General features: G+C 31.0%; 52 protein-coding genes, 3 pseudogenes and 1 other annotated feature. Of the genes and pseudogenes, 16 read left to right on the top strand and 39 right to left on the bottom strand.

The window, feature by feature from the left end:
* Positions 1 to 234: 234 nt before the first annotated feature.
* The 11 genes from B5E48_RS06270 to B5E48_RS06220 form a co-directional block, all read right to left on the bottom strand.
* Positions 235 to 1,173, bottom strand: a complete 939-nt coding sequence (locus tag B5E48_RS06270) for a G5 domain-containing protein (protein WP_087304470.1) — start codon at positions 1,171 to 1,173, stop codon at positions 235 to 237.
* A 12-nt stretch (positions 1,174 to 1,185) separates the two neighbouring features.
* Positions 1,186 to 1,944: a TatD family hydrolase gene (locus B5E48_RS06265; protein ID WP_087304469.1), complete on the bottom strand. Its 759-nt coding sequence runs from the start codon at positions 1,942 to 1,944 to the stop codon at positions 1,186 to 1,188.
* Positions 1,945 to 2,234: 290 nt separating this feature from the next.
* Positions 2,235 to 3,194 (bottom strand): ribose-phosphate diphosphokinase, encoded by a 960-nt coding sequence (locus B5E48_RS06260; RefSeq protein WP_087304468.1) that lies wholly within the window; start codon positions 3,192 to 3,194, stop codon positions 2,235 to 2,237.
* An 18-nt stretch (positions 3,195 to 3,212) separates the two neighbouring features.
* Positions 3,213 to 4,613 (bottom strand): bifunctional UDP-N-acetylglucosamine diphosphorylase/glucosamine-1-phosphate N-acetyltransferase GlmU, encoded by a 1,401-nt coding sequence (gene glmU / locus B5E48_RS06255; protein ID WP_087304467.1) that lies wholly within the window; start codon positions 4,611 to 4,613, stop codon positions 3,213 to 3,215.
* A 125-nt stretch (positions 4,614 to 4,738) separates the two neighbouring features.
* A complete protein-coding gene (gene ispE, locus B5E48_RS06250; protein ID WP_087304471.1) occupies positions 4,739 to 5,599 on the bottom strand; it encodes a 4-(cytidine 5'-diphospho)-2-C-methyl-D-erythritol kinase in 861 nt (286 codons plus the stop codon).
* 5 nt (positions 5,600 to 5,604) lie between these two features.
* Entirely contained in the window at positions 5,605 to 6,351 is a 747-nt protein-coding gene (locus tag B5E48_RS06245) for a sporulation peptidase YabG (protein ID WP_087244636.1), read from the bottom strand.
* 26 nt (positions 6,352 to 6,377) lie between these two features.
* A complete protein-coding gene (gene rsmA / locus B5E48_RS06240; protein ID WP_087304466.1) occupies positions 6,378 to 7,193 on the bottom strand; it encodes a 16S rRNA (adenine(1518)-N(6)/adenine(1519)-N(6))-dimethyltransferase RsmA in 816 nt (271 codons plus the stop codon).
* Between the two features lie 132 nt (positions 7,194 to 7,325).
* The gene (locus tag B5E48_RS06235) at positions 7,326 to 7,880 is read right to left on the bottom strand and encodes a DUF2812 domain-containing protein (protein WP_087304465.1); all 555 of its coding nucleotides are present in this window, start codon (positions 7,878 to 7,880) and stop codon (positions 7,326 to 7,328) included.
* 22 nt (positions 7,881 to 7,902) lie between these two features.
* A complete protein-coding gene (locus B5E48_RS06230) occupies positions 7,903 to 8,544 on the bottom strand; it encodes a LytR/AlgR family response regulator transcription factor (protein ID WP_087304464.1) in 642 nt (213 codons plus the stop codon).
* Positions 8,541 to 9,128 carry a hypothetical protein gene (locus B5E48_RS06225; protein WP_087304463.1) on the bottom strand — a complete coding sequence of 196 codons (588 nt, stop codon included), beginning with the start codon at positions 9,126 to 9,128 and terminating at the stop codon, positions 8,541 to 8,543. The genes B5E48_RS06230 and B5E48_RS06225 overlap by 4 nt, the downstream gene beginning before the upstream one ends.
* Positions 9,129 to 9,155: 27 nt before the next feature.
* Positions 9,156 to 9,449 (bottom strand): hypothetical protein, encoded by a 294-nt coding sequence (locus B5E48_RS06220; RefSeq protein ID WP_087304462.1) that lies wholly within the window; start codon positions 9,447 to 9,449, stop codon positions 9,156 to 9,158.
* A 140-nt stretch (positions 9,450 to 9,589) separates the two neighbouring features.
* Between B5E48_RS06220 and B5E48_RS06215 the strand changes: the two genes are divergently transcribed.
* Positions 9,590 to 10,099: a transcription repressor NadR gene (locus B5E48_RS06215; protein ID WP_087244642.1), complete on the top strand. Its 510-nt coding sequence runs from the start codon at positions 9,590 to 9,592 to the stop codon at positions 10,097 to 10,099.
* Positions 10,100 to 10,191: 92 nt separating this feature from the next.
* Entirely contained in the window at positions 10,192 to 10,767 is a 576-nt protein-coding gene (locus B5E48_RS06210) for a hypothetical protein (RefSeq protein WP_087304461.1), read from the top strand.
* 14 nt (positions 10,768 to 10,781) lie between these two features.
* Here B5E48_RS06210 and rnmV read toward each other — a convergent pair whose 3' ends face one another.
* Positions 10,782 to 11,318: a ribonuclease M5 gene (rnmV, locus tag B5E48_RS06205; RefSeq protein WP_087244644.1), complete on the bottom strand. Its 537-nt coding sequence runs from the start codon at positions 11,316 to 11,318 to the stop codon at positions 10,782 to 10,784.
* 96 nt (positions 11,319 to 11,414) lie between these two features.
* Here rnmV and B5E48_RS06200 point away from each other — a divergent pair, with 96 nt between their 5' ends.
* Complete coding sequence (locus B5E48_RS06200; protein WP_087304460.1) at positions 11,415 to 12,098, top strand: YjjG family noncanonical pyrimidine nucleotidase; 684 nt, start codon at positions 11,415 to 11,417, stop codon at positions 12,096 to 12,098.
* Positions 12,099 to 12,196: 98 nt separating this feature from the next.
* Here B5E48_RS06200 and B5E48_RS06195 read toward each other — a convergent pair whose 3' ends face one another.
* From B5E48_RS06195 to B5E48_RS06175, 5 genes are all read right to left on the bottom strand, one after another.
* Positions 12,197 to 12,643, bottom strand: coding sequence for a hypothetical protein (locus tag B5E48_RS06195; RefSeq protein WP_087304459.1), 447 nt, complete (start codon positions 12,641 to 12,643; stop codon positions 12,197 to 12,199).
* Positions 12,644 to 12,726: 83 nt separating this feature from the next.
* On the bottom strand, positions 12,727 to 13,275 hold the full coding sequence (locus tag B5E48_RS06190; RefSeq protein WP_087244647.1) for a hypothetical protein: 549 nt from the start codon (positions 13,273 to 13,275) through the stop codon (positions 12,727 to 12,729).
* 11 nt (positions 13,276 to 13,286) lie between these two features.
* A complete protein-coding gene (locus B5E48_RS06185) occupies positions 13,287 to 13,613 on the bottom strand; it encodes a hypothetical protein (RefSeq protein ID WP_087244648.1) in 327 nt (108 codons plus the stop codon).
* A 2-nt stretch (positions 13,614 to 13,615) separates the two neighbouring features.
* Positions 13,616 to 14,029 carry a bilirubin utilization transcriptional regulator BilQ gene (bilQ, locus tag B5E48_RS06180; protein ID WP_087244649.1) on the bottom strand — a complete coding sequence of 138 codons (414 nt, stop codon included), beginning with the start codon at positions 14,027 to 14,029 and terminating at the stop codon, positions 13,616 to 13,618.
* A 115-nt stretch (positions 14,030 to 14,144) separates the two neighbouring features.
* Complete coding sequence (locus tag B5E48_RS06175; protein ID WP_087304458.1) at positions 14,145 to 16,592, bottom strand: YhgE/Pip domain-containing protein; 2,448 nt, start codon at positions 16,590 to 16,592, stop codon at positions 14,145 to 14,147.
* A gap of 150 nt (positions 16,593 to 16,742) precedes the next feature.
* Here B5E48_RS06175 and B5E48_RS06170 point away from each other — a divergent pair, with 150 nt between their 5' ends.
* The 4 genes from B5E48_RS06170 (at position 16,743) to B5E48_RS13580 (ending at position 19,273) form a co-directional block, all read left to right on the top strand.
* The gene (locus B5E48_RS06170) at positions 16,743 to 17,183 is read left to right on the top strand and encodes an RrF2 family transcriptional regulator (protein ID WP_087304457.1); all 441 of its coding nucleotides are present in this window, start codon (positions 16,743 to 16,745) and stop codon (positions 17,181 to 17,183) included.
* Positions 17,180 to 18,199, top strand: a complete 1,020-nt coding sequence (locus B5E48_RS06165; RefSeq protein ID WP_087304456.1) for a M42 family metallopeptidase — start codon at positions 17,180 to 17,182, stop codon at positions 18,197 to 18,199. The genes B5E48_RS06170 and B5E48_RS06165 overlap by 4 nt, the downstream gene beginning before the upstream one ends.
* 10 nt (positions 18,200 to 18,209) lie before the next feature.
* Positions 18,210 to 19,022 (top strand): HAD family hydrolase, encoded by an 813-nt coding sequence (locus B5E48_RS06160; RefSeq protein WP_087304455.1) that lies wholly within the window; start codon positions 18,210 to 18,212, stop codon positions 19,020 to 19,022.
* A 74-nt stretch (positions 19,023 to 19,096) separates the two neighbouring features.
* Positions 19,097 to 19,273 (top strand): hypothetical protein, encoded by a 177-nt coding sequence (locus tag B5E48_RS13580; protein WP_158095459.1) that lies wholly within the window; start codon positions 19,097 to 19,099, stop codon positions 19,271 to 19,273.
* Between the two features lie 62 nt (positions 19,274 to 19,335).
* On the opposite strand, the gene B5E48_RS06155 is transcribed toward B5E48_RS13580, so the two are convergent.
* The 10 genes and pseudogenes from B5E48_RS06155 to B5E48_RS06110 form a co-directional block, all read right to left on the bottom strand.
* Complete coding sequence (locus B5E48_RS06155; RefSeq protein WP_241146936.1) at positions 19,336 to 20,298, bottom strand: alpha/beta hydrolase; 963 nt, start codon at positions 20,296 to 20,298, stop codon at positions 19,336 to 19,338.
* 77 nt (positions 20,299 to 20,375) lie between these two features.
* Entirely contained in the window at positions 20,376 to 21,125 is a 750-nt protein-coding gene (locus B5E48_RS06150) for a cell division protein FtsQ/DivIB (RefSeq protein WP_087304453.1), read from the bottom strand.
* Positions 21,126 to 21,273: 148 nt separating this feature from the next.
* Positions 21,274 to 21,529: pseudogene (locus B5E48_RS06145) on the bottom strand (transposase); the annotation flags it as partial.
* Between the two features lie 351 nt (positions 21,530 to 21,880).
* A complete protein-coding gene (locus B5E48_RS06140; protein WP_087304452.1) occupies positions 21,881 to 22,648 on the bottom strand; it encodes an anti-sigma-I factor RsgI family protein in 768 nt (255 codons plus the stop codon).
* Positions 22,648 to 23,124: an RNA polymerase sigma factor gene (locus tag B5E48_RS06135; RefSeq protein ID WP_087304451.1), complete on the bottom strand. Its 477-nt coding sequence runs from the start codon at positions 23,122 to 23,124 to the stop codon at positions 22,648 to 22,650. The genes B5E48_RS06140 and B5E48_RS06135 overlap by 1 nt, the downstream gene beginning before the upstream one ends.
* The gene (locus B5E48_RS06130) at positions 23,114 to 23,503 is read right to left on the bottom strand and encodes a hypothetical protein (protein ID WP_087304450.1); all 390 of its coding nucleotides are present in this window, start codon (positions 23,501 to 23,503) and stop codon (positions 23,114 to 23,116) included. Before B5E48_RS06130 ends, B5E48_RS06135 begins: the two co-directional genes overlap by 11 nt.
* Positions 23,504 to 23,721: 218 nt before the next feature.
* Positions 23,722 to 25,287 (bottom strand): ABC transporter permease/substrate-binding protein, encoded by a 1,566-nt coding sequence (locus tag B5E48_RS06125; RefSeq protein WP_087304449.1) that lies wholly within the window; start codon positions 25,285 to 25,287, stop codon positions 23,722 to 23,724.
* Positions 25,287 to 26,408 carry a betaine/proline/choline family ABC transporter ATP-binding protein gene (locus tag B5E48_RS06120; protein WP_087304448.1) on the bottom strand — a complete coding sequence of 374 codons (1,122 nt, stop codon included), beginning with the start codon at positions 26,406 to 26,408 and terminating at the stop codon, positions 25,287 to 25,289. Before B5E48_RS06120 ends, B5E48_RS06125 begins: the two co-directional genes overlap by 1 nt.
* Positions 26,409 to 26,573: 165 nt before the next feature.
* Positions 26,574 to 30,794: a 2-hydroxyacyl-CoA dehydratase gene (locus tag B5E48_RS06115; RefSeq protein ID WP_087304447.1), complete on the bottom strand. Its 4,221-nt coding sequence runs from the start codon at positions 30,792 to 30,794 to the stop codon at positions 26,574 to 26,576.
* Between the two features lie 69 nt (positions 30,795 to 30,863).
* Complete coding sequence (locus B5E48_RS06110; RefSeq protein ID WP_087304446.1) at positions 30,864 to 31,301, bottom strand: MarR family winged helix-turn-helix transcriptional regulator; 438 nt, start codon at positions 31,299 to 31,301, stop codon at positions 30,864 to 30,866.
* Between the two features lie 149 nt (positions 31,302 to 31,450).
* On the opposite strand from B5E48_RS06110, the gene B5E48_RS06105 reads away from it, so the two are divergent.
* On the top strand, positions 31,451 to 32,767 hold the full coding sequence (locus B5E48_RS06105; RefSeq protein WP_087304445.1) for an amidohydrolase: 1,317 nt from the start codon (positions 31,451 to 31,453) through the stop codon (positions 32,765 to 32,767).
* A 17-nt stretch (positions 32,768 to 32,784) separates the two neighbouring features.
* On the opposite strand, the gene B5E48_RS06100 is transcribed toward B5E48_RS06105, so the two are convergent.
* Positions 32,785 to 34,278, bottom strand: a complete 1,494-nt coding sequence (locus B5E48_RS06100; protein ID WP_087304444.1) for an ATP-binding protein — start codon at positions 34,276 to 34,278, stop codon at positions 32,785 to 32,787.
* Between the two features lie 352 nt (positions 34,279 to 34,630).
* Between B5E48_RS06100 and B5E48_RS06095 the strand changes: the two genes are divergently transcribed.
* The gene (locus tag B5E48_RS06095) at positions 34,631 to 35,587 is read left to right on the top strand and encodes an epoxyqueuosine reductase (RefSeq protein ID WP_087304443.1); all 957 of its coding nucleotides are present in this window, start codon (positions 34,631 to 34,633) and stop codon (positions 35,585 to 35,587) included.
* 283 nt (positions 35,588 to 35,870) lie between these two features.
* Here the strand turns inward: B5E48_RS06095 and B5E48_RS06090 are convergent, their stop codons facing one another.
* Together B5E48_RS06090 and B5E48_RS06085 are read right to left on the bottom strand one after the other, a co-directional pair.
* Positions 35,871 to 36,848, bottom strand: coding sequence for an HD domain-containing protein (locus B5E48_RS06090; protein WP_087304442.1), 978 nt, complete (start codon positions 36,846 to 36,848; stop codon positions 35,871 to 35,873).
* The gene (locus B5E48_RS06085; protein WP_087304441.1) at positions 36,838 to 37,485 is read right to left on the bottom strand and encodes a YggS family pyridoxal phosphate-dependent enzyme; all 648 of its coding nucleotides are present in this window, start codon (positions 37,483 to 37,485) and stop codon (positions 36,838 to 36,840) included. The genes B5E48_RS06090 and B5E48_RS06085 overlap by 11 nt, the downstream gene beginning before the upstream one ends.
* Before the next feature lie 133 nt (positions 37,486 to 37,618).
* Here B5E48_RS06085 and B5E48_RS06080 point away from each other — a divergent pair, with 133 nt between their 5' ends.
* A complete protein-coding gene (locus B5E48_RS06080; protein WP_087304440.1) occupies positions 37,619 to 38,575 on the top strand; it encodes a hypothetical protein in 957 nt (318 codons plus the stop codon).
* Positions 38,576 to 38,682: 107 nt separating this feature from the next.
* Here B5E48_RS06080 and metG read toward each other — a convergent pair whose 3' ends face one another.
* Complete coding sequence (gene metG / locus B5E48_RS06075) at positions 38,683 to 40,677, bottom strand: methionine--tRNA ligase (protein WP_255376265.1); 1,995 nt, start codon at positions 40,675 to 40,677, stop codon at positions 38,683 to 38,685.
* Positions 40,640 to 40,838 (bottom strand) — a binding site (T-box leader). (Overlaps the previous gene by 38 nt.)
* Positions 40,839 to 41,010: 172 nt before the next feature.
* Between metG and B5E48_RS06070 the strand changes: the two genes are divergently transcribed.
* From B5E48_RS06070 to B5E48_RS06045, 6 genes are all read left to right on the top strand, one after another.
* Positions 41,011 to 41,352 carry a DUF4299 family protein gene (locus B5E48_RS06070; RefSeq protein WP_158097263.1) on the top strand — a complete coding sequence of 114 codons (342 nt, stop codon included), beginning with the start codon at positions 41,011 to 41,013 and terminating at the stop codon, positions 41,350 to 41,352.
* An 88-nt stretch (positions 41,353 to 41,440) separates the two neighbouring features.
* Positions 41,441 to 41,710: a hypothetical protein gene (locus tag B5E48_RS06065; protein WP_087296971.1), complete on the top strand. Its 270-nt coding sequence runs from the start codon at positions 41,441 to 41,443 to the stop codon at positions 41,708 to 41,710.
* Between the two features lie 81 nt (positions 41,711 to 41,791).
* A complete protein-coding gene (locus B5E48_RS06060; RefSeq protein WP_087245141.1) occupies positions 41,792 to 42,250 on the top strand; it encodes a hypothetical protein in 459 nt (152 codons plus the stop codon).
* Positions 42,251 to 42,261: 11 nt separating this feature from the next.
* The gene (locus B5E48_RS06055; protein ID WP_087304437.1) at positions 42,262 to 43,431 is read left to right on the top strand and encodes an iron-containing alcohol dehydrogenase; all 1,170 of its coding nucleotides are present in this window, start codon (positions 42,262 to 42,264) and stop codon (positions 43,429 to 43,431) included.
* Positions 43,421 to 44,791 (top strand): aldehyde dehydrogenase, encoded by a 1,371-nt coding sequence (locus B5E48_RS06050; RefSeq protein WP_087304436.1) that lies wholly within the window; start codon positions 43,421 to 43,423, stop codon positions 44,789 to 44,791. The genes B5E48_RS06055 and B5E48_RS06050 overlap by 11 nt, the downstream gene beginning before the upstream one ends.
* A gap of 75 nt (positions 44,792 to 44,866) precedes the next feature.
* Positions 44,867 to 45,103, top strand: a complete 237-nt coding sequence (locus B5E48_RS06045; RefSeq protein WP_087304435.1) for a TFIIB-type zinc ribbon-containing protein — start codon at positions 44,867 to 44,869, stop codon at positions 45,101 to 45,103.
* Positions 45,104 to 45,146: 43 nt separating this feature from the next.
* Here the strand turns inward: B5E48_RS06045 and mscL are convergent, their stop codons facing one another.
* From mscL to tnpA, 8 genes and pseudogenes are all read right to left on the bottom strand, one after another.
* Positions 45,147 to 45,542, bottom strand: coding sequence for a large conductance mechanosensitive channel protein MscL (gene mscL / locus B5E48_RS06040; RefSeq protein WP_087304434.1), 396 nt, complete (start codon positions 45,540 to 45,542; stop codon positions 45,147 to 45,149).
* Between the two features lie 105 nt (positions 45,543 to 45,647).
* Complete coding sequence (locus B5E48_RS06035) at positions 45,648 to 47,078, bottom strand: polysaccharide deacetylase (RefSeq protein WP_087304433.1); 1,431 nt, start codon at positions 47,076 to 47,078, stop codon at positions 45,648 to 45,650.
* A 61-nt stretch (positions 47,079 to 47,139) separates the two neighbouring features.
* Entirely contained in the window at positions 47,140 to 47,919 is a 780-nt protein-coding gene (locus B5E48_RS06030) for an N-acetylmuramoyl-L-alanine amidase family protein (RefSeq protein ID WP_087304432.1), read from the bottom strand.
* A 98-nt stretch (positions 47,920 to 48,017) separates the two neighbouring features.
* Positions 48,018 to 48,326 carry a PTS sugar transporter subunit IIB gene (locus B5E48_RS06025; protein ID WP_087304431.1) on the bottom strand — a complete coding sequence of 103 codons (309 nt, stop codon included), beginning with the start codon at positions 48,324 to 48,326 and terminating at the stop codon, positions 48,018 to 48,020.
* A gap of 195 nt (positions 48,327 to 48,521) precedes the next feature.
* Positions 48,522 to 49,592: pseudogene (tnpC, locus tag B5E48_RS13845) on the bottom strand (IS66 family transposase).
* A 48-nt stretch (positions 49,593 to 49,640) separates the two neighbouring features.
* Positions 49,641 to 50,045 (bottom strand): annotated as a pseudogene (locus tag B5E48_RS14030) (IS66 family transposase zinc-finger binding domain-containing protein); the annotation flags it as partial.
* Between the two features lie 107 nt (positions 50,046 to 50,152).
* Positions 50,153 to 50,500, bottom strand: a complete 348-nt coding sequence (gene tnpB / locus B5E48_RS06010; RefSeq protein ID WP_087304428.1) for an IS66 family insertion sequence element accessory protein TnpB — start codon at positions 50,498 to 50,500, stop codon at positions 50,153 to 50,155.
* Positions 50,497 to 50,808: IS66 family insertion sequence element accessory protein TnpA (tnpA, locus tag B5E48_RS06005; RefSeq protein WP_206407325.1), on the bottom strand; the 312-nt coding region annotated here is incomplete at its 5' end. The genes tnpA and tnpB, both read right to left, overlap by 4 nt.

Here is a 50,808-nt window from a genome sequence, read left to right as displayed (position 1 = left end):
TTTATACATCTATTATAACATATACTGTCTAATAAAAAAAGAGAAAAACATCGAAATAATCAATATTTTTCCAATTTCTGTATTATAGATGTATAATTCTAGTAGAAGTTAACGATATACTTATAGATTTATTTTTGCAAGCGATTTCATCATTTTTTTCGTTTTATTTTTTATTATCCTTAATATAAGTCCCTTATAAAATTCACAGAGCAAATAAAAAAAGAGATAGTTTTCCTATCTCCAAAAATTTGCATTTCCACTACCAAGAGAAACAACTTCAAATTTAGTATTATGTGAGGTGCCACCACCAAAATATCTTTTCCCAGAACCTTCACTACCATTAAAAATATCTATTTTATTTCCCTTAATAGCACCACCACGATCTACAACAATTCCATAAATAGTCCCTGCTGTATTTAAATTATGATTAGAAATCTTAATCACAGTTCCAAATGGAATAGATCGATCAGCAGCCAAACAATAATATTTCTTTCCTTTATAATATAAGTAAGGTGAGTTGGTATTATTGACTCCACTCGTTGGGGATAATTTCACACCAGATGAAGATGTTCCTCCACATCCTGTACAATCTCCACCATATATTGTCAATCTACCTGTAAAAGTTGTACCTTTTAAAACACCACCATATTGAATAATTTTATCCACTGGCTTTTCAATAATTTCTTCTTTAATCATTTGTTTATTTGTTTCTTTTCCATTGGCATAAGTGAAAAGATAAGTTCTTTTTGCTTTTCCATCTTTTCCTTTTTGAACAACTGTTTTTGTCCAGCTTCCACTACCTTTGGTTTTTGTTGAGTATGGTATTTTCTCTATTTTTTCTACTGTTTTTGTTTCAACTCTTGTGATTTCAATATAATCATCTTGTTGAACAATCTCTTCTTTATCTTTATTTAAAGTATCTTTTGTATCTAACTCAACATTCAATTCATTTAAGACATTTGATACTGTATCCTGCTTGACCAAATAATCTTTTTCTTCCTGCAATCCATCTTTTAATGTAATGTCTACAGTCGGAATAAAATTCGTAATCTGATTGACGGCTCCAGATGATACAGTTGCTAACATAATAACAACGTATACAACCGCCATTGCTAAAATTCCTTTTGTTCGGCTATCAGCCGAGACAATCGCCTCTTTAGCTTTGTTTAACATAAAATATCCTCCTTATTTAATCCCAAACATTTTTTTGGCATTAAATGTTGTGATTCTAGCAACGTCTTCTATCTCCATGTTCTTTAGCTTTGCTATTTCCTGGGCAATATACACAACATTTGCTGGCTCATTCAACTTTCCTCGAAATGGGTGAGGTGTTAAATAAGGGCAGTCCGTTTCAATCATCAAATGATTTATATCAATTGATTTCGCAACTTCCTTAGGGACTTTTGCATTCTTAAATGTCACGGGTCCAGCTAACGATATTTCAAAACCTATATCAACATATCGTTTTGCCATTTCAGCCGATCCACTATAACAATGCATAATGCCATAATGTGCAGTTTGTTTTAAGATATTGTAAGTATCTTCATAGGCATCTCTAGCATGAATCACAATGGGCTTTTGATATTTTTTAGCAATTTCAATTTGCTTTACAAAAATATCTTTTTGCTTTTCATGAGGAACTTCTTCCCAATAATAATCTAAACCTATTTCTCCTAAAGCCACTACACATGGGTCTTGAAGCAATTTTTCAATTTCATTTAAATCTTCATCAGTTGTATCCTTACAATCATTAGGACTTATTCCGACTGCTGCATAGATAAATGAATACTCATGAGCTATCTCAACAGCCTTCTTTGATGACTCTAAATCATATCCTACAACAACCATATTTTCGACTTGATGATTTAAAGCATTTTGAATAAATTGATCTCTATTAGGATACAATTGTTCACTATTTAAATGTGTATGTGTATTGAAATACATCTCCATCACCCTGAGGCATAATAACAAATATTTAAAGCTTTGTCAAATTTCTAAATAAAGCAAATACTATTTATTCTCATTTTATCGACATTTTTCTTATTCACAATTCCATATATTTGTCATTATAACAAACATCATTCTATACTCTTTTGAAATATTCCAATCTATAAATATTTGTCAAAAAACGTTGAAATCACCAACATCATATTTATAGTATGTCTATTTCACAATTATTTAATCAAATTCTCATAACAAAATAAAAAGGAGATTCTTCAATCTCCCATCAATCACTATTCACCCTTAAAATCAAAATGTTGGAATACATCACTGACAGGTAAATCATTTTCAATACTTTCAATTGTATATGCTAATAATTCAGCTACACTGATTTGTACTAATTTATCAAAACGTTTTTCTTCTGGAATAGCAATTGTATCTGTAATAATAACTTCTTTTGCGACACAATCTTTTAATCTATCTACTGCCGGTCCTGATAATACACCATGAGTACAAGCAATATAAACATCTTTAGCACCTTTTTCTTTTAAGACTTGTGCTCCAGCTACAATTGTACCAGCTGTGTCAATCATATCATCAATTAAGACACAGTTTTTACCTGCAACATCCCCAATAATACCCATAACTTCAGCAACGTTTGGTTTAGGGCGTCTTTTGTCAATGATAGCAATTGGACAATCCAATGCTTCTGACATTTTTCTAGCACGCGTTGCTCCTCCATGATCTGGTGATACAACACATAAATCTTCAATATTTTTATTTTTAATATATCTACAAATAAGAGGTAAAGCTTCCATTTCATCAACTGGAATATCAAAGAATCCCTGAATTTGACGTGCATGTAAGTCTACTGTCACAACTCTATCAACCCCAGCTACTGTTAATAAGTCAGCAACTAAACGTGATGTAATTGGTTGTCTTGGTTTTGCCTTACGATCTTGTCTAGCATAACCAAAATATGGTATAACTGCTGTAATTTCTTTTGCTGATGCACGTTTTAAAGCATCAGTTAAAACTAAAATTTCCATTAAGTTTTCAGTCACTGGATTTGATGTTGATTGTACAATAAAGACATCTTTTCCACGTACTGATTCTTCAATTTCAACTAAAATTTCACCATCTGCAAAATGATGAACTTTACTTTTCCCAACTTCTGTCCCTAAAATATCAGCCATTGAATGAGCTAATTCCTGATTAGATGATAAAGCAAATATTGTTATGTTATTTTTCATTTTTACCCCATATTCTCCTTATTTTTTATTTTTATTTCGTCTTTCGTATTCTTTTTCACGTATTTCTTTTAATATCTTACTATAACCTTGTTTATTTTCCTGTCTAGCTCTCGCAATTGCCATCGCATCTTCATCAACTTCTTTAGTAATTGTTGATCCTGCTGCAATATATGCGTTCTTTCTCACTGTGACAGGAGCTACTAAATTGGTATTACATCCAATAAAGACATTATCTTCAATCTTTGTGAGTGATTTATTTTTACCATCATAGTTAGATGTAATTGTTCCACAACCAAAGTTAACATCTTGACCAACCTGAGCATCTCCTACATAAGTTAAATGTGAAGCCTTGCTTCCTGCACCAAAGTCAGCTTTTTTCATTTCTACAAAGTTACCTAAATGTGCATTCTCATGAATATGACAATTTGTTCTCAATCTTGCATATGGTCCAATATCTACACCACTTTCAATAATTGAATCACTTAAAACAGAGAATTTAATTTCAACATTATCTTTAATTTCCATATTTGTAAATTCACAATATGGTCCAATATGACAATGACTTCCAATCACTGTTTTCCCTTTAATAATACATCCTGGTTCAATAATTGTATCGTGTCCAATCACAACATCTCTACCAATATACGTATTAGATGGATCAACAATCGTCACTCCATTTAAAAGATGTTCACGATTAATACGATCTCTTAAAAACTGTGTTGACTGAGCTAATGCTACGCGATCATTAATACCACCAACTTCATCAAAATCATCAATCTTATAAGCATCTACTTTTAAACCTTGATGATTCATGATTCCAATAACATCAGTCAAATAATACTCATTTTGTGCATTATCATTTGTCACTTGACTTAATGCTTCAAATAATGCTTTATTGTCAAAACAATATTCTCCAGTATTCATTTCTGTAATATCTTTTTGACTTTCTAATAAATCTTTAAATTCCACAATTCCTGTGACTTGACCATTTTCTTTAATAATTCTTCCATAATGCGTACTTGGATCACAATCAGCACTCATAATTGTTGCCTGATTATGATGTTCTTGATGATACGCAATAAATTCTTTTAATGTTTCTTTACGAATCAATGGTGCATCACCACATAAAACAAGAGTCATTCCATCTCGATTAGCTAAAATATCTTTAGCCTGCAATACAGCATGACCTGTACCAAGTTGTTCTGTTTGATCAACAAAAGTGACATCATCCACAATTGCTTTCACTTGATCAGCTTCGTGACCAACAATCACAATTGTTTCATCTACACCTAAAGCCTTTAATTCATCTACAACATGATTAATCATTGGCTTATATAATACTTCATGTACTACTTTTGGTTTATCAGACTTCATTCTTGTGCCTTTACCAGCAGCCAATACAATAGCATATACTTTCATTTTTTTCTCTCCTTATCGCCACTATTCTAACAAAAAAATATATAAAAAAAAAGAGGAAACAGGGAAATACTTATGTTCATACCCATATTTTTCCATACTTTTTTACAAAAACAAAAGTTAGTTGTTTATAACTTCAGTGAATCCTTATTTAAAATCTCTGTTTTTCTGACAAAAGCATATCTATTCAAAAAGAACTGATACCCTTTTTCTAACAACTCCTGATCTTGAGTTAAACCAAATACACAAGAACCACTTCCAGACATTAAAGCGCCATCAAACCCTAATTCTTTCATTTCTTCTTTAATTTTTAATATATCAGGGACTATCTTTAAAGATGGTTCTTCTAGAGTGTTTCCTAAACATTTGACAACCCCCTGATAGTCATTATTTTCAATAGCTTCTTTCATATCCATGATTGGAGGATGCTCAGCATTTTTTAAATCTAACATACCAAATGATTTTTTTGTTGATACTCCTTTTTTAGGTTTAACCAACAGTACATAACAATGAAAATCTTTTGAAATAAATTCAAGCTTTTCTCCAATTCCTTTCACTAAAGCTGTTTTTTCATAAATACAAAATGGTATATCTGCTCCTACTTCTTTACCAATATCAGCTAATGTTTCCAATGATAAATTCAATTGAAAGATTTGGTTCATCGCTTTTAAAACAGCTGCACCATCCCCACTTCCTCCAGCGAGTCCTGCTTGTGTAGGAATATGTTTATAAATATGAATCTTGACTCCATAAGGAATTTGATAACGTTCTATGAGTAACTGTGCAACTTTATACATGATATTTCTTTGATCAGTTGGCATACGATTGGTATTTGCAGTAATTTGAATACCATGATCAATCTTTTCAATATAAATTAAATCATGTAATGTAATAGGTGCCATGATCATCTCTAAATCATGATACCCATCTTCTCTTTTTCTGACAACATCTAATGCTAAATTGACCTTTGCATAAGCTCTTATTTTCATTTCTCTCATCCTCTCGTTGGATATATTTTTCTTGCGACACCTCTTGTATCAATACCACCCATACCACTTTGTTTATGCGATGTATGATTGATAATATCTTCAATATCACAATAATTTCTCACACTCTCATTAGCAACCAGACTGGCAATATAAACAGGATCTAAAGCATGAATATTCATACGTTTAGGACTGGAAGCAAAGTTAGCTCCACTCGCCAGTAACATTTCATAATAAGATTGACATGCCCCAGCAATAATAATTAAAGCATCTTTATCACTTTGATATAAACGTGCTTTTTTCACTGCTGCCATATAATCTAAAGAATGTTGATAATTCTGTCCTATACTTTTATCGGCATTCTTTCTTAATGCATCATGTCCAGTAATGACTAAAATCTGAGGCTTGTGTTTCTCTAATAATTCTATCACTCGATCAGGCATCTCACTTTCTTTCATATAATAACAATCAGCCCTAATCTTTAATTCCTCATATTTCTTTTGACACATCTTCAAATATTTTTCATCACCATCAAGATGTAAAACTTTTCCTCTAATCACTGGATGTCTTTCCATCACAAAGCCATCTTCTAGCTGTGGCTGAACTTCACTCAACTCTAAATCATCCAACTCACTATCTGCAATCAATCTCAGTTCCACACCTCTTAAATAATAAATATTATCTTTAATATCAAAAATCTCAAATAATATATCACGATTATATTTTTTCCTGACAACATAATCTCCAATTTTCATAAACCTCACCCATATATCATATGAATTTATAAATAATGTGTGAGTTTTATATAATCTTCAACACTTAATTGTTCTGGTCTTTTTTTCAAATCAATACCACATTCATTTAATATGTTTTCTGTATTTTCTAAAAACAATCCTTTTAAATTATTATAGATTGTTTTTCTTTTTTGTGTAAAAGCCTGTTTTAAAATCTGTGTTAAAAGTGGGTTATATGTCTTTTCCATCATAATAGATAAAATTGCACTATCTACTCTTGGAGCAGGTGAAAATACATTTTTAGAAACTGTCATATCTAAAGAAGCTTGACCTATACTTTCAATCATAAAAGTTAATGGACTATGATAAGATGCATCTGTTAATTTCAGTGCCACTTCTTTTTGAACCATAACATGTATACTATCAACATTAGCCTGAGAAGTGATAATATGTTCTAAAATATCTGATGTAATATAGTATGGTAGATTTGCTACAATACAAATCTTTGAATATTGTTGTCTATAATGATTAACTATTTGTTTTAAATCAACTGTTAAAAAATCTTGAAAAATAATCTCTACATTTAAACATTCATTTAATGATTCTTCTAAAACAGCTTTTAATCTTGTATCAATTTCATAGCTCACAACATGTCCCGCCTGATAAGACAATTGTTCTGTTAAAGCTCCTATTCCTGGACCAATTTCAATAACACAAGTTTGTTGATCAATAGGCGTACAAGCCACAATTTTTTGAATGACATTTAAATCTATTAAGAAATTTTGTCCAAACTTCTTTGTGGCTTTCATATTGTATTTTTCTAATAAATACATTGTATTCGCTTTTTTTGCTATATCTTTCATTCTCTCACCTAAAACTTATTATAATCTAATTTCATCTAAAAGAAAAGCAACCTATTTCAAGCAATCAAAAAAGTATCAATCTTAACCCAAAGTTTTGAATGATACATTTTTAAAACTGACTTCAACTCCACATTATTTGAGAATTGATTTTTTGATTAAAATATATTTAATAGATGCATATAGAATTGTCGCTAATGCTATAATCAAAAAGAAATAATGAGATACAAATCCTAGAAAAGTATTTGTATAATTTGAAAGGGGAAAGATTGAAAAAAAGATAACAAATAAACAAGCTAAAATACAACCATGTTGAAATTGTAATTGTGCATCTCTTATCAAATCTTCTCTTGTGACTTTTATCTGTGATATTAATGAAGCTTGATCTGTATAAAAAATAAATTCACCGCTATTTCTAAAACTGACAGGCACATTTGTAAATAATGTCCATCCCTGATCTTTCATATCTTGAATATATGTCTTTTCTAAAGAATCATCTTCGAATCTTTGATATTCAACAAGATATCCAATCTGTTTTTTATCTGATTTTTTAAAAGTAAACACCAGAAAATGTAATGGTGGAAATAATATAAATGGAACGATTGATTTTAAACAATAGCCTTTTGAAGCTTTTTTATTGATATATCTTTGAATAGCCGTCATGCTCATATCCGTTTTTATACAAAACATATCAATCCCTTGTCTTTATAATTTATAATAATTGAATATGACTTTTATAGGCTCTACCAATTTGTAATGTTTCATCATTCTTTAATAAAACATGATCAGAAAAAATATTTTGAATCCATTGTTTATTGACAATAAATGATTTATGAATTTGGATAAACTGTGATGATTGAATTGTATCTAGAAAAGCTTTTAAGTTTTTTCTTTCTACCATTGTGCCATTAATAGAATGAATAATAATAGAATGTCTTAATGATTCTACATAATAGATATGTGATAAACGAATTTGAGATATAATTCCATTTCTCTGGTATTGATAGTATTGAAATTTATCCTGAATATCATGAAGCATAGTCGCTTCATACTTTTTGAAGTCTTCTGTTAATGACTCTTTTGAAAAATAAAGATTCACTTTTAATCTCATACATTCACTAATCAAATCATAGTCTTTAGGACCAATCACATAGTACAATGCATAATCAAAATGCGGTTGATCTTCAATCAGTTTTAAATCTTCTCTTTGGTGAATTTCAAAAATATAAATATCCTGATGCGTATTTTTTGAATAAGGAACAATTTGATATTCTAACTGTTCTTTTTGAAAGAACTTTTCAAATGATTGTTGAATCACTTGATTATTTTTTGAAGAAATGCTGACTCTAATCATTTTGATTGCTCCTTATCTATTCTTTCTAAGTAATAAGAAAGATGTTCATGAGAATGTAACGCATCCAAGATATGATAACCATCTTTAAAATGAATACCTTGTTCCTTCATAAAATCTACAGCCTGATTAAAATCCTTTCTGCCTGATAATGTTAAAGCTATAAAGCTATATATAGAGCCATCATACATATGCACATGAAACCAGACATCATAACCAATGGCTCCATAAGGTAAACGTGGAACTTTCGCATATGTGATAGCGATATAATCAATCTGACTGAGTTCTATTGTCATTTGATATTCTAAACGATGCGTATGCAAAAGATGTTTAAAGAAAGACGAAATCTTCATCAACATATTATCATGATAAGTATATTGTAGTGTCTTTTGATTAACTTTCCACATCAGTTCACAATAACTGATACCTGGAAAAACAATAAATACACCTATCAAAATAATGATAACTCCCACAATATTCATACCTTGCCAAGCTGTACTCATACATAATGTCAATCCAACAAAACAAATAGCCACTAATACTGTAAAAGCTGTTTTTAACTTAGGTTTACCAACAACATATTTCATAAGTCATCTCTCCTTTTCCATATCAATTTAAAATCTCATTCTAAATAATTCATTATGAGCATTGAAAACTTCAAATTCATCATCTTGACAGTTCAAATGCTCCACAACAAATGCTTTGATTTGTTCTTTAGATAAAGAGGACCAACCTCTCACTGATTTTTGACCATAATGAGTCCATCTTCCCATTTGATTGAATACTTTCAAAGAAATATTATCTGTATTTTTAAAAACAATAAAATAATCAAATTCTGTGTTTTCATCTAAATGCAATTGAAAAGTGCCAAGAAACGGTTTTAATTTGGATAGAAATGTTTTTTTCATATTTCCTCTCTCCTTTCACTTTTCATTTTATGCCTTTTTATACCATTGTAAATAGATATGACACCAACGACATCTTATAGACTTATTCTACTTTATTTTAGAGTTGAAATCATTTATAATTTGTTGTGAGGTAAAACATTATGGATAGAAAAGAGAAAATTATTGAAGAAATCAAAAAAAGCGATAAGCCTATATCAGCATCTACACTGGCCAAAAAACTTGGCGTTTCCAGACAAATCATTGTCGGTGATGTGGCATTAATACGTGCCAGTGGAACCAATATTATTGCGACACCAAGAGGTTATATATTAGATTCTAAACAACAAAATCAAACTTATACCATTGCGGTCAATCACTCTCAAGAACAAATGGCTGATGAATTATATACGATTGTGGATTTAGGTGGATGTGCTATTGATGTTATTGTGGATCATCCTGTCTATGGACAACTCACTGGTAAATTACATTTATCATCTCGTTATGATGTTGATCAATTTATAAAAAAAGTCAATAACAATCAGGCTAAACCTTTAAGTCAATTAACTGATGGTTTGCATTTACACACGATTCAATGTCCAAATGAAGACACATATCAACGTATTGTCAGTGCGTTAGATGAAAAAGGATATTTATTTAAGAAGGAGATTTAATTCTTCTTTTTTTATTGACACATTTTCTTTTTTGAATATAATAGGTCATAACATGTGTCTTGACACATTAATTGACAAGGAGATGTAGAAATATGAAATCACATAAACATATGCAAGTACTCGTTTTAGCTTCATTATTAATTGCTGTAGGAACAGTCATTCCTATGTTAATGCCTAAAATTATTGTTGGACCAATGTCTTTTACCTTAGCTTCACATGTTGCGGTCATGATAGCCATCTTTATTAGTCCAGCAGTAGCCATTGCTGTTGCTTTAGGAACAACACTTGGTTTCTTTATGGCAGGTTTTCCATTTGTTGTTGTCATGAGAGCTCTTACTCATGTCATTTGGGCTTATTTAGGTGCAAAATATGCGCAAAAGAATCCACAAATCTTTGAAAAACCAATCAAAACATTACAGTTTAATATTGTGATTGCATTGATTCATGCCATTGGAGAAATGATTATTGTGATTCCTTTCTATTATGGAAATGGAATGGATATCCAAATGTTCTGTTATATGATTTTTGGTTTAGTAGGCTTAGGAACTATTATTCACAGCTCTATTGATTTTTGTATCACTCTTCCTGTATGGAAGGCTTTAAGTCAAAGCAGAGTTATCACTGGTGTTTCACAAGTGAAAAAAATCAATCTTATTAAAAACGCATAAAAATAAGCATATAATCATTGAAGGTTATATGCTTTTAATTTATTAAGAATATCTTGTTTTGTAATGGATGCCATATTTAATCTTTTGAATAATGTTTTCGCATTTCCATAACCTAGATGAAACAAATCATAAATAGCCAATCTTTTTTGTTTATCACCAATAATATCTAAAGAAATAAATTCTTCCCATGTCAATGATTGACTTTCTTTAGAAAAGCTCACAACATTTTCTAATGCCTGTATAATGGCTTCTTCTCTTGCTTCAGCAATCCCCAATTTCTTTTTTCCAATAGCATCTTTTTTATCTACAAAAGCCTGCTTAACATGAGGAACTCTTTCCATAATCATATTTCGAATACGCATACCAGGATAATCAGGATCAGTCAAAATAATAACTCCTCTTGTTTTTTCTAATTCCTCAATCAAGTCCAATGTTGCTTCATCTAAAGCTAAACCATGTGTTTCTATTGTATCTGCATCAAATAATTTTTGAATCACTGCTGTGTCTGTTTTTCCTTCTACAACAATCACTTCTTTGATTTTTTTCTTCATTCTTCTTCACCATATTCATTATACTATATTTTTATCATTTTTCATTGTCAATAAAGCACTTTTATCAGTATAATATGGTGACAAGGGGTTGATATCATGAAAAAATATAAATATTTGTTATTTGATGTAGATGGAACTTTGTTAGATTTCAACAAAGCAGAAGAACAGGCACTTATCAATACATTTCAAAAATATAATATTGTCCTCACTGAACAGATGAATCAAAGATATGAACAAATCAATAAACAGTTATGGAAAGATTTTGAGAATGGACTCATTGATAAAAAAACAATTGTTTATACACGTTTTGTTCAATTATTTCAAGAATTTGGTATTGATGAAGATGGCATTGTTTTTGAAGATGATTATCAGGATGCTTTAGGTGAAGGATATTTTCTTTTGCCTCATGCTAGAGATATACTTGAAAAGCTTTATCAAAAATATCCATTATACGTTGTAACAAATGGTGTATCTAAAACTCAATATAGTCGTTTAAAAGGAACACATATTGATCAATATTTTCAAGATATTTTTGTATCAGAAGATATTGGTTATCAAAAACCAACTCGAGAATACTTTGATTACTGCTTTAAAAAGATGAAAAACATAGATTTAGATCAAACTTTAATTATTGGCGATTCTCTATCTAGTGATATCCAAGGTGGTATCAATGTAGGTATTGATACTTGCTGGTATAATCCTCATTGCATTGAAGAGCCTCAGGATATGAATATCACCTATATCATTCAGGATTTAAGAGAATTGCTGGACTTATTATAGTTGAAGCTTACAGCGTGATGCTGTAAGTTTTTTTATCATCAAATCATCATATCATAATGCCATATAAAAAGTCCTGTATTTCTACAAGACTCATACATTTATTTTAAATTTCTAAAAACATCTAATACATCTTCTGATAGACCATCTGACACAATAACCATATGATCATTCACTTCTACTTTTTTCTTATCATCACCAATTGTCTTTTCACTCATAATACGATTGAATTCATCACCATCTTCATAACGATACACATCAATGTTTCCATTATCTGTTACATAGCGATATCCTTCTACACCACCAACACTTGTTGCATCTAATACATTCTTAGATGAATAAGTAATATTTCCTTCCTTAAGTCCATTTTCAAATCGCGTATACCAATCATCTGTTTGATTCATTGTCGTATTATTGTTGTTGTTTTCATTTTCTGTGACATTTTCAGTTGAACGATTGTTATTTGCTGTATCGTTTGGTGTATCTGTCTGACTGCTACATCCAGTAAAGAATGACATACATAAAAGCAAAACTAAAATTTTCTTCATATTCTTACCTCCACATACATAGCATGGACAAAGATTCTAAGAATATACAGAATTTATAGAAATAATCATATATATAGAGATATTTATTTTCTCTTGTAAATTATCGGTTCGTCAAATCCAAATACTTTTTTTCCACGAACTTCCATTGATTCATCAACTTCTAAATAATCTTCACAAAATCTTTCAAATAAATGAAATTTTAATACCGGTGAAAACATACTGTCACTTCCACCTTCCCATACTTTCCCAGTGTAATGATAAATCGCTGGTGTAAATTTTTCTGATAAATTTAATCTTTTATAAGATACTTCTTTCATTTGCTGATACGTAAAACTATCTTTATCATATCCATCAGGTAATTCATAAGATGTTAATTGAACATCTTGTCCTTCTTGAGTGAATAAAAACAAATGTGGTGTCGCACGTGTTTGTCCATCCATCGTATAATAACTTTCTTCAACCATAAAAATTCCCTGAAAATCATCTGGAAGATCTGTTATCTTATCATTACAGATCGTATTGACATGACGCGCATATGGATAAGCAATTCCTGCTTTTTCTTTTTGTTCAAATTGTTCCTGATTATCAAAATTTCCTGTTAATACACTCATAAAATGATTTAATTCTTTCATATTGTTTCTCCTTATCTCCTTAATATTTTATCTTTAACTAAAAACATAGCTGTAATACCTGGAATAAAAACACTACCCACAAATGACATCACTATATAAATAATCATTTGTGAACTTCCTATACTACTAATAACACTATATATAAATGAAAATACATAACATATACATGTTAAATAAAATCCACGTTTGTCATTTCTCAACAGTAGCTCAATTAATCCTATAATAGCAACTATTGCTAAAACAACACTTATCCATCTTGCTTCAACAACATTTATACATGTTGTAAGTGCACAGATGGCTATTGCAACAAGCAACCATATCTTTGTCTTCTTTTCCAAATCTATTCTCCTTCTCTTGTGATTTTCTTTAATATGTTGATCATCTGTTGGCGTTCATCATAACTTAATGACTTTAATATTTGTTCATCCCATTCATGAAATAAATCTTGGCTAAAATGAAAAACATTTTCACCTTCCAAAGTCAAACATAATATTTTTGCACGTTTGTCTTTTTCATTTGGTTTTTGTATTAAAAAACCATTATCTACAAGTTTATTGATTGTACGATTCAAATGACCAGCATCTAATTTTAAAGCCTGCGAGATTTCACTAGGCGAACATGACCCTTTTTTACCAATATAAATAATGATATATAATTGACCATAACTTACACCTATTTCATTTAATCGCTCACTACAATATTTTGTAAATTGCTTTCTTAAAAGCGTTATATAAAATGCAAATGAATCAGTCATAAATCCCTCCTGTTTACTTGACTAAGTCAAATATATACCATTTAATTGACTTAGTCAAGTATTTTATAATATAAAAGACTTACATTGTTAGATATTCATGTAAGTCTTTCCTTTCTTATTCATTCACTTTTTCAAAAGCTTCAGGTATAAGATGTTTATCTTCTTTATTTTTAAAACGATAATAAAGATTTGTTAATAATGAACAAATGATAAATATACCTACAAAAACAATCATTTCTGTTGATATGGATGCATTAGCCATACTAATGACTTTTCTAAATCCATTCACACTATAAGTATAAGGTACAAATGGATGAATCACTTGATAAAAGAGACTTGATGTTTCTAATGGATATGTTCCTGCTGATCCACCAAGATTGATAATCATAAAAATGAGTAGTAAGAATTCTCCAATATACCCAGTTGTGAGTGATAACAACATCACAAGTGACATAAATGCTGCAGAAACAATAATTGCGAAAAGATATGTCATCAATAATTGTTGAGGTTCAAAACCACATATCCACCTCAAACTTGTAATTAAAACGATTGCTGCTAATGTAGAAATACTATACATAACAGAGGCTTTTGATAACCAATATTTGACAGGTGATGAAGCTTGGTTTATACCTTCTCTGATTGGATACATCAATGTCAAAGCCAATGCAGCAACATATAATGCTACGCTCATCATATAGGGTGCCATCGCATGCCCATTATTTTCTACAACTGAAATCTCTTGATGTGATGTCTCTACAGGAGCTGACATCATATCTAAAGTCTTATCATCGATATCAAGACTTGCTTTTTTTACACCATCAGCTAAACTTTCATCTAAAGTTTCGAGTCCATTTTGTAATGTCTGTAAACCTGAACCCAATGTTTGAGAGCCATCACTTAACTGTTGTGATCCATCTTTGATTTGGGTAGAACCGTCACTTAACTTAGCAGAGCCGCTTATTAATGTATCATTATTGGATACGATTTTTGAAGTTCCTTCATATAATGCTTTTGCTCCTTGATCTAATTGTTGAATGCCATCGATAAGTGCTGGTGTCTGTTTTTGAAGAGCTAATAGCCCATCATTCATTTGTTGACCCCCATCTAATAACGCTTGACTTTGACTATTCAGTGTTTCTAAGCCACCATAGACTTGTGTTACACCGTTCATATAAGTTTCAAAGCCAGGTTTCAATGTTTCTTCTACTGAATTATTTAAAGATTCTAATCCTGTTTGTACTTTTTGACTTCCTGCTTCTAATTTCTGTGTATTCTCATAAACTTGTGTTAATCCTGAACTTAATTGATGAATTGCTTCTTGATTTCCACTTGTGACAGTTTTTACCAATTCTGTATATGAATAATGCGTTAATAAATATTGAGCAGTTTGATTATCCTTAGCAATAAGATTAGCTTCATCCATGCTCAATGACCTATTCATCCATGTCTGAGCAATGGTTGGATTTGTAGTAAGTATTTGATTTAATAATGTTGTTGCCTGATTCAAAGAATCATTTGCTTGATTTGCTGAAGATATTTTATTCATATTATCAGATGATAAATTATTTTTTAATTGTTGATCCAACTGTGTTAAGCCTTGTAAGACTTGCTTATTTCCATCAACAAGCTGATGAACACCTTGATTGAGGCTATCTATTCCATTATTTAATGCTTCATTGTTTTCAATAAGTTTCTGTGTCCCCTGATAAGTTTGTAAAACACCATTTGTATATTTTTGGAGACCTTCATTCAATGAAGAAGAACCCGTTGCAAGCTGTTGAACACCATCATTTAATGGTTTTGTTGAATCATTGAATGTATCTAAACCTGTTTTTAAGGAATAAACGCCATCATGAACAGTCAATACACTATCTGTATAATCTTTTAACCCCTGGCTAAGTGTTTGAACACCATCATCAAATGTTAATGAACTGCTTGCTAAAACTTGAAGATTATCTGAAATAAGTTGATTTCCATCTGTTAATTGTTGCGAACCATCTACTAATTGACTCGTTCCATCCTGTGCTTCTTTCAATCCATCTGTTAATGTTCCCACTTGTTCAAAGATAGTTTTCGCATATGTTTTCGTTACTGTTTGAGAAACTTCTTCTTTTATTTTTTCAATAGCTGAATCATCCATCTTTGAAGCAATATAATTACTTCCTGGATTTGTTATATATTGAAGTTTCATCTTTTGTGGTTGTTGATCTAAAAGCGTCGTTGCATTTTTTGAAAAATCTTCAGGAATACTTATAATCATATAATATTGACCGTTCTTTAAACCATCCTGTGCTTTTCCTTCATCTACACATTGAAAATTCATACTTTGATTCTCTTGCAGACGATCAACCAATTCTTCTCCAACATTCAAAGTTGAATTCCCATAATCAACCGCTTGATCATGGTTGACTACAGCAACTGGTATTTTATCCGTATTTCCGTAAGGATCCCACATTGACCCTAAAAAGATACACGCATATAAACTTGGAATCAAAATGATTGCAACCAGTACAACTTTTATCCAAGTGTGATGAAAAATATTTTTCCATTCTTGTTTAAGCATAATACTCCTTCTTTCTTGATTAACTTTAGATATTATATATCCATGGATATATAATATCTATGATGTATTATATAAATTTCCATATATTTGTCAACTCTTTTAGATACAAAAAAAGTATTTTCTGCTAAAATAGAGAAGAAGGTGATTAATATGAAGATTAGAAAAAGTTTTGAACAGGCCATTTGTATATTACTTTTAGTTGGTGCAAATGATAAACCAATTAAAAGTCATGAACTGAGTGAAAAATTATTAGTATCAGATTCTTATCTTAAAAAAATCACCAGACAGCTTGTTGTTTCTGGTTTGATTCAATCTATGGCTAATAAACGTGGTGGTTTTGTTTTAACTAAATCACTCGATTGTATATCATTATTAGATATATTTGAGGCTATGGAAGGAAAGGAGCCTTTTGTGAAAACGACACACTTAGTAGATAAAGTTTTTGATTCTCATTTAAAAGTGAAAGAAACTGAGGATTTTATTGTTGATTATTTAAATGCTGCAGAAAATCAATATAAGCAAAAATTAAAAGAAATTACTTTATCTCAAATTATAGATGCAGCACATCAAGAAGAAGGAGAAAATTTATGAACGAATACATACTTTCTATTTTAAAAGATATTATGGCTATTGATAGTCCTTCTGGATATACAAAAGAAGTGATTCAATACTGTCAAAAAGAAGCTCAAAATTTAGGATTTGAAACAAAACTGACAAATAAAGGGAATTTACAGATTTTTGTAAATGGTCAAGATGACTATACTGTTGGTTTTTGTGCACATGTTGATACTTTAGGATTAATGGTAAGAAGTATCAAAGATAACGGAACTCTAGCATTTACAAATGTTGGTGGTCCTATTATTCCAACACTAGATGGTGAATATTGTCGTATCATCACAAGAAATCAACAAATATATACAGGAACGATTCTTTCTAATTCACCTGCTGCGCATGTTTATGAAGATGCTAAAAACAAAGAAAGAACATGTGATACAATGCATATTCGTATTGATGAAAAAATGAAGACAAAAGAAGATGTGCAACAATTAGGTATCTGTAATGGGGATTATATTGCGATTGATCCTAAAACAACAATCACAGATTCAGGATTTATTAAATCAAGATTCTTAGATGATAAAATGAGTGTTGCGATTCTTTTTGGTGTTTTAAAACATCTTTCACAAAATCATATTCAACCAAAACATAATCTTTATTTTATGATTTCCACTTTTGAAGAAGTAGGTCATGGCAGCAGTTATATTGATCATCATGTAGATGAATTGATTGCGGTAGATATGGGATGCATTGGTCAAGATTTATCATGTAGTGAATATGATGTCAGTATCTGTGCTAAAGATTCAAGTGGTCCTTATGATTATGAAATCACATCTACATTCATAGAACTTGCGAAAGCTCAAAATCTTCAATATGCCGTTGATGTTTATCCATTTTACAGCAGCGATGTTTCAGCTGCATTGAGAGGTGGACAAAATATCAAAGGCGCTTTGATTGGTCCTGGTGTTCATGCTTCTCATGGTATGGAAAGAACACATATGCAAGCAGTAGAAAATACATATCAATTAATTCTTGCTTATATTAATAAATAGGAGTCTTGTCATGAATAAAAAACTATTATTATTTGATGTAGATGGAACCTTAGTGAGTTATGATGGTATTGTACCTCAAAGCTGCAAAGACGCTTTAAAGCAGGCAAAAGATCATGGACATTATGTTTTTGTCGTTACGGGTAGAACGAAAAATAGAGCAACTGTTGGAAACATTGAAGTGAGTGGTATGATTTGTGGAAACGGTGCTTATATTGAATGTGAGGGAAAAGTTTTAAAAGATCAGAAGCTATCTTTACAACAAGTCATCGACATCACTGATTATTTAGATCAACATGACTTATGTTATTTTATGGAAGGTAATGATGGACTTTATGGTTCTCATGATTTTGAAACCAAAGCTGTACCTGCCTATCAAAAATATGGTCATGGAGGAACACCTCGCATTAGAGACATCTATCCTATGATGGAATTTCCTCAAAGTATGCATCAAGAAAACATCACAAAAATCAACTATGTTTTAAATAGTTATCAAGATTATTTAGATTTTAAAAATCATTTTCCACAGTTTCAATGTCTCACTTGGGGTGGACAAGGTGAAGAAGCCTTATTTGGTGATTGTGCTTTGCCAAATATTGATAAAAAAACAGCTATTGAGCAATTAATTCATTATCTACAAATTAATAAGCAGGATATTTATGCTTTTGGAGATGCTGAAGTGGATATGCCAATGTTTGAATGTGCTGGTACAAGTATTTGTGTAGGCAGTGGTAGAGAAGCAGCTAAACAAGAGGCTGACTATATCAGTGATGATGTTAAAAATGATGGAATTGCCAAGGCTTTAAAACATTTTCATATCATTTAAAAAAACTTGTTTTCTAACTTGAAAGTGCTATGATAAAAGTATAAGATATGATAAATTTTAAAGGAGGCGGCAATATGAGAACAATCTTAGGTCAAGTCGTTTATCCATCAATGATTCAGGCAAGGCCAATCATTGAAATTCAATTAAAAGAGGATATTTCTCAGTATATTATTCCTTCAAAATTAATCCTTACAAACAAAACAAAGAAATCCCCTCTTTTTCAACATGACACTATAAAAATTTCAAAATAATTTATCATATCTGTTCATATGAAAAATTTCGTTGTTTAAAGCAACGAAATTTTTTTACTCTTTTAAAATATATTTTCATCAATAAATGTAAAGACTTTGTCCCAATAAGCCTCAACATCATAATCTTTTGATTGAGCATGTCCTGCCTCATCTACAATATATATATCCTTTGTTGTTGGATAAGCCTCATAAACTTCATAAGCCATTTGAACTGGCACAAAATCATCTTTTCCGCCATGAATAAACAACATTGGCTGATTTGCATTTTTCACTTGTTCTATACTTGAAGCTTCTTTAAAATCATATCCTACCTTGATTCTGGCTAGAAAATTAGAAATATCTAAAACAGGAAATGTTGGAAGTGAAAAACGTTTATCGAGTTCACTTGCAAATATATCCCATACACTTGTATAACCACAATCTTCAATATATCCAACGACATTTAAAAGACGATCTCCTGAAGCCATCATAACAGTAGCTCCACCCATAGATACACCATGTAAAAGAATCTGTGCCTGAGAATCTCTATTATTAATCCAATCTACCCAACAGGCAATATCATCTTTATCTAACCACCCCATTCCAATATATTCGCCTTCACTTTTTCCATGAGCACGATTATCTGGCAAGACAACATTATATCCATTTTCGTAATAAGTAGCTCCATAGGACATCATTTCTTCATTGCTTGATTTATAACCATGAATCAAAATGACCCACTGATGAACATTATCATGATCTAGATACTGTCCTTTCAATCTTAATGAATCATCTTGACTTACAATCATCGGTCTTGTTTTATTTTCAAAATCCACACCTTTTATAAATTCAGCATCAGCATTGTCATCAATCTGTTGTTGAACATCTCCTGTTAATTGAATTTCATCTTCCTCATCAACCACTCTTTGATCAGATTCACTTGCTGGTGATAAAGCATAATTTACAAAATACGTTCCTACACTATAAGCTCCACTTAATAAAATAGCTATAATGATAAAAGCAATGATAAATCCTCTTTTTTTCATTATCTTCATTCCCTTCATGTTGGCTTTATTGTACTGAAAAAATATGGACTCTTCAAGAAAACCACCAATATTATATTTTATTTTTCATATTTTTTTATATACATATACTTACCTTCAAAGCTATATATTGTATTTTGAGGATTTTTCAATTTATATGCAGCATAATGAAAAGAATCTTCAGACAATCTTTGATCTATTTGAGAAATATTTATTTTAATGAAATTATGATCATACATATAAAACTCTATTAAATCTTTATCATAACGATCTCCACAATAGTGAATTTCACTTGTTTCATTTAAAACTATATCAGAAACATTATGTAATGAATGACCCAATTGACTTAACATCTCTGTACTTTGAAAATCACTACATTGAATCAATGATGATGGTATTTGTTTGGTTTGATAAACTCCACCTAATTTATTAATAAGGTAATTTTTATTTTGAATCTTAGCATAACATAATGGCTGAACTTCTTGAACATGCACTTGTATATTTCCCATAAAATCAATATCAACAAGAATATTTTCAAAACGTTTCATTTCTTCTATATCCTGAACTATATTGTCCTTAGAAAATAACATATCTATCCATGTATAATCTCCCATATATCCTGATAGCTGTTCACTTATTTGTTTTTCCAATCCTGCATCATTGACACCTATGACATGAATTGTTTTAATTTTCATAATATCAGACAATAAAATGAAAAAAACAAATCCTATGATTCCTAACACAAAGAATAATCTTATCACTTTTATTCTTTTCTTTTTTCTTCTTTTCATCATTAATTTTTTAACCTGATTATCCCTATATTCATCCATCATCTTATCTCCATATCTTTCATTATATAAATAATATCTATAAAAATAAATAATAAATATCCACAAGCTCAGCTGGTGTTTTTTCTTGTGCGGGCAAGCCCTGGGCTGAAGCCCCTTCATTTCATGCGACCTATCCCTGCCTCTTGCACTATTTCTTGCTGAATGGATCATTTAAGTCCAAACCTAATTGTTCTGCCTCTTTATCCTCTTTCAATTAATTCTTGATATACTCTTGCATTCTTTCCTGCTGTGTCTACATCATATCCTCGACATCAGAAATTTCTTCCTCGATATTGGTATCTCATATTTCCCCATCTTTCATATATTATTTGGCTGCTTTTTCCTTTCAAAAAGCTCATGAATCCTGATATGCTCATTTTTGGTGGTATTTCCAACAGTATATTATTTACAATTCCACTTTATGTGTGATAAACTATGTAAGTCATTTGATTATCCTCCTGTTTTTAGTTTTGCAGTTTCTCAGGCCGCAATACTATTATACAGGAGGTTTTTAACATTATCACTACGCTAAAGCTTTTTCTTGACCCACAGACTATCTATGGGTTTTATTGTATACAATTAATGAAAGTATTAATCAAACTTTCATTAATAACATCAAAACGCTTATTTTTTATTTTAATAATATAAGAATAAACATTTTTAAATGGTAATTATACAAAGAAAAACACCGTCCTGTTTATAATTACTAACGGTGTTTTATAGCTAACTACTATCTCAACAACAAAATATTATGACTATTGATTATCACTTTTCTGATTTGAAGATGAACTGTTTCTGTGTCTGTGATGTTCATTATGTTCATTTTTTAAAGAACTCTCTACATTTTCTCCACTATTTGTTAATTCATTTATTTTTTCTCTAATTTCATGCATTGTCATATTTTGAATTTGATCAATTGTAATGGAAGAATCAAGTTTTTGTAACTCTAAAAAAGCTTTATATTTTCCATATGACAGACCGACTTCATGTGCCGGTTCTACTTCTTTTGAATGGGCATAAAAGCAGTAGGTATTCTGCTCTTGGGATGTACAAGATTGTACATAGGAAAGAATTTCTTCAGATTGTATGCTATCTGCTCCTACAATCGTGATTGTCATAATCTCATCATCAGATAGTAAAGACACAATATCTTCACTTTTTATAATTTGATTTAAAGCTTCATCATAATTCATATACTTGATATCAAGTGAGTCTATTAATGTCTTGCCATCATCATTATATCCTTCTATAGAAATAATATGATTAAAACGATTCACACCTAATTCTATTGATGGATTGATATCTATACTGATTTCCACAGTAGGTGTAAAATATAGCCATTGTCCCCCAACAAATAGAAAGACTATACATACAAGAGCCGATATAAGATATCTATAATTTATAAATCTTGTTTGTTTATAACCTTTTGTTTTTTGAAAAATAAAATCTTTTGTTTTATCTTTTAATGTATTTTCAACGTGAACCTGATCAAAAGCTTCTTTGATTTTATCATTCCTATTCATTATTCATCGCCCCCTAATCTTTGTCTAAGCATTTCTCTGGAACGAGTGAGAAGTGTATAAATTGTATTGACTTTTTTACCTAGAATTTGACTAATTTCTGGGGCGGTATACTCTTCATAGTAATGTAAATAAACAACCTCTCTGTATTTTTTTGGCAATGATAAAACTGCTTCTAAAATTTCTCTATGATCCTCCTGCATTTCTGTTGGTTGTTCTATAAGCTCATCCAATGATGTCACACGGCTACGGAAAAAATTTTTAAGCAAATCTTTGCAAGCATTAATGGTGACACGAATAAACCAGGCTTTTTCATGTTCTTCACTTTCAAACGACACTGAACTCAGTGCATACTTCAAAAAAACAGTTTGAAATATGTCCTCAGTATCAGCATAGTTTTTCAAATATATCATACAAAGCCGCCGAATAGTAGGAGAATATCGTTCAATAGCTTCGATAACCTCTTCTTCACTTCGCATAATGATTTCCTTTGTTTGTTCTGTTACATTCACTATGACAACCATGTCCATGCCTACTCATATATCCATGTCGAGATTGATTATCACAATTTTGATTGGTCGTATAGTTATCACACACACCATTTCCATCAGCATCAATATAATTATTGCTTTGTTTAGATTCACTTCCCTTACCTTGACCAATCATATAGTGATCACAAACATTATCACCATTCGTATCTATAAAGTTAATATTTTGCTTCGTTTTACTGATTTCTTTAACATTCATGATTTTTTCATTTTTGACTGGTTCAGATGCAATTGTGGTTACTGTTCCAACTGATATGATTGAGATGATTGCTAAAATGCTAACTGCTGTTTTTTTGATTTTGAAATTCATAAAATGACCCTCCTATCTCTTAACTTCACCTATAATACGAATGATAAACCTTAATCCATTCATTTTTTAATATTTTTTTAATACATTAAAAATATCTCTATTTCATACTTCCATACATTCTATCATCTCAATATACAAATCAGTTTCTTTCACTCATTCTTCTATTTTTATTATATAAATAATATTTATAAAAATAAATAAAAATGAGCAGGTCTTACCTACTCACTGATTAAATCATTTTCAATTAAGAATTCCCTTGCAACATCACTTGTCTTTTCATTCAACTCATCCACTCTATAATTCAATTCTACCATGACTTCATCACTGAGATAATTTTGAAGTTGATTGATCAGTTCAACAACTTCAGGATACTCCTCGACAACTGTATTATTCACAATTGGTATAGCATGATAGGGTAAGAAGAAATTTTTATCATCTTCTAAAACCTGTAAATCAAACTTCTTTAATAGTCCATCTGTTGAATAAGCATCAATGACATCACATTCATTGTTCATTAAAGCTGTATATCGTGGTGCTCCATCAATAGGAACAGTCTGTTTGAAATGAATAGGATATGCTTTTTGTAATCCTACCCAGCAATCTTCTCTTTCCATAAACATTAATGTTGGTGAAAATGTGAGTTGTTGAGAAACTTTACATAAGTCACTTATTGTTTTGATATGATACTGCTTGGCTGTATCTTTTCTAATCGCAAGTGTATAAGTATTGTTGAAGCCTAGAGAATCTAAAACATTTAAATCATATTGTTCTTTCACCTGTTCTTTGACAGTGTTATAGACTTCATCAACATTTCCATTAGGTTCGTTGCCTAAGACATTACCATAAATTGTTCCTGTATATTCTACATACATATCAATGGATCCCGTACGCAAAGCATCTAAGACAATAGAACTTGAACCTAGAGATAATGACTGTTCCACATCTATGTCTGTATTCCCTTCAATATAATACTTCAACATATAATTTAAAATCTCTTGTTCAGTAAAATCCATGCTTCCAATTCTAATGACTTGACTGCCATTTGTCTTTGCTAAGCCTGTATAAACAAAGCTGGCTGCTAAAGCAAGACATGAAATAACAATGACAACTTTATCCAATATGCCTTTCATTTTGGATCTTGGTTTTGATAATTGGAAACTCTTTGGTGTGACTAATCTCTCTAAAATAGAAAATATATAATCTATAAGTAATGCCAGTAAGCAGGCAGGTATAGCTCCAGCTAAGATTTGAGCATTATTGACAGTTCGAATACCCGCATAAACCAGATATCCTAAACCATCAGCGCCAATAAAAGCTGCCAAAGTCATCAAACCAACCGAACTCACTGCACTGACTCTGACACCAGCCATGATAACAGGTGCAGCTAATGGAATCTGAACTTTATATAAAACCTGAAATTTATTTAAACCAATACCCTTAGCGGCTTCTAAAGTTTCTCCGTTAATATTGTCCAGTCCTGTGACTGTATTTTTAATAATAGGTAATAAAGAGTAAAGTATCACCATGACAATGGCTGGTTTTGTTCCAATTCCTAAAAGAGGAATCATAAAACCTAATAATGCCATTGATGGAATAGCTTGAATAATATTTGCTAATGCCATAATTGGTTTTTTAGATGGCTTAAAATAAGTAATAAAAATACCTAAAGGGACACCTATAATAATCGCAATCAAAATAGCCATGACAGTCAATTGAACATGACCTATTAACAAATCAAAAATCTGCATATAGTTTTGGGAACAATAATCTATAAATGCCTGCATTATTCTCCCTCACTTTCATCATATTTTTTAGAAAGAGTTGTAACCAGGGTACTCTTGGTAATTAAACCTTTTAAGACCCCATCATCTACAACAGGAATTGTATATATATTCTTCTCTTTGGTGATATTTAAAACATCAACGATTGATTCCTGTGAAGAAACTGTGATACATTCCTTTTGCATAACATGACCCACAATTTCATCTTTATTTTTTTCATCAGCTGCATCAGATGCATGAATAACACCTTTAAAATGTCCCTGACGATCTATTACCATCAAACTATCAACGCTTGAATTAAACATCATATTTAAAGCTTTTACACATTTTAAACGATCATAACAGGTAATTGGTCGATCTATCATAATGTCTGCTGCTTTGATTAATTCTGGTGAATCCCAGATACGCTTTTTCCCAACAAAGTTTAAAACAAAGTCATTGGCAGGATGTTTTAAGATTTGTTCAGGTGTATCGTACTGTTGAATTTTTCCACCACTCATAATACATATGCGATCTGCCAATTTGATAGCTTCTGCCATATCATGAGTCACAAACACAATCGTCTTTTGAACACTATTTTGTAATGTCAACAGCTCATCCTGTAATTGATTTCTCGTAATAGGATCTAACGCACTAAAAGGTTCATCCATTAAAATAATATCTGGTTCACTTGCAAAAGCTCTTGCAACACCTACACGTTGTTGTTGACCACCACTCATCTGAACAGGATACTTATCTAAATATTCATCTGGATCTAAACCAACCATATTTAAAACATCTTTCACTTTTTCCAAAAGATGTCTATCATTTTTATTTTTTAACTTTGGAATCAGTTCAATATTTTCTTTCACTGTCATATGAGGAAATAATCCTGTTTGTTGAATAACATAACCAATATGACGTCTTAATTCAATTTCATTTTCCTCACTAATATCTTTTCCATTAACATAAATTGTCCCCTGGCTTGGTTTAATCAACCGATTAATCATCTTTAAAGCAGTCGTTTTTCCACACCCACTGGGTCCAATCAAACAAACAAATTCACCATCATTCACTGTAAAATTGATATCTTCCAATACATGTTTATCTTTAAATGACTTGTAAACATTTTGAAATTCTATCATAAGCAAAACACCTCACTTAAGTATATTTTATATCTTAGATTTGACTCTTATGTGAATTTTTTAATTATTTATATCTTTATATCCTTAAAATATACAGTTTTTTTATTTATATCCTAAATAATAACATAGATATCATTTGAATTTTGACGAAAAAAAGAATATGAATTATGACTTCATATTCTTAAATGCAGTTGAAAGCATCAACTTAATTCTATTTAATTGGTTAACTTCACTCGCACCTGGATCATAATCCACAGCTACAATGTTACTTTGTGGATATTTTTTACGTAAGGCTTTAATAACACCTTTACCTGTTACATGATTTGGTAAGCAGGCAAATGGCTGCATACACACAATATTTGGTGCACCTTCTTCAATTAATTCAATCATTTCTCCAGTTAAGAACCATCCTTCACCTGTCTGATTTCCAATAGAGACAACTTCACTTGCTTTTTTCGCAATTTGATCAATAGGTGTTGGTGGATCAAAACGTTTTGAATCTCTTAATGCCTTAATCATATCTTTTCTTAAGAAATCAACAAACCAGATGGCAAAATTACATAACCATACTGAAGATTGTGAAGCATCAAAATGTTCATGTTCATACCAAGTGTTATAGAAACAATACTGGAAGAAATCAATTAAATCAGGCATAACGGCTTCTCCACCTTCTGATTCAATGATTTTCACAATTTCATTATTGGCAGTAGGATGGAATTTAACTAAGATTTCTCCAACCAATCCAACTCTTGGTTTTTTAATATCTAATAATGGCAATTCATCAAAATCTTTAACAATTTGATAAACATTCTTTTTAAATTCTTTCATGCTTCCATTTTTCACATTTTCCTGACATTTTGCAACCCATGATTCATAAAGTTTATTGGCTGAACCTTTGACTTTTTCATAAGGACGTACACGATAAAGAACGCGCATAAATAAGTCCCCATACATAGCTCCAATAATCGCTTTTTTAGCAATCTTATATGTAATCTTAAATCCAGGATTACTTTCTAATCCAGATAAGTTTGCAGAGATAACTGGGATTTGTTCCATACCTGCATCTTTAAGAGCTTTTCTGATAAATGCAATATAGTTCGTTGCACGACATCCTCCACCTGTTTGAGAGATAATCAACGCCACTTTATTCAAATCATATTTTCCACTATTTAAAGCATTCATCATTTGTCCTACAACCAAAATACTTGGATAACATGCATCATTATTAACATACTTCAAACCTTGTTCAACAGCATTTTTATCTACTGATGGTAAGACTTCAAAGTTATATCCTTCTGAGTTCATAGCTGTTTCAATAAATTGGAAATGAATCGGTGACATTTGTGGACAAAGAATTGTATAACGATCTTCTTTCATCTGTTTTGTAAAAGGTACTTTCACCTGTTCATACTTCTTAGATAAATCAATAATATCTTCTTTCTTTTCAATTGTAGCTTTTAAAGAACGGATACGGATACGAATAGCTCCTAAATTGCTTCCTTCATCAATTTTAATTAAAGTATATATTTTATTTCTTACTTTTAAAATTTCAGCTACCTGATCAGCTGTTACAGCATCCAAACCACAACCAAATGATGTTAATTGAATCAACTGTAAATCTTTTTGTGATGATACAAAAGATGCGGCTTTATATAAACGAGAGTGATAAGTCCATTGATCAACAACACGTAATTTTAAATGTTCTTCATCTAAATAACAAACACTATCCTCACTTAAGACAACAAATCCTTCACTCGTAATTAAATCTGAAATTCCATGATTGATTTCTGGATCCACATGATAAGGACGACCTGCTAGTACAATTCCTTGCATATGATTTTCACGCATATATTCCATAGCGCGTTTTCCTTCGGCACGGATATCCTGTTGACAATGGTCTAATTCTGCATATGCTTTTTCAATAGCATGATGTAATTCCTGATCTGTAATATGAAATTCACTTAATTCTTCTTTTAAAACATGGAACAATGTTTTCTTATTATTTAAAGAAATAAATGGATTTTTAAATTTTATATTTTTCTGTTCAAGATTATCAACATTATTTCTAATCACTTCTGGATAAGAAGCCACCACAGGGCAATTGTAATGATTTCCGGCATTTTCATTTTCTAAACGTTCATAGGCTACTGATGGATAGAAAATAAATGGAACTCCTCTAGCAATCAGATTTTCAATATGTCCATGTGTAATTTTAGCAGGATAACAAGCACTTTCACTTGGAATAGATTCAATTCCTTTTTCATAGATGGCTTTAGATGAACGAGATGATAAAACCACTCTAAATTTCAATTCTGTAAAGAATGTATGCCAGAAAGGATAATTTTCATACATATTTAAAGCTCTAGGGATACCAACGACACCGCGTGATGCATCTTCTATTGGTAAAGAATGATAATTAAAGACACGACGATATTTATAATCAAATAAGTTTGGTAATGATTTAGATTTTAATGGTAAATTAGCTCCTCTTTCACATCTATTTCCACTAATAAACTCTCTTCCATCATTAAATGAAGTAATTGTCAACATACAGTTATTTGTACATTTACCACAATTTTTCATACTATTTTGATATGTTAAATGTTCTAATTCTTCACGTGTTAACAAAGTTGTCCCTTTGCCATCATCTTTTTCTTTCGCAATTGTGGCCATTCCATAAGCACCCATCAATCCTGCAATATCAGGTCTAATGACTTCAATACCTGCTTCTTTTTCAAAAGCACGTAAAACGGCTTCATTATAGAATGTTCCACCTTGTACAACAACATTTTTACCGATTTGGTCTTTACTTCTTAACTTAATAACTTTATATAAGGCATTCTTAATAACGGAATATGATAATCCTGCTGAAATATCTGCTAAAGATGCACCTTCTTTTTGAGCCTGTTTCACTTTTGAATTCATGAAAACTGTACAACGGCTTCCTAAATCAAGTGGATGTTTTGACATCAATGCCATCTGGGCAAATTCATCAATTTCATATCCTAAAGAATGAGCAAATGTTTCAAGGAAAGACCCACATCCAGATGAACATGCTTCATTCAATGTAATATCTTGAATGACTTCATCCTTAATGGTGATAGCCTTCATATCCTGTCCACCAATATCTAAAATAAAGTCAACATCAGGTTCAAAATGTTTAGCTGCTGTGTAATGAGCAATTGTTTCTACTTCACCATAATCCACTTTTAATGCTGCTTTAATTAAAGCTTCACCATATCCAGTGACACCAGTTTTTTGAATATGACATCCTTCAGGAATTAAATCATAGATTTCCTTCATAATTCTAATAATTAAATCTAAAGGATTTCCTTCGTTAGAATTGTAGAAAGAATATAATATTGATCCTTCATCATCAATTAATACAACTTTAGATGTTGTTGAACCAACATCAATACCAACATAAATATTGCCTTGATATTTTTTTAGATTTCTTTTCTTTGTTATTGCTTGAAGATGTCGATCTCTAAATCCTCTTAACTCATCTTCATTATGAAATAAAGGTTCTAATGTATGAGCTGCTTCTGTTCCATTATCTTTTAAAACTTTTAAATCATGAATCAATTGCTCCAATGAAATTGCTTTTTCAACATTTTTCGCATTGAGTGCAGCCCCCATAGCCACAAATAATTGAGAATTATCCGGAAAAATAATATCATCATCTTGAAGTTCTAAAGTTTCAATAAAACGCTGTCTTAATTCACTTAAAAAGTATAAAGGTCCTCCTAAAAAAGCAACTTTTCCTTTAATCGGTTTTCCACAAGCCAATCCACTGATTGTCTGATTGACAACTGCCTGAAAAATAGATGCTGCAATATCTTCTTTTCTCGCACCTTCATTAATTAAAGGTTGAACATCCGTTTTCGCAAAAACTCCACATCGAGAAGCAATTGGATAAATACGCTGATGATTTTTTGCTAATTCATTTAATCCAGATGCATCAGTCTGTAGTAATGTTGCCATCTGATCAATAAAAGCACCTGTTCCCCCAGCACATGTTCCATTCATACGTTGTTCTAACGAACCTTCAAAATAAGTGATTTTTGCATCTTCTCCACCTAATTCAATAGCTACATCTGTTTGAGGAATATATGTTTCTATTGTTTTTGTACATGCAATAACTTCTTGTACAAATTTAATATTTAGTGATTGTGAAATAGATAATCCTCCAGATCCTGTAATAACAGGATAAATCTCTATTTGAGGATATTCTTGATAAATTTCTTCTAATAATGTCAGAATTGTATTTCTAACATCTGAATTGTGTCTAACATAACGAGAAAATAAACATACATCTTTTTCATCAGTTAAATAAGCTTTGACAGTTGTAGATCCTACATCAATTCCTAAATAATATTGACTCATAACACTTCTCCTTTAAACATAACTACTCATAATTACTCTACTATATATTATTTCTACATTATCTTCAAATTATATGCCTGATTTTAATTGTTTAATCAATTGATTCATTTTAGACGATAAACGTAAATATTCTTGTGTATCCTCTTCACCTAAATGTTCTAAAAGCATTTGAAAATAACTTTCAACTTCCTTTTTTCTTTTAGAAGCAAACTGTCTTCCCCTATCTGTAATAAAGACTCTAATCTTTCTTTTGTCTAATGGATCAACTGCTCTTTCAATAAAGCCCTTTTTAGAAAGAGCATTTAATACAGCCGCGACTCTTGATGTATTAATGTCAAAACGCTGACTAATTTCTGAAGCATTGACACCATCATTGTCCATTAAATAAAGCAGGACTGCTCCTTCCCCTCTAGCAATTTCACTGACATCACCATGACAAAACTTAAATAATTGTTCATTTTCTATCATATATCCTATAAGTTCTCTTGCACATTTTCGATAATCCATTTCTATTTACCTCACACTATGAGCATTTTATACAACTTTATCCCATTTGTCAATTTTTTTGTTTATTTGTCTATTTCTTAAAAATAAACGATATTATTTGATGTTCAAATTTGATGTTGATACAATAAAGAAAAGAGGGAGAGATACATATGTATGAAAAAATAAAAGAACTTGCAAAGTTATATTATCCTGATACTGTAAATTGTCGCCGTGATTTACATAAGTATGCTGAAAAAGGCTGGTTAGAAATGCGAACAGCCTGTTATATTGCTTCTACATTAGAAGCTTTAGGATATGAAGTTCTTGTTGGTGAAGATATAATGAAAAAAGAAGCACGTATGGGAGTGCCACCAGAAACAATCTTACATTTAAATTACCATCGTGCCCAAAAACAGGGAGCCAATCCTTATTATTTAGAAAAAGTCAAAATGGGAATGACTGCTGTAGCTGGTGTTTTAAAATGTGGAGATGGTCCGACTCTTGCCTTAAGATTTGATATCGATGCTTTAGGTTTAGTAGAAGAATCTTCTTCAAGTCATTATCCTTTTACACAAGGCTTTGCTTCTGTGCATCGTGGAACAATGCATGCCTGTGGACATGATGGACATACTTCGATTGGACTTACAACTGCTAAAATACTTATGAACATCAAAGACCATTTACATGGAACAATCAAACTTATTTTTCAACCTGCTGAAGAAGGTGTTATGGGAGCCAGAAGTATTGCTGAAAGTGGATTTCTTAATGATGTAGATTATATATGTGCCGCACATATTATGCCACAAGAAAATGAACCTTATGATTTGTATTTTGGCATGGATGAATCCTTTGCGACCACAAAACTTGATGTCACATATCATGGTGTATCTACACACGCTGCTGAATCACCTCAGTTTGGTAAAAATGCATTATTATCAGCAGCCAACTGTATTTTAAATTTACACTCTATTCCACGAAACAGTGATGGACAAACACGTGTCAATGTGGGAACTGTTCATGCAGGTACAGGAAGAAATGTTGTTCCTGAAACAGCCAAACTAGAAATAGAAGTTCGTGGTGTAACAAGCGAACTTAATCGTTATATGGAAATCTATGCCAGAGATATTATTGAAGGTTCTGCGCGTATGCATGATACTGTTGTTGAAATCAAAGAAATGGGTAAAGCCTATGCTCTCAACTGTGATGATGACTTCATGAATACCATTCGCTCTATGTGTCAACAATATCTTCCAGATTTAAAACTACCACCTTATAATTTAAGTCCACTTGGAGGTAGTGATGACTTCTCTTATTTAATGGAAGCTGTTCAAGCTCATGGTGGTAAAGCCACTTACATGAAACTTTTAACGCCTATTACTTCTTCACCTCATAATGATGCTTTTGATTTTAATGAACATGTTTTAGAACTTGGACCACGTATTTTCTCAAGTTTAATCTATTATCTTTCGAACAAAAATAAGGCATAATTTTCTATGCCTTTTTATTATCCATTCACTTTTTTATAACGTTTTCCTTTTGTCACTCCATTATCAATAAGTTTTCCATCTTCTACTAATGCTTTTAATAATATTTGAACACGCCTCTCTTTGATATTTAAAACTTCTATAAAATCAGTAGCTTTATACCAAGTATCTTCCTCCATATAAGATAAAATGAGCTGGTATTGTTTTAATGTTTTTGGAGTTATTTTTTTCTCGCACTTTTTTTCTCGCACTTTTTTTCTCGCACTTTTTTCTGGCACTTTTTTGAGAAATGAAAGTGTTAAAATAGTTCTATCTGGATTCATTTTTTCTTCTATTTTTGGTTCTTGCCAACCCTGTTCTTCCCAGACAGAAAATAATTCTGGCACTCCACTCCCAGCTCTTTCGCCAATTCCAATAAGATTAAACATTTTCATTAAGGCTTTATTTCTTGGATCAGATTCTCCACCTAATTTCATTTGATATTTTCCAACACGAATTGAACCAGGATTTTCAATCATTAAAATATCATTATCCTGCTTAATCACAATACCTCTAGGAATATAAAAATCCGCATTAACCAAACAATTTGCCAAAACTTCACGTAAAGCACGATGAACAGGTGTATCATCTATTCTATCTCCACCAACAATTTTAAATGGTATTTTCACATTACGTATAATTTTATTATAAACCCTAAAATAGAAATCAAATAAATTTCCTGTCCATTCTCCTGACGTAGATTGTAAACGATCCGTCCATCTAATAGTCGGGTCTAACATTTCCCTATAATCAAGGAAATATTCTGGATAGTAATTAACAATATTATATTCTTCACCAAACATGAGTAATCCCGCCACAGTCGGGTGAAATTTTCTATCTCTGCCTATTTTAGCAGCACCTATTTTTAATAAATATTGCTCATCATCTAAATCCATCCAAGGATGAGCCGATCTAAAAACACGGTGTCTGTTTCTATAAGCATGTACTGTTTCTATATCTAAGACTGATAAATCCATATTTTCTATAATAGACATATCCATTGTTTCTTCAACTTGATCTCTTAACATAGCTTTAACTTGAGCTTGAGTACAACGATAATCTCCTGTATGTGTTCTTTTGTAAGTTCCTTTAAACATATCATTATTTATATATACAGGTTTTTGTTCTCTTTTTGCCATAGGCACATGTATCACAATAATCATATCCGTTTCAACTTCATAAACTTTAACATCATCTTCATTTAGAAGATTAATACTCACCTTTTGTGTATTATGAGCTTGATTCCAAAAATCATCCAATATTTTTTCTTTATCAGATATTTTTAAACCTGTTGTTTTCCATGTTCTATCATTCAATTCTTGAATACCAAGAATAATAACACCACCATAAGCATTCGCCATTGCAGAGTAAGATTCCCATAAAGATACAGGCAAACCACCTCTTGCTTTTTTGACTTCTCTACGATTATCTTCTTTATAAGAATCATAATTCTTTATATCAAATAAATCATCCACGTTAGACACTCCTCCTAACAATATTCCTTGATTCATATTATACCTATTTTTATGATGACTTAAAATACTATATTATATAATAATGAGTCTAATTATTTTCTTTAATTCCTTTAATAAAGTGTAAGCATAAAATTCATAATTTATAGATAAAAAATGCATTCATATAAATAATTAAATTTATAGTAAGAGAAGATGCATTTAAGTTAGATAATTTTTATAAAGTTCTATTGACCAATATTGAAAACAGTAATTATCCTAATTATAATATTCATAAGAACAATTATAAAGCATATGAAAAGATAAGCAGTATCATTAGATTTTAATGGTAAAATATTGATAAGGAGAGGTTATTATGAAGGAAATATTAATGAAAGGTGATACACTTGGAAAATCTATTTATCAAGCTGCTATTGAAGCAGGTTTTGACAATTGTGGTATTATTTCTTTAGATGATATGATTCCATATGAAACAAGATTACAAGAACGAATAGAAAAAGTCCCAGAAAGTAAGGCATTTTATGAAGGCATATATACAAATGCCAATATTAAAAAATGTTATCCATGGGCTAAATCTTTAGTGATTTGTACAATTTGGTACGGAAAATATCGTTATCCTAAAAATTTGCAAAATAAATATGCCAAAGGTTTTTTCTTATCATATGAGAGTGATAAATCAACCAAATTATATAAACAAACACAATCACTTAATACATGGTTTGATAAGCAAGGTATTCGTTGGAGCAATAAAAAAATTTATGGTTTGCGATATGCAGCAATGCAAGCAGGATTAGGTATTATTCGTAGAAATAATTTTTTTTATGATGAAAAAGGTTCTTGGTTAGAGTTGGTTGGTTTTGTCATTGATCAAGAATGTCGATTATATCAAAATAAACAATTACGTCCTTGTTCACCAAATTGTAATCTTTGTATCAAAAATTGTCCTACAAGAAGCCTTTTTGCACCGTATACTATGAATCCCTTCAAATGTATTTCTTATTGTACTACTTTTGGAAAAGGTAATATACCTAAAGATGTAGAAGAAAATTCTTTTAGTACATGGATAGTTGGATGTGACCGATGTCAAGACGTTTGTCCATATAATCGAAATGATTGGGATGAAGATGAAGATTTCCCTAATTTAGAAGAATTAGTTCCTTTATTGGAACCTGAGATTCTTTTAAAATTAAGTGATGAACAATTAAGAAATTTAATAATACCAAAAACAGTTGGTCATATAGATACAAAAGATGTCGAAACTTTACGTAAAAATGCAATTCGTTTTCTTAAAATTCAAAATAAAATTCATTAAAAAATATGACAAATTAATGACACTATTAGTAATGCTGAAAATTAGTTATAACAAAGTCATTTATTATGTTTATAAAAAAGACTAACAATAAGATTACTAATATAATTTTATTGTTAGCCAAAATATTCAATTTGAAAATATACTTCAGTCACATATCATTTTATATTAAGTATATTTGTATAAGTCATCTGTTTTGAAAAATTACAGAAAAGATTAATATTTCAGTAAATAATTGAAAGTTTTTGATTTATTGTGAATATTAATAAAATTTGCTAGGATTATTTTATACTGCTTTTATATATCGTTCAAAATCATTACTTAAATAATCTTGTACTTTTTTATGAAGATCTTGATCAATATCTAAAATACGTTGATGATTCACCATTGGATTAATATATCTTTTTTTAGCATTCACCTTTAAATATCCTGTTTGAGGAAATGATGATCTAAGAACTTTATGAAAATGTGTATAATTTTCATAAATGTCTTTTGTTTGAGGATGATTTAATAACTTTTGAATCACTTGTGTTTCTGTTGTATATAAATCATCATACAAACATACATGATGATCTATAGCTAGTCGTATTAATCTGGCTAAATATTCCATAGAAAAACGATTTTCATCACTTGTATAACATAAACTACATTTTAACATCACTTGCGTAAATAATCGTGCTATTTCTAAATCATCAAAAATAATTTCATCTTTTCTATCATTGACTTTAATGTGCTTATAAATATTTTGAATATCTTCTTTTGTCATAAATTGATAATGGACGGCATTGGATAAAGTATATTCTAAACGGTCTGCAGAAAGTTTAGGTGTATCATTATCTGCAATAGGATAATCATGATAATTAATAACTTTGTCACTATTGATTTGATAACGTTTAAAAATAGATTGAAGTTCCAAACTATTTTTAATCATTTCTTCTGTTAAATTTTCTGTTGTTTCCTGTTGAATATAATCATGATACATAAAATCAATCACATGGGCAAAAACCGGTGTGGCAATATCATGAAGCAATGCTGCAACAGTTTGATGTTTATCATATGTCAGATGATAAACAATCAAAGCGACTCCCATACTATGATCATATCTTGATACACCTAAACAATGTTTAAAGGATTTAAATTGTGTATATTCCATACCACAATTCATACCCACATCTTTTAATCTTTGAAAAATGGATGTCTTGATTATATCTTGTACATAATCTGGGATAGATTCATGATATATATCATAAATACTATGACTCATAAAATAACGCACGCCCAATTCTCACAATCGTTGCTCCTTCTTCCAAAGCAATCTGATAATCTTGGGACATCCCCATTGATAATTCCTGTAATGGATATTGTGGGTAGTTTTCTTTTAATCTTTCCAATAATTCTCTTGTCTGTCTAAAATAAATACGTGTATCTTCTGGCTCAATATTTGGTGCCATCATCATCAGTCCATCTACAATTAAAGAAGGGCATTGCATCAAATAATTCATCACTTCGTCCATTTCTTCTACATCAAAACCATGTTTACTTTCTTCTTTAGCTATATTCACCTGTAATAAGATATGCACTTTTAAATGATGTTTTTGTGCCTGTTTTTCAAGTTCATCAATCAAATGATAACTATTCACTGAATGAATTAATTCAACCTTATCAATAATGTATTTGACCTTATTTTTTTGTAAAGTCCCTATAAAATGCCAATGTCCTTTGCCATGATATTGTTCATATTTTTCCAAAAAAGCCTGTACTCTATTTTCCCCATAATAAAGACAACCACATTCTTCTAATTTTTCAATTTCTTTTTCATCAATATATTTTGTTGCTGCAACAAGTTTAGCAGGTTTTACCTTTTCTAACATGTCTTTTACTGCCTGTTCATTTACATACATAAAAAAACCTCCTCTTTCATTGATATTTCTATTATATAATCTTTTGAACATAACTTAAATTATAAAATCATACATTTATCAAAAAGAGTTCATAAAAAAGTGTTATAATGTGGATATAAATGAGGTGGTTTCAATGAATGATTTATTAGAAAGATATTTAGGTGCAGTCTGTTCTTATTTCTTTGGGAAAAAACGTCAATATGTCTATCATGATTTAAAAAATCAAATCAGTCAATCTGCACATCAATATGAAGATATGGAAGATTTATTAATCAGTTACGGTCATCCATTAAGTGTTGCTTATTCTTATGGTTATCGTCCTACTGTTTTTCACCATTTTAATCCTCATATTGTCAATCTCATTGAAAAATTTGTTTTTATTATTTCTGGTATTTATTTATCTCTATCCACAATTTATTATCTTGAACAGTTTGGTTGTTTACCATTTCAATCTCCAAATCATGTCATTACAACCATGAATACATCATCTTTAATTACTGTGCTTTTATCTTACCCTATTTTGACTATGATTGGAATCATTGCTATTGCATTTATTATATTAGCTATATTAGATAAAAAAAATGCGATTAAGCAAGACTTGGACTTACATTGGAATATTGACAATCTTAATCAACTTCCTCATCCCTCACACTATCCTAATCATACAATTGAAACAATCTTTATGATGATTTTCATTATTTTCTTTATTGTTTATGCTATTTTCTTTTCTAGTGATCTCATCATCAAAGTACAACATGAATCCTATCAGATGATTCATATGATGACATATTTTTTTCAACCATTCATTATGATTATTATTTTTGATTATTTCATTGATATGACTAAAAAAATATATACAAAGAAATATCTTCAATATAGTTCTATTATAAATCTCTTTACAATTATCTCACTTAGTATTTTTGTTGTGAATTCTTCCTTTCTAAAAGATTATCTTCTCCCATACAATATGGACTTTGAATATATGCTTATCAATGGCTTTATTATTACTGCTCTATGTTTTATTTATTTTATTTCTCTTTATAAACTCTTTAGAAACATTAAATCTTATCGTTTTCTATTTAAAAAATAGGACTTAGATATCTCTAGGTCCTAATCTTTTTTGTTCAGATATAGAGTTCAACTCTATATCTAAACAAAACATCAAAAAAGATCCAATCTCTTGGACCTTTCATATGACTATCTAATTTTTGTACCATTTGGTAAGTTTTCTACAGACACAAGTTCTAACATTTTTTTCTTAGATCCTGCAAGAATCATACCTTGAGATTCAATACCTCTTAATTTTGCAGGTTTCAAGTTAGATACAACAATAACTTTCTTACCAACCATTTCTTCTGGTGTATAGAAATCAGCAATACCACTGACAATCTGTCTTGTTTCTTTACCAATATTGATTTGAGAAACTAACAGCTTATCAGCATCAGGATGTTTTTCACATTTTTCAACTGTACCTACAACTAGTTCAATCTTCGCAAAATCATCAATTGTAATTTGATTGTCGTCCTCTTGTTTTTCTTCTTTTTGAGGATATAAAGCTTCTACTTTCTTTTCTACTTCTTTAGGATCTAATCTCGCAAATAACTGTTGAGGTTTTTCAGTGACTTTTGTTCCTTCTTGATATAAACCAAAAGTATTTAAGTCTAAGAAGTTTCTTTGATCTGTATTGATTTGATCTAAAATCTTTGTAGATGTAGAAGGCATATATGGTTCTAATGCAATAGCAGCAAAACGGATGGCTTCAATTAAGTTATAAAGAACTGTTGCTAGACGATCTTTCTTGCTTTCATCTTTTGCCAGTGCCCAAGGCATTGTATCATCAATATATTTATTTGTTCTTCTCAGTAAAACAAAGATTTCATCTAAGGCTTTAGATGCTTTAAATTCATCCATGTAAGCCTGAACTTTCTTTGGCATAGCTAAAGCAATTTCTTTTAATTCATCATCAACAGGTTCATTCACTTGTGGATTTGTTACAATACCATCAAAATATTTATTTGTCATGGCAATTGTTCTATTGACTAAGTTACCTAAAATATTAGCTAAATCAGAATTAATACGTTCAACTAATAAATCCCATGTGATACTTCCATCATTGTCATAAGGAATTTCATGTAAAACATAATATCTGACAGCATCGACACCAAAGATTTTAACCAAGTCATCTGCATAGATGACATTTCCTTTAGATTTAGACATTTTGCTTTCACCTTGTAATAACCAAGGATGTCCAAAAACTTGTTTTGGTAAAGGAATATCTAAAGCCATCAACATAATAGGCCAATAAATCGTATGGAATCTCACGATATCTTTACCAATTAAATGTAAATCTGCTGGCCAATATTTCTTATATAATTCACCATGATTTCCATCAACATCATAACCAAGTCCTGTAATATAGTTTGTTAAAGCATCAATCCATACATACACAACATGTTTAGGATCAAAGTCTACAGGGATAGACCATTTGAATGAAGTACGTGAAACACATAAATCCTGTAAACCTGGTTTTAAGAAGTTATTCATCATTTCATTCTTTCTTGAAACAGGTTGAATAAATTCAGGGTGTTCTTCAATATGTTTGATTAAACGATCTGCATATTTAGATAACTTAAAGAAATAAGCTTCTTCTTTCGCATCATGAACTTCTCCACCACAATCAGGACATTTTCCATCAACCAATTGAGATTCAGTAAAGAATGATTCACATGCTGTACAATATTTACCTTCGTAATGTCCTAGATAAATATCTCCCTGATTATATAATTTCTTAAAGATTTTTTGCACTTGTTTCACATGGTATTCATCTGTTGTTCTCATGAAACGATCATATGTTGTATCCATCATATCCCAAATTTCTTTGACAACAGCTGCTTTTTCATCAACAAATTGTTTAGGTGGAATACCAGCTTCTTGAGCTTTTAACTCAATCTTTTGTCCATGTTCGTCAGTTCCAGTCTGAAAATAAACATTGTATCCTTCCTGTCTTTTACTTCTTGCAATAGCATCAGCTAAAATAATTTCATATGTATTTCCAATATGAGGTTTTCCTGAAGTATAAGTAATCGCTGTAGTTAAATAATAATCTTTTGGATCTTTCATCATATCTCCTCCTTCAAAATAAAAAACGTCCTTATAAAAGGACGTATTATACGCGGTACCACCTTTTTTTATATCTGTCGATATACCCTCAAAACTTTAACGCAGTTAACGTTTATCTCTCACTATTCAAGATAACAGCTCCCAGCCCATCTTCATAAAAGTTATGTCCTGATTTGCACCAACCATCAGTTCTCTACAACGCCCTTTTAATCTCTGCTGTTCTTTGCCTTTTTTATACTCTTAAACATTATCAAATATTTTTTTTAAAGTCAATAAAGTTTCATAACTATTTTTATAAACCACAAAATAGAAATCTATCTTTTCTATTTAAATAAACGAAATCAATGATTTCATTGCAGTTCTAATGATATAATGAAATTAATAAGAATAGAAAGGACTGATTTTATGGGTTTATTTAACAAAAAGAAAAAGATTGACGTTTGGGATGATGCTTATAAAGCTAAACCTCATTTTTATAAGCAATCTGATGGGAGTGTATTTGGTGCGATGAGTTTAACTGAAGGTGTGAAAACAATGTTCTTAAAACAGCCTCAAATACATTTTGAGGTTGAAGGTCAGCGTATATCACAATGGAGAATCGCTCTTATTAGTACAACAAATGATTCTATGATAGGTCAGCTAGATTATGGAACATGTCTTAAAAAATTACAGCCTTATATCCTTGCTGAAGATAGCAATTTTATTTTAGTAAGAGGATTAACTTTAGATGAATTAAAGAGCTTATAAAACAACACATCATAATGATAATCTTGTTATTATTTGAATGATCTCATCAAAAACAGATATGGAATACATGAAAGAAAGGTGAAAAATAATGATTTTAGGTATTATTTTAGAGTTCATTGTTGTTTCTTGTATCATAGTCAAGATTTTAAACATAAAGTATCGTAATCAAAGTTATCTTAAAAAAGCCAATTCTCTTTTCACTGCTTTGTTATTGATTTATCTATTGATTATTAATACGCAAAGAGATAGTGTCATCTCTTTTATTTCTTCTTATTCTATTATATATATCATAACTTTGATTATTTATATTGTTCTTATCATTATTGAAACCATTAACACGATGAAGGGAAAAGGATAATGTATAAAAAATAATGGTCAAGTTTTATATTTTTACTATCACTTTTTTAAATGTTATAATATTGATAAGGAGTGAGTGCATATGAAAAAGCTGATTATTTGGGTTGTGATGCAGTTTTTATATCGTGGTATGAAAGTTCTTTATCATGATGATCCACGTATGAAAGAAGAATTAGATGGATGGAAACAAGATAAAGTTTTAACATTACAAGTCATGCATGGACCTTCTATCACAATCAAATACACATATCAAAAAGGATTACAGAAAGTCAAAAATGTAAAACCTGATATTTGTATTACCTTTAAAAGCATTCAGACAGCTTTGCTTGTTTTTACAGGTATGATGAGTGTCAAAAGTGCTTATTTAGAACATCGTTTTTCTTTAAGAGGAGATGTTTTTGAAAGTATGAGATTTGTCAGATGTGTTGATTTGGTGGAAACTTATCTTTTCCCTCGTTTTATGACAAAACGTATTTTAAATCATCAGGAAAAGAAATATAAACCGACTTTATTGATTTATATAAAAGCTTTATTTGCTTAGGAGGGATCATTATGTATTTTGAATTTGTCAATAAAACAAAGGTATGTGCTGGGCAAAATGCTTTAAGCCAACTTGAATACGAATGTCAACAATATCATATGAAACATCCTCTGATTTTAACAGACCATGTTTTATATCAACTCAAATATGTTGATATTCTTACCAAACATTTATCATTAGATTATAGTCTATATACAGATATTCCTGTTGATTCTTCTATTCATACAATTGAAGATATTCAAGATTATTATATCAAAGAAAATTGTGATGGATTGATTGCTTTAGGTGGTGGAAGTGTTCTAGATACTGCTAAAGGTGTTTATTTGATGTTATCACAGGAATGTGAATCCATTGAAGATATTTTAGGTTTTGAAGATTTAAAACTGGGTAAAGATGTGCCATTCTTTGCGATTCCTACAACAAGTGGGACTGGTAGTGAAGCGACATGTGTCGCTGTGGTCAGTCATCCTGAAAAGCAAGTCAAACTGGAAATCATCTCACAGCATATTCAAAGTCATGTTGCTTTCCTCGATCCTGTCTTAACTCAAAACCTGCCTCTCAAGACAACAGCTTCCACTGGTATTGATGCTTTAACACATGCTATTGAAGCTTATACATGTTCACAGAAAAATCCAATCAGTGATGCTTATGCTATCTTAGCGATACAAACCATTTCACAAAATATTTTAAAAGTCATAGACAATCCAAAAGATGAAAACATTCGATTAAATCTTGCTTTAGCTTCTTATGAAGCTGGATGTGCCTTTTCGAATTCAATGGTTGGTATCGTTCATGCCATTGGACATGCTTTAGGAGCTGTCTGCCATGTAGCTCATGGAGATGCCATGAGCATGCTGCTTGTCCCTTGTATGCGTTATAATCTTGAAGTCAATAAAGACTTATATGGGGATTTATTATTATATCTTGGACAAAAAGAACTTTATAGTCAAACACCAAAGGAGCAGTTAGGACAAAAGGCCATTGATTATATTGCAAGTTTATTACAAACTTTACATGAAAAGACAAATCTTCCTGTATCACTGGAAAGTGTTGAAAGTTTGCCTGAAAATATCAATGAAGTGGCTGAGAAAGCTTTAAATGATGGAGCTTTAATAGTCAATAACAAATATGCAAATAAACAAGATATTATCAATATATTGGAGGGTCATTATGGATATTAAAGAATTAGTGAAAACTCAACGTGAATTTTATCAGACACAATATACTAAAGATATTAATCATAGAATACAGACTTTAAAAGCTTTGAGAACTTGGATTTTAGAACATCAAAATCGTATTATTGAAGCCTTGAAAAAAGATTTGAATAAAGATGCTGTCGAATCTTATATGTGTGAAATAGGATTGGTTTTAAGTGAATTAAACTATCAGTTAAAACATATTAAAAAATGGAGTCGTAATAAATATGTCTGGACGCCAATCTCTCAATTCTATGGAACAAGCTTTGAATCTTATGAACCTTATGGTGTGACATTGATTATGAGTCCTTGGAATTATCCTTTCATGTTATCAATTGAGCCAGCAGTTGGCGCTATTGCAGCTGGAAATACTGTAATTATCAAGCCGAGTGCTTATGCTCCAAATGTTTCACATGTGATTAAACAAATGATAACTGAAAGCTGCGATGAAAGATATGTGGCAGTTGTTGAAGGTGGAAGAGCTGAGAATACAGAACTTTTGGAACAACGTTTTGATTATATTTTCTTTACAGGTAGTGTGAATGTTGGCAAACTGGTTATGGAAAAAGCGAGTCGTTATTTAACACCTGTAACTTTAGAATTAGGTGGAAAAAGTCCTTGTATCGTTGATGATGATAAGAGCTTAAAACTGGCTGCTAAACGTATTGCTTTTGGTAAGTTTTTAAATGCTGGTCAGACATGTGTTGCTCCTGATTATTTATTGATTAAAAAAGAATATAAGGATATGTTCATTCAACATATGAAAGATATTATTCAAGAGTTTTTTGGAGATCAGCCATTAAATAACAGTCAGCTTGTCAAGATTATTAATCAAAAACATTTTGATAGACTCTCTCATTTATTAGAAAATCAAGATATCGTGATTGGTGGAACAGGAAATCCAGAAACTTTACAAATAGAACCAACGGTTGTAGATCATGTTGATCAAAATAATCCATTAATGCAAGAAGAAATTTTTGGTCCTATTCTTCCTATTCTGACTTATTCACATATAGATGAAGCTATAGCTTTTATCAACCAAAGAGAAAAACCTTTAGCTTTCTATATCTTTTCGCATGATAAATCCATTCAAAAGAAGTTATTAAAACATTGTAGCTTTGGTGGTGGTTGTATCAATGATACAATCATCCATCTTGCGACAAGTGAATTAGGTTTTGGTGGTGTTGGAAATAGTGGTATGGGATCATATCATGGTAAAAAGAGTTTTGAAACTTTCTCTCATACCAGAAGTATTGTTAAAAAAGCAACTTGGATAGATTTACCTATGCGTTATTATCCTTATAATTCAATGAAAGAGAAACTCATTAAAATGTTTGTTAAATAATTTAACATACTGTTAATATAAATTTCAAATACAATCTATATTATATAATATAGATAAATATAAGGAGGAAATATAATGAAATGTCCCGTATGTAAAGATGTTACATTATTAATGGCTGAAAAGCATGGTATTGAAATTGATTATTGTCCTGAATGTCGTGGAATTTGGTTGGATCGTGGGGAACTTGATAAAATTATTGAACGAGCTTCAGGAGAACAAAAACAGCATTCATCTAAAGATTATGAAAAATCACACAAAAAGAAGAAAAGTTCTACTTTAATTGATATTCTTGAAATCTTTGGTGGAGAATAAAAGCTGTCAGGGATAAGTGAAATGCTTATTCCGACAGCTTTTTTTAGTCTTCTAATTGTGATGTACAATGAGGACAACGTGATGCCGCAATATGAATTTCTGATTTACAAAACGGACAAATTTTCTTATCAGGAATGACTTCATCCTCTTTTTTACCAATACTCATCAATTTATTCACAGCTTTCATAATACAAAATAAAACAAAAGCCATAATAAAGAAATTTACTAATGATGAAAGAAATGCTGATGCAAAACCTGCAATATCCTGTAAAGTATATATTTTTCCACCAGTGACAAAATTTAAAATAGGGTTAATAAAATTATCAGTTAAAGAGGTTACAATGCCAGTAAAAGCTCCCCCTATAATAACCCCAATCGCCATATCCAGCATATTTCCACGTAAAGCAAACTTCTTAAATTCATTTATAAATTTCTTCATATCTTCACCTACTTTTTCATAGAATAACATATTTCGAAAAGAAAAACCATAATGAAAATGAACCCTATTATTAGAATACCCTAATAACAAGGTTCACTTTAAACTTTAATTATTAACACCATGATGTGGTGTAAATGATGTATCATCTATTCCTTTAAATGTATAACCTAATTTTTGATAATGTTCTATAATTTTTGGCAAGGCTTCAACTGTAGTTGATTTTGCAGCAGTATCATGCATTAATAAATTAATATTTTTTGCTTTACTCTGTGTGGCATTCTTTACCAGCACAGAAACTGGGCGATTGTTTCCAACTGCATCTGTTGAATCGGCATTCCAATCATAGTACTGATATCCTCTGTTTTGAACTTCAGTAACTAATGTTGTCATCAGACCTTTGCAGTATGTTGCCGATTTAGTATTAGAACTTCCACCAGGGAAACGAATATATTTAGGTACAAACCCAATTTGTTCTTTAACCATTTGCCCAATTTTATTTAAATCATCAAAATAAGCATCCATTGATGAATAAACTTCCTTATAATCATGACTATAGGTATGCAATCCTATCGTATGTCCTTTTTCATAAGCTTCTTTAATATACTTATTACATTTTTTATTGTTACCAGTCACAAAGAATGTTGCTTTCACATCATATTTTTCCAATATATCAATGATTTTCTTTGTATTTTCAGATGGCCCATCGTCAAATGTCAAATATATAATTTTTTCTTCATTAGAAGGAATAGCCTTTGATACAACCTTTTCAAGTACTTCAATTTGTCTTGCAAAAACATTTTCATTTCCACTTCTATCTTTAACAGTATATTTAACTGTATATGTTCCAGCTTTCTTCAAATTGACATCACTTGAATCTACAGTAATTTTTGGATTAGGATCACGATTATCTTTAGCTGTTAATCCAGAAAGATAATCAACTTCTCCATTCACTTTCACAGTCAAATCATGTAATCCTGTTAATTCTGGTTTTTCAGTATCCTTGACAATATTGACTTCTATCTCTTTCTCTGTTTTATTGCCACCTTCATCTTCCACAACAACAGTGACATTTTGTTTACCTTCTTTTGTAAAATCATAATCTTTTTTAAAATATGCTTTTGTTTTTGTTGCATCTTTAATGTCTGAAACAACATCTTTAACATCTACTTTCATACCAACATCTATATCTAAATTTTTAACTTTAAAAGTAGGTGCATGCGTATCTACAACTTTTACAGTTAAATCATATTTTTTATCATTTAATGCATACTGGATGGTATATTCACCTAATTTTTTTGTATCCACTTGACTTGCATCAACTTTTACATCGCTGATTTTATATTTTCCATGTATCTCTTCTATATAAGAAGTTGGATCAATACTTTCATTTATTTCTACTTCAACTGGATTTTTCTTAAATGCAATCAAAGGTTTATTGAACATTTTAAAGATAAAAAACACAACTGTAATAATACATAATATCCCAACCAATAATATAGCTTTTTTCTTTATATCCTTTTTTAATTTTAGACTCATATACAACACCTTTCCACGCTTTTCATGATATCAAATTGTTTTGAATTTCTTGTGGATATTTCTACTTATTTGTATTATTTTGTGCTGAATCTTTTAAAAGATAAGTTTGAACTTCATCAATAATTCCATTTGCTATAGCTTCTCCCATTTTTTGTAATTTTTCATTATCACTCAAATAACTATAGTCATTTTTATTATTGAGATATCCCATTTCAATCAAAACAGACGGTACTGTATTATCTCTTAAAACTTGTAGAGATTTCCCTCCATCTATAATACCTCTTTTTTTTGAATAATTTAATGTTTCCATATGTTTTCCAATATTTTGAGCTAATGATTCGCTCTCATTATTTTTTTTATAAATTTCAAATCCAGAAACTTCATCAGATTCATCAAATGAATTCACATGAACAGATACAAAATAGTGTGCATTATTTTCAGCACTTGTCGCTGCTCTTTTCTTTAAATCTTCTATTTTATTATTAGATAAAGAGACATCACTTTCTCTTGTATAGACAGCCTTAATATTGGCTTCTTCTAAGGCTTGACCAATCGCTTTTGCAGTTGTTAATGTTATATCCTTTTCTAAAACATCATTGACATTAGCGCCTGGATCCCAATCTCCATGTCCAGGATCTAATACAACTGTTGCTATATACTCTTTAACTTTTTCTTCCTCTTTTTCTTGGACAACTTCTTGTTGAACTTCAGGTTCTAATAAAGAAGAAATTGTATGAATCATCCAAGATGTTCCTTTATAAATACCAAAACATATAACTAATGCTAATACACAAACAATAATCACTCTATCTTTTCTAATTCTTTTCTTTTTTCTAACCACTTTTTCACTTCCTTTACAATCGTTGTTATTTTATCATTTTTTGTCGTATAATCAAATGTTTTCCATAAAAAAATCATACTGACTCTCATCAATATGATTTATTTCTTTGATTCTATAAGTTGAATAGCTTCATCAAGAACCTTTTTCCCATTCATCATTCCATAATCTTTCATATCAATAACGGCAATAGGTTTATTTTCATCAAATAATGAACGAATATGTTCTTCCTGAAAACGAACTTGAGGTCCTAACATGATTGCATCAGCATCTTGACCATATTGAACTGTGTCTGCAATTGGTCTGGCTTCAATATCAACATTTAATTGTCTTTCTTTAGCAGCAGCTAACATTCTTTCAACTAACAAACTTGTTGACATTCCTGCTGAACATACTAGTAAAATTTTCATAAGCATTCCTCCATTTATTATGATAACAATTTCAAAGGAAGTTGTAAAATTTTTTAATCAGTTTTTGAAAAAAACGTAAGCGTAAAATGAAAAAGCCCTATTATCAATCAACGACATTGATTATAATTAGAGCTGTAATAAATTGATAATTTATATATGCATTGATTTATAGGACACGACTAAAAGATCGTATCTCTACGATTTTTTAGTCAGATATGTATTATCAGGCAATTCTTTTGACCATGGCATATAATTATCAAGGGCTTCTTCATCATTGATATCTATTTCTGTCAATGATGACAAAAGATAGTTAAAATATTCATAGGGATTGAGATTGTTTAGCTTTGCAGTTTCTATAAGTGAATATAAGGCAGCGCTTGTCTGTGCTCCCTGAACCGTATTGGTAAACAGCCAGTTGCGTCTGCCTACACAGAATGGGCGTATCGCATTTTCTGCTCGGTTGTTTGATATCTCTATTCTCCCATCTTCAAGGTAGACTCTTAGTTTTTCTTCCTGGTTGATGCTGTATTTGAGTGCTTCACTTAACTTTGTTTTATCCACTGCAACTTTTGCACATTCCCTGACATCTTCAAAGAAATCATCAACCAGTGGTTTTGACTGAACCTGTCGAATTTGCCTGATTTCTTCATAGCTTCTGTCCGCGTTTTCCTTTTCAATTTGAAAAAGCTTGTTGATCTTATGAAAAAGCCTATAGCTGGCAGTTTGTTTGAGATCTACCCCAGCAGGCGCACTGTCTAGTGCTTCCTTATATTTTCTACGACAATGAGCCCAGCATCCCATGTGTGTAATGCCTTCAAGTTTCTCATAGGCCTGATAGCCATCCGTCTGAAGTATATGATGATAGCCCTCCAGATGCTTCTGGGCATGCTCGTGTCCTCTTGTATTTTCGTATATGAAAACAACTATCTGCTTCTCCTCGCTGCGTCCTGTCTTGTATACCTACATATAGGATTTTGTGGTTGCCTTTTGATGCGGTGCCTTTAAAACCTGAACAGACGTTTCATCTCCGTGCAGGTATTGACTTTTTAACAGAACCTTATGCATATGACTAGCGATTGTCCTGAAATATTCATCATGCAGTTTGATCATCCAGTTGGCCATCGTCTGTCTTGACAGCTTCAGCCCCATCTGATTGAACATGACTTCCTGTCTATACAGAGGCAGTGCTTTGTTGAACTTGTTATCAATGATATATGACAGAAGTGATGGCGATGCAAAGCTCTTGTATATGACCGGTTCCTTCATGGGTGCCTTGTATATTGGCGATTGAACAGCTTCCCTGTCACATCGATTGCACGTATAGACATATTGAATATGTTCAATGACTTCATATCGTGCAGGATGGTAGACAAGCTCCTTTCTTTTGTTTTCGCCTATCTTTCTAAGCAGTGCTCCACATTCTGGGCAGCTTTTATTGTCAATATCATGAATGACCTTCTTTACTGGCAGTGATGAAATATCTATTCCTCTCTGTCTGCTTTTTCTTTTTCTTCTGTATGTGATTTCTTCAAGTTCCGGTTCCTGCTTGATTGGTGTGGATTCTAGTTCAATTTCATCAAAAAGAGAAATCTGATCAGGAAGAACAGTCTTTTCTGAAGATGAACCAAAAAGCTTCTTCTGCTGAAGCTTGATCTGCTGACTGTACCAGTTCAGCTGCTCAGTCAATGCTTCAATCTTTTTATCCTTTTCATTGATCATCTTGATCAGTTCTTCCTGACTTAGATTTCTCAAGTTCATGACATCTTCACACCCCACATTACATGATTTCAGCTGTTTCGTATTATACCATAAAACAAACTGCTTTGTTAGATGAGAAGCTGCTTTTCTTTCAATTTTTCATCATATTCAAGACCCTCCAGAAGCCAACTGAGCTGACGGGAACTGATGGCTCTTGTCAATGATTCCTGCGATTCCTGGATTTTGAATTTTCCATGTTCAAGTCTCTTGATGAACAGCCAGAAGCCGTTGCTTTCATAATAGAGAATCTTGATGCGATTTCTTGATCGGTTGGTAAAGATAAAAAGGCTGTGATCAAGGACATTCATCTGGAATTGGGAATGCACAATGAGTGTCAGTCCATCTATCGACTTGCGCATATCCACGAAATGCGTTGAAACGTAGATATTCTTGACTTCATCAGCGTTGATGATCATTTGAGAGCACCAATGATTCTGTCAAGAAGTGCAGGATCAAATTCAATACAATGACCATCAATGGTCATTGATACATTGGGGTGGGCATCATCCACAACCTCGACAGGAACAAATAAATCACTTTGAAGTTCATCATTTTCCAGTCGTCTTTTTGACTTATAGAAAGAAGACACACAGATATTGTTCTGTCTGCAGAATTCCTTGACAGTCAAAGTGCTTTCCTTTTGACTATTTATGATTTTTTTCCAATCATATTGCATATAGTAAGTACCTCCTTTTTTATTGTACTTACATTTTAAATGAATATC

It is taken from the genome of Massilimicrobiota sp. An105 (assembly GCF_002161155.1).
Taxonomy (GTDB): domain Bacteria; phylum Bacillota_I; class Bacilli_A; order Erysipelotrichales; family Coprobacillaceae; genus Allocoprobacillus; species Allocoprobacillus merdigallinarum.
Note: the sequence above shows the minus strand (reverse complement) of the source record. Positions and strands in the feature narration are given on the sequence as shown.

Coding starts and splice junctions, on each gene's coding strand:
- B5E48_RS06200 (WP_087304460.1), top strand. CDS start 11,415: ATGAAAAAATATAAATATTTGTTATTTGATGTAGATGGAACTTTGTTA.
- B5E48_RS06265 (WP_087304469.1), bottom strand. CDS start 1,944: ATGTATTTCAATACACATACACATTTAAATAGTGAACAATTGTATCCT.
- B5E48_RS06140 (WP_087304452.1), bottom strand. CDS start 22,648: ATGAATAGGAATGATAAAATCAAAGAAGCTTTTGATCAGGTTCACGTT.
- B5E48_RS06055 (WP_087304437.1), top strand. CDS start 42,262: ATGTATTTTGAATTTGTCAATAAAACAAAGGTATGTGCTGGGCAAAAT.
- B5E48_RS06125 (WP_087304449.1), bottom strand. CDS start 25,287: ATGCAGGCATTTATAGATTATTGTTCCCAAAACTATATGCAGATTTTT.
- B5E48_RS06165 (WP_087304456.1), top strand. CDS start 17,180: ATGAACGAATACATACTTTCTATTTTAAAAGATATTATGGCTATTGAT.
- B5E48_RS06230 (WP_087304464.1), bottom strand. CDS start 8,544: ATGATTAGAGTCAGCATTTCTTCAAAAAATAATCAAGTGATTCAACAA.
- B5E48_RS06105 (WP_087304445.1), top strand. CDS start 31,451: ATGTATGAAAAAATAAAAGAACTTGCAAAGTTATATTATCCTGATACT.
- B5E48_RS06080 (WP_087304440.1), top strand. CDS start 37,619: ATGAATGATTTATTAGAAAGATATTTAGGTGCAGTCTGTTCTTATTTC.
- B5E48_RS06190 (WP_087244647.1), bottom strand. CDS start 13,275: ATGAAAGAATTAAATCATTTTATGAGTGTATTAACAGGAAATTTTGAT.
- B5E48_RS06130 (WP_087304450.1), bottom strand. CDS start 23,503: ATGAATTTCAAAATCAAAAAAACAGCAGTTAGCATTTTAGCAATCATC.
- B5E48_RS06110 (WP_087304446.1), bottom strand. CDS start 31,301: ATGGATTATCGAAAATGTGCAAGAGAACTTATAGGATATATGATAGAA.
- rnmV (WP_087244644.1), bottom strand. CDS start 11,318: ATGAAGAAAAAAATCAAAGAAGTGATTGTTGTAGAAGGAAAAACAGAC.
- B5E48_RS06215 (WP_087244642.1), top strand. CDS start 9,590: ATGGATAGAAAAGAGAAAATTATTGAAGAAATCAAAAAAAGCGATAAG.
- B5E48_RS06270 (WP_087304470.1), bottom strand. CDS start 1,173: ATGTTAAACAAAGCTAAAGAGGCGATTGTCTCGGCTGATAGCCGAACA.
- glmU (WP_087304467.1), bottom strand. CDS start 4,613: ATGAAAGTATATGCTATTGTATTGGCTGCTGGTAAAGGCACAAGAATG.
- B5E48_RS06175 (WP_087304458.1), bottom strand. CDS start 16,592: ATGCTTAAACAAGAATGGAAAAATATTTTTCATCACACTTGGATAAAA.
- B5E48_RS13580 (WP_158095459.1), top strand. CDS start 19,097: ATGAGAACAATCTTAGGTCAAGTCGTTTATCCATCAATGATTCAGGCA.
- B5E48_RS06065 (WP_087296971.1), top strand. CDS start 41,441: ATGATTTTAGGTATTATTTTAGAGTTCATTGTTGTTTCTTGTATCATA.
- mscL (WP_087304434.1), bottom strand. CDS start 45,542: ATGAAGAAATTTATAAATGAATTTAAGAAGTTTGCTTTACGTGGAAAT.
- B5E48_RS06050 (WP_087304436.1), top strand. CDS start 43,421: ATGGATATTAAAGAATTAGTGAAAACTCAACGTGAATTTTATCAGACA.
- B5E48_RS06155 (WP_241146936.1), bottom strand. CDS start 20,298: ATGAAAAAAAGAGGATTTATCATTGCTTTTATCATTATAGCTATTTTA.
- B5E48_RS06115 (WP_087304447.1), bottom strand. CDS start 30,794: ATGAGTCAATATTATTTAGGAATTGATGTAGGATCTACAACTGTCAAA.
- B5E48_RS06170 (WP_087304457.1), top strand. CDS start 16,743: ATGAAGATTAGAAAAAGTTTTGAACAGGCCATTTGTATATTACTTTTA.
- B5E48_RS06210 (WP_087304461.1), top strand. CDS start 10,192: ATGAAATCACATAAACATATGCAAGTACTCGTTTTAGCTTCATTATTA.
- B5E48_RS06220 (WP_087304462.1), bottom strand. CDS start 9,449: ATGAAAAAAACATTTCTATCCAAATTAAAACCGTTTCTTGGCACTTTT.
- B5E48_RS06085 (WP_087304441.1), bottom strand. CDS start 37,485: ATGTATGTAAATGAACAGGCAGTAAAAGACATGTTAGAAAAGGTAAAA.
- tnpB (WP_087304428.1), bottom strand. CDS start 50,500: ATGATCATCAACGCTGATGAAGTCAAGAATATCTACGTTTCAACGCAT.
- rsmA (WP_087304466.1), bottom strand. CDS start 7,193: ATGAAAGATATAGCAAAAAAAGCGAATACAATGTATTTATTAGAAAAA.
- bilQ (WP_087244649.1), bottom strand. CDS start 14,029: ATGACTGATTCATTTGCATTTTATATAACGCTTTTAAGAAAGCAATTT.
- ispE (WP_087304471.1), bottom strand. CDS start 5,599: ATGAAAATAAGAGCTTATGCAAAGGTCAATTTAGCATTAGATGTTGTC.
- B5E48_RS06070 (WP_158097263.1), top strand. CDS start 41,011: ATGGGTTTATTTAACAAAAAGAAAAAGATTGACGTTTGGGATGATGCT.
- B5E48_RS06045 (WP_087304435.1), top strand. CDS start 44,867: ATGAAATGTCCCGTATGTAAAGATGTTACATTATTAATGGCTGAAAAG.
- B5E48_RS06160 (WP_087304455.1), top strand. CDS start 18,210: ATGAATAAAAAACTATTATTATTTGATGTAGATGGAACCTTAGTGAGT.
- B5E48_RS06245 (WP_087244636.1), bottom strand. CDS start 6,351: ATGAAAATTGGAGATTATGTTGTCAGGAAAAAATATAATCGTGATATA.
- B5E48_RS06135 (WP_087304451.1), bottom strand. CDS start 23,124: ATGCGAAGTGAAGAAGAGGTTATCGAAGCTATTGAACGATATTCTCCT.
- B5E48_RS06225 (WP_087304463.1), bottom strand. CDS start 9,128: ATGAAATATGTTGTTGGTAAACCTAAGTTAAAAACAGCTTTTACAGTA.
- B5E48_RS06150 (WP_087304453.1), bottom strand. CDS start 21,125: ATGGATGAATATAGGGATAATCAGGTTAAAAAATTAATGATGAAAAGA.
- B5E48_RS06090 (WP_087304442.1), bottom strand. CDS start 36,848: ATGAGTCATAGTATTTATGATATATATCATGAATCTATCCCAGATTAT.
- B5E48_RS06235 (WP_087304465.1), bottom strand. CDS start 7,880: ATGTTTTGTATAAAAACGGATATGAGCATGACGGCTATTCAAAGATAT.
- B5E48_RS06195 (WP_087304459.1), bottom strand. CDS start 12,643: ATGAAGAAAATTTTAGTTTTGCTTTTATGTATGTCATTCTTTACTGGA.
- B5E48_RS06035 (WP_087304433.1), bottom strand. CDS start 47,078: ATGAGTCTAAAATTAAAAAAGGATATAAAGAAAAAAGCTATATTATTG.
- B5E48_RS06260 (WP_087304468.1), bottom strand. CDS start 3,194: ATGAAAAATAACATAACAATATTTGCTTTATCATCTAATCAGGAATTA.
- B5E48_RS06060 (WP_087245141.1), top strand. CDS start 41,792: ATGAAAAAGCTGATTATTTGGGTTGTGATGCAGTTTTTATATCGTGGT.
- B5E48_RS06120 (WP_087304448.1), bottom strand. CDS start 26,408: ATGATAGAATTTCAAAATGTTTACAAGTCATTTAAAGATAAACATGTA.
- B5E48_RS06025 (WP_087304431.1), bottom strand. CDS start 48,326: ATGAAAATTTTACTAGTATGTTCAGCAGGAATGTCAACAAGTTTGTTA.
- B5E48_RS06095 (WP_087304443.1), top strand. CDS start 34,631: ATGAAGGAAATATTAATGAAAGGTGATACACTTGGAAAATCTATTTAT.